The following is a 41,525-nucleotide window of genomic DNA, read 5'->3' as shown; positions in this document are numbered from 1 at the left end:
ATCAACTACTGGAGTGATAGCCCAAAAGCTGGCAGCATCAATTGTGATTTACGTTATCAAGGGCAAATATTTGATAGCGAGTCAGGCTTATACTACAACCGTTATCGTTATTATTGCCCCGAGCTGTGCCAATATATTAGTCCCGATCCTATCGGTCTTGCCGGTGGATTAAGGCCGCAGGGTTATGTGCATAACCCGATGGATTGGGTTGATCCGTTTGGGTTGAACACAGATGAAATTACTTTCAAAGAATCCTTTAGACAAGCAAAGAGAAACTTAAATATCCCTAAGAATGTAAATACTCCAACACCAATAAGAGTCTGGGATAGTCAGTATGAGAATCGTACAGTATGGGCATTTGACGGCGAACATAAAGGGAAGTTTATAGTGATGCATGATGAAGATAAGTTTGGACGTGGAAAGCATCTCCATACAGCAACCTCTATGGATGGACGTGTTGACCCAACAGAACCAGGTAAATAAACCAGCATCCAGGTCATATTCCAGAGGATTTTGTAGGCTTTAAAACTCAAGGAAAAGAATGTAAATTAAAATGAGAAAAATAAAAGAATTAAAGATAAATAATTATAAGAAAAAATTGCTTGATAAATATTTTTTTTTAAATGTTGTTAAAATAAGTTATGGGGATGAGGACTCTTTTGATTTGGAGTTTTGTAAATCTGCTCACAATTCAAACGGTGGGGTAGTTACTCGTTTTAATTTTTATGATGGAAGAGGTGGAAAGGTTGCTGATGAAAATTTTGTTTTTTCTCAGGCAAGAAAAATGATGAAAGAGAAGTTGATTTTGTTTAAAGGTTATAAAAATATTGTTTTTACAGTGATTTATGGGGGGGAGAGTTTTAGGGTCAAGTGCTGTGTAAATGAGTTCATAAGAAAATTTGATGAAATAGAAGGTTTACGAGAATACCCTATAATCTTTGAAGAAAATCATAATGTGATTTTATCTTTAATCCGTTTAGAATACGAGATAGAACTGTATTGTTGGAAAAGTAATTTTAATTAACCTGAGCTCGGGATAAAAATAGAAGTTAAAGGGGACCCAATGTCGGAAATAAATAGAGGGAATAAAGTGAACTTTTTTGACCATGGCAATACAACTCGAGACAGAGAACGACAAGCATATTTTGAAAATGCTTATAATGAAAAAAATGAGAACACTATCTACGGTAAATAAAGGATGTAAGGTATGAAATTAAAGATATGGGGCTGGGATAAAAAGCCGAGAACAATGCTTAGATATATTAAGCCCGGTGATATATTTTGTTTTGAATTAAAAGAAGAAACATTCGCGTTAAATCTCAATAGAAAAGTGTATGGTTTTGGTCGTATCATGACGAAAATGAGCCTAGGGCACTCTGCTGAAATATTTGATTTTTTTTCTACAACTCCTGAGTTAAAAAATGATTTTGAGTTAGATTGTTCTAGGTTAATGCCTCCCTTGATTTTAGACTCCTATTCTTTATTTGACAGAAAAATAATAGGAGACTGGCGTATAATTGGTAGACAAGAAGACTACCTTCATTCGGGAGATGAAGATGTTTATTTTCTATGGGGTTCAAAGGGGTTAGAGAAAAAAACCTCGCTTTATGGAGAATCATCAGAGGCAACAGAAGAAGAAGTTAAAAAATATCCATATAAGATAGCGTGGGATGACCTCTTTATAACAAAAATGATTCCCGATGATGCGATAGAAAAAATTCGAATGTTATAATGTTTTTCAGCAAAATAATTGTGTTTTACAGTCCCCCGATTTCAGATAATAAGTGCGACATTCATGGAAAGGCGTAGAAGAGGAAGCCAACTGCTGAAAGTGGTACGCTCTTCTCGCCAAAGAAACAAGCAGTACTACCATGAATTATCAGCAGTTGACCGAAGGCAGAAGATACCAGATTTCTACTCTTTTGGAACGGGGTGTTTCGGTTTCTGAAATAGCTAAAGCTGTTCAGTGCCATCGCTCTACGGTGTATCGAGAGTATAAACGAGGATGCAACAATAATCGCTATTGTCCAAGTGAGGCTCACGCGTTATCTATCAAAAAGCGTACTTGCGCACGTAAATACCGTATACCACAAGAACGCGTTGATTTTATCCGTCTTCTTTTAGAAGCAGATTGGAGTCCAGAGCAGATTGCCAATGTATTAACGAATGTAGGTGCAGCCGTTAGTCATGAGTGGATTTACCGTTTTGTCGCTCAGGACAAGCGCTTGGGCGGTAAGTTATATCGTCATTTGAGGCAAGGCCACAAGCGGTATCGTCGTGGTAAAAAAGAGAAAGCGCCAGCAATAAAGAATGCTGTTTCGATTGATGACAGGCCGAGTATCGTTGACAGTAAAGAGCGGTTTGGTGACTGGGAAATCAACACGGTGTTAGGCAAGCATGGCACCGGGGCTATGGTGACGATTTTAGAGCGTAAAACCCGGTTTTACTTGGTAAAGAAAGTGCCATCTAAGTCAGCAGATGATGTAACCAAAGCAACCATTGAGCTACTCATGCCTCATAAAAAACATGTCCATACTATCACTGCAGGTAACGGGCGAGAGTTTGCAGATCATGAAACCATCGCAAAAGCGTTAGAAGCTGATGTGTACTTTGCTCACCCTTATAGTTCTTGGGAGCGTGGCGCTAACGAGAATGCGAACGGGCTTTTAAGGCAGTATGTAAAGAAAGGAACCGACTTAACAACAGTGACGGACATCGATATCGAGTTCGCTTTATCGCGGATAAATTATCGACCAAGAAAGTGTTTAGGCTTCAAGCAGCCAGCCGTTGTATTTGAAGCAATGGCCTTTGCTGCTTGATATTGGAGAATGTCGCACTTCGCAGTTGAATTCGGGAGGATGTAAGGTATGAAATTAAAGATATGGGGCTGGGATAAAAAACCGAGAACAATGCTTAGATATATTAAGCCCGGTGATATATTTTGTTTTGAATTAAAAGAGGAAACATTCGCGTTAAATCTCAATAGAAAAGTGTATGGTTTTGGTCGTATCATGACGAAAATGAGCCTAGGGCACTCTGCTGAAATATTTGATTTTTTTTCTACAACTCCTGAGTTAAAAAATGATTTTGAGTTAGATTGTTCTAGGTTAATGCCTCCCTTGATTTTAGACTCCTACTCTTTATTTGATAGAAAAATAATAGGAGACTGGCGTATAATTGGTAGACAAGAAGACTACCTTCACTCGGGAGATGAAGATGTTTATTTTTTATGGGGTTCAAAGGGGTTAGAGAAAAAAACCTCGCTTTATGGAGAATCATCAGAGGCAACAGAAGAAGAAGTTAAAAAATATCCATATGAGATAGCGCTGGATGACCTTTTTATAACAAAAATGATTCCCGATGATGTGATAGAAAAAATTCGAATGTTATAGTGTTTTTTAGCAAAATAATTGTGTTTTACAGTCCTATTTAGTTCTATCTTGTTAAGTGCTATTAGAGCTCAAAACTGTTGGGTGCAGGGACACACGTTCGGCGCATCCATTGCAGTGGCGATGGCTAAGGCATGATTAGCATTTGTTTTTTGACCAACGCGAAAAGCTTTTACAAAACGAGGACTCTGTAAAGTAACGTTGTGACCATAAGACTGAGCCAAGCGTCCAATAGCTGGCGCTACCACATGATTCCATTGCAACACTTGAAGGCCCAGATTCTGCCAACAGCGCTTTTAATTTGTTGCGGCTCATGGCCTTGTTGCTTTTCACTTTTTGTCAGCTAGGTGTGTAACTTGAAAAACATTCTTTGCAATGTCGATGGCGAATAAGTTAGTTTATTCATGCATGGACTCCCTTGGTAAAGTAATTTTTCGCCACTTTATTTATACCGTATCTCCCGCGTGGGGAGGAGTCCATACATCTCCCATACACTCAGCTAAAGCAAAATATTCCTTTCGCTGTCGGGGTCAAAAAAACTGGCTTTACTGACATCTATCATTAAATCAAGATCTTGACCTGCAGTAATGCTGAGGTCGGGGGCAAGGCGACAATGCACGGCATGATCGTTAATGGTGATTTGCGCAATGGTCTCGGGGCCGGTGGGCTCTAAAATTTCAATATTAAAGCGCGCCGCTGAGATCAAATCCGTTTCGCTATGGTGGGATAGCTGCTGACTAATATGTTCAGGGCGCAGGCCTAGCATCAGTTTTTTACCCACGTATGTTTTTAGCTTATCAGGCAAGGCCAACAGCTGCGCTTTGCCATCGCTGCCTGTTAGCTCGGTGCAGGCATGGCCGTCGCTATTTTCTAGTACGGTGATGGGCACAAAGTTCATTGATGGTGAGCCCATAAAGCCGGCGACAAACATATTGGTGGGGTGGTTATAAATTTCATAGGGGCTGCCGAGTTGCTGCACTTCCCCGGCTTTCATTACCGCGATGCGATCGGCCAAGGTCATGGCTTCAATTTGGTCGTGGGTAACATACACTATGGTCGTGCCAAGGCGTTGGTGGAGTTTTTTCACTTCGGTGCGCATTTCTACCCGTAGTTTGGCATCTAAATTACTTAACGGCTCGTCAAACAAATACAGTTTTGGTCGCCGCGCGAGGGCGCGGCCCATGGCGACACGTTGCTGCTGACCACCCGAAAGCTGGCTGGGTTTGCGGTCGAGCAGGTGATCGATTTGTAATAATTCTGATACCCGTTTGATTTCAGCATCAATTTCAGTGGTGGGGGTTTTGCGAATTTTTAAGCCAAAGGCCATGTTTTCCCGCACCGTCATGTTGGGGTACAAGGCGTAGGATTGAAACACCATGGCGATGTCGCGATCTTTTGGTGCAAGGCCAGATACATCGACGTCGTTAATACGAATTTCGCCCGAGCTGATGTCTTCCAAGCCCGCAATGGTGTTCATTAAGGTAGATTTACCGCAGCCGGAAGGGCCGACCAAAATCAGAAATTCACCCGGCTCAATGCTGATATTAATGCCTTTCAGGGTTTCTAAATCCGATTTCGGATAGGTTTTACGAATATCAATAAGGTCTAGTTTGGCCATTTTAAATTATCCTTTAACTGAGCCGGCGGTTAGCCCACGTACAAAATATTTACCTGCGACGAAATACACTAATAGGGTAGGTAGCGCGGCGATGATGGCGGCGGCCATATCGACGTTGTAGGCTTTGACGCCGGTGCTGGTATTTACCAAGTTATTCAGTGCCACCGTGATCGGCTGACTGTCGGCGCCGGAATACACCACACCAAATAAGAAGTCGTTCCAAATGGAAGTGAATTGCCAAATGATGGTAACCATGATGATCGGCTTGGAAATAGGCAGCAAAATCGCCCAAAAAATGGTGAAAAACCCCGCGCCGTCGAGTTTGGCAGCTTTGACTAATTCATCGGGCACGTTGATGTAGTAGTTACGGAAAAACAGCGTGGTAAAGGCCACACCATAAATAACGTGCACCAGTACTAATCCTGTCGTTGTATTGGCAAGGCCTAATTTTCCTAACATGGCGGCCATGGGGAGTAATACGAGTTGAAATGGTAAAAAGCAGCCAAATAACATCAGGCTAAAGAATAAATCTGAGCCTTTAAAGCGCCATTTGCTGATCACATAGCCGTTAAACGCACCAATAAAAGTGGATATCAGCACCGCTGGCACCACCATTTTAATGCTGTTCCAAAAGTAGCCTTTAATGCCATCGCAAGTGACGCCAGTACAAGCGGTGCCCCAAGCGGCTTGCCAGCTGTCGGTTACCCATTCTTGCGGCAAGCTGATTAAGCTACCGGTGCGAATGTCGGTGCCGGTTTTAAACGAGGTGACCAGCATGACAAACAGCGGCAATAAATAGACTAAGGCCATCAGTGCGAGTACGCCGTAAATTAACCAGCGGCCAAGGCCGTTGTCGCCTTGTGAAGTTGATGAACTATGCATTGCGTTTACCTCGCAGCTCTGAATAAAGGTAAGGAACTAAGATGGCTAAGATCCCAGCCAACATCATGATGGCACTGGCTGCGCCCAAGCCCATTTGGCCACGGGTGAAACTGTGGGAATACATAAACAATGCCGGTAGATCCGACGAGTAGCCCGGCCCGCCGGAGGTGAGGGCGGTGACTAAGTCGAAGCTTTTAATGGCAAGGTGCGACAAGATAATGATCGCGCTGAAAAACACCGGACGCAGGCAAGGCAAGATAATGCTCCAGTAAATACGCGGTTTACTGGCACCGTCGATTTGCGCCGCGTTAATAATACTGCTGTCGATGCCGCGTAATCCGGCTAAAAATAATGCCATGACAAAACCTGAGCTTTGCCACACGGCGGCGATCACTAAGGTGTAAACGGCCATGTCGGAATTAACCAGCCAGTCGAATTTAAAATCGGTAAAGCCCATTTGATGCACTAAATTTTCAAGGCCCAAACCGGGGTTGAGGATCCACTTCCATGCGGTACCCGTGACGATAAAAGATAACGCCATGGGATAGAGGTAAATGGTGCGGATCATGCCTTCTTGTTGGATCTTTTGATCTAAGAAGATCGCCAGTAACACGCCAATAAGCAGGCAGATCGCAATAAACAAGCCGCCAAAGATCAATAGGTTTTCACAAGCGGTGATCCAGCGATCGTTATTTAACAAGCGCTCATACTGACGCCAGCCAACAAAATCGAACTGAGGTAAAAAGCGCGATTTTGTAAACGACAGTAAACCGGTCCAAATAACAAAGCCATACACACAAATTAAGGTGACGACTATGGTCGGTGACAAAATGAGCTTAGGTAACCAGACCTGCATTTTATCTTGCCAAGGGGTGGTACTGGCGAGCGGCGCTGGCGTATTAGTATGAGTTACAGGCATAAATAAAACAGCCCTTTTGCAAGGGCTGGCTCCGATTACATAGCGTCTTCAACAACGTCAGCGAGTAAGTTGGCGGTGTCTTGTGCGCTAATGTTGTCGCTGTTGTAGTAGTTAGTTAGCACGTCGTACATGGCACCTTGAATGGCGCTGGTGGTGGCCATGCCGTGAGCAAAGCTTGGCACTAAGTCACCTGATGTGGCGCTGGCTTTGAAGGTGTCCATCGAGTCGAGCGCACACTGGTCAAACTTGCTTAAATCCATGTCGGTACGAACTGGAATGGAGCCTTTGTTGAGGTTAAATACCTCTTGAAACTCAGGGGTTAAGATAGTTTTGGCCAAGTCGTTTTGCGCCGCCATTGCGCCTTTGTCTTTTTGTTTGAACATGGCAAAGCTGTCAACGTTAAAGGTAAATTGGCCTTGGGTACCGGGAGCCGGTACACAAACAAAGTCAACGCCTGGTTTTTTACCTGCGGCAATGAATTCGCCTTTGGCCCAGTCACCCATAATTTGCATACCGGCTTGGCCAGTGATCACCATGTTGGTAGCGATGTTCCAATCACGCCCTGATGCAGCTTGATCGGTGTAACCTTTCATTTTTTTGAAAATGGTTAGCGCTTCGACCATTTTTTTGCCTTTTAGCACCGCCATATCATGATCGACAAAGGCTTTACGATAGTCGGCTGAACCGAGAATTTCTAATGCCACCGCTTCAAATAAGGTAGCTTCTTGCCAAGGTTGGCCACCTTGAGCGAGAGGAATGATGCCCGCCGCCTTGAGTTTGTCGGCGGCAACAAAAAACTCATCTAAATTGGTTGGTATTGTTGCACCTGCTTTCTTAAATGCCGCTGGATTTGCCCATAGCCAGTTTACTCGATGCACATTAACGGGCACGGCTACATAGTGACTGTCGTACTTCATGATATCGGTTACAACACTGGGGACAGATTGCTCCCAGCCTTCTTTTTTGGCAACTGTATCTAAATTGGCTAGATAATCTAACTCGGCCCATTCTTGAATGTCGTGACCTTTAATTTGTGCTGCAGTTGGCGCATTACCCGATACCACGCGGGTTTTAAGGACCGTCATGGCGCTTTCACCACCACCACCGGCCACGGCAAAATCTTTCCAGCTATGACCTTGTTGTTCCATCATTTGTTTTAATACGGCGACAGATTTGGCTTCGCCACCAGACGTCCACCAATGTAGCACTTCCACTTCTCCTGCGGTGGCGGAGCCGGCTGCGAATGTCATGGCTAAAAATAGGGTTTTCAATTTCATGATCTTTCTCCGTTGCAACAATTTATTTGCTTTAAAGCGATTGCGTGAAACGACGATGCGCTTAATGATCTGACTGTTCTCAGGAGAAAGTGTAGAAGGCGTTTAGAAACAAGTTGGTAACAAAGTGCCTTGTTGTGTAACTTTATTGTTACATAAGTTGGTTTTTGTTATCTATTGCTTTGTTTTTAAATGGGTATTTATTGCTCTTCAATTGTTATTAAAATGTTACCTGTATCGCGCTGTGCTGATTTTATGAGGTGGATTTTTAATAAGTCTTTAGCAGACTTTTTAAGTACACTATAGGGATACATTTTTTGAATTAAGTAACCACCTAACCATGCAGCCATCTCGCGACCTTTTTTCCCCATTGGGCTTAATGCCATCTTTGTTAACTCGTCTTGCCGCCCTTAACTATGTGCAGCCTACGCCGGTGCAAACGCAGATAATTCCTGCGGCTTTAGCGGGCAAGGATGTGTTGGCGGGTGCGAATACTGGGTCGGGTAAAACGGCGGCATTCGCTTTGCCACTGTTGCAACGCTTAGCGTTAGATAAAGCGCAACAAGCAGACGTGAAGGGCAAGGGAAACCTCGTTCATAGTCTGATTTTGGTGCCCACTCGTGAACTAGCCCAGCAGGTTGCTGATGCGTGTCAGTCTTATGGTCAAACCTTACAACCACGTATTAAAGTGACCGCGGTGTTTGGTGGGGTGTCGGCTAATACACAAATGCTGGCATTACGCGGAGGCAGTGACATTGTAGTGGCGACGCCGGGGCGGTTATTAGACTTAATTTCCAGCAATGCAATCAAATTAGATCAGGTTAAATCTTTAGTGTTAGATGAAGCTGACCGCTTATTAAGCCTAGGTTTTGCTGAAGAACTTATCGCGCTGTTAGATTTGCTGCCAAAACAAAAGCAAACCTTGTTGTTCTCGGCCACTTTTCCAGAAGAATTAAACGAATTAACGGCTAAGTTACTCACTAACCCGGTGTCAGTGCAACTACAAAGCGAGCAAGAAAGCACCTTAGTTCAGCGCGTGATCACGGTAAATAAAAACCGTAAAACTCAGCTATTAGCTACCCTTATTAAAGAGAATGCTTGGTCGCAGGTGCTGATTTTTGCCAGTGCGAAAAAGACCTGTGATCGGTTGGCGCAAAAGCTGGAAAATGCGGGTATTAAGGCGCAGGTGTTTCATAGTGATAAAGGCCAAGGCGCCCGTAACCGTATTTTAACCGGCTTTAAAATCGGTGAAATAGAGGTGTTGATTGCGACTGATATTGCCGCTCGCGGTATTGATATTGATAAGTTACCGGTGGTAATTAACTACGAACTGCCACGTAGCCCAGCGGATTATATGCACCGTATTGGCCGCAGTGGTCGTGCTGGCGCGGCGGGTTTAGCGTTGTCGTTAATTGCTCATGATGAATATCAGCATTTTAAGTTAATCGAAAAGAAAAACAAATTGCGCTTGCCGCGTGAGCAGTACCAAGGGTTCGAAGCCGATGCTGAAGCGCCGGAAGACTGCCCGTCACGATTAGAAAAGCCTGTTATACCGCCAGCGGGTAGCGGTAAAAAGAAACGCAATAAAGCCCAAGCAGCACTAGACCCAACGGAAAATGCGTGGGCAAACTGGAATAAGAAATAGCTTATTTGAGTTAAGAGTTGAGCTAAGAATTAAGCTAAGGAGTCAGCGATGCAGTTAACTTTAATGACGTTAAATTTGTATAACTATGTTGCGCCTCCTGCCGCCGCCTACGAAATTGACAATATTTTGGAGCCAGATCAGTGGCTTAAAAAACAGGCTTGGATCGCGCAAACGATCGAGCAAGCCGATCCTGATGTGGTGGCCTTTCAAGAAGTATTTTCTGCGGCGGAATTAGCCCAGCTTTGCGCTGATCTCGGTTATGCTTATTTTGAATTTACGCCAGCATCCATTGCTGACGATAGTCATGTTTATTACAAGCCCGGCTTAGCGTTAGCAAGTAAGTATCCGATAGATAAAAAGCTGACACATAAAGACATTCCTGCTGATGTGTTCAGCCGTCCACCGTTAATAACTGAGCTAAATTTAACTGGCCTTGGTGCGCTGCGTTTGTATGTGGTGCATTTAAAATCTAAGCGTTCATTGCTTGATAAAGCCAAGGAAGCCAGTGCCACCGAGTTAGAGCATTATATGGGGCGTTGGGCCAGCGACCAGTTGCGTACCCAAGAAATGACACTTTTAATGCAAGATATCTTGTTACAGCGGCAACAAGCCAAGCAAGGTGTGATTGTATTTGGTGATTTTAATGATGATTTGTCACAGGGATCATTGCCACTTACCTTTGCAACGCCGAGCCCAAAGGCGTTAGATACCGAGAAAAATTGGTCAATGCACGACAGTTATTCACTTTATGCCACCACCGATGAACGCAGGCCTACCCATTATTACGGGGTGCATGGCCGCATTTTGGATTACATTCTCCTCTCGGGTGAATTTGCTTCTAACTATGGTCAGCAAATTGGTTTGGTTACGGGTTATGAGTGTATCGATCGTCATTTAACCCATTCCAACTTTGATGAGCACAGCCAAGCCAGTGATCATGCTGCTGTGGTGGTAAAGCTTACAAGTTTACATCATTAGGCTTGAATCGATTTGAGTCTGCGATGGTAGCAGGTAGTTTAATCAGCCTATGCCAAAGCAAGCCTGCACATACACTGTCCAAATTAATCCATTTTACTATGTAAATTAAGCTGATTAAAATTTACACAACTTTACTGGCTGATCCCATACGGAATATCCCTTAAGAGGTATAATTAAAGTGTCACTTATAAGGGGGAACACATAATGAAAGCTTCATGGATTTATACAACAGGCTTAGCTGCCTTGTTGTTGGCAGGTAGCAGTTTTGCGGCGACGCAAATGGGCTATGGTCAAGGTGGTTGCATGGGAATGGGGAATGGCGGGGGACAGTATCAACCGGAGTTCGCTGAATTAGATCTTAACAACAGCGGCGACGTGACTTTAGAAGAGTTCACCGCATTTAGGCAAGAGCGTCAAGCTAATCGTCCGGGTAAAGGTAGAAATGCGCGCATGATGGATGATCAAGATATGTTTAACGTATTGGACCAAGATGCCAATGGCATGATGTCTGAAGCTGAGTTTTTAGAACATCGTGAAGGTTGTCGCGGTAATTGGTAGGGGTTAAAAAATGCCAGTCAAGTGACTGGCATTTTCTAGGCATTGCATGGGTTAAGCAAATTCAGAGTAGCTTCTGTATTTAATTTTAAATGTAATCACGTACAGCACGGGAACAATCAATAAGGTTAAGATGGTAGCAACACCTAAACCGAACATCACCACCGCAGCCATTGACTCAAAGAAGGCGTCGGTGATCAAAGGAAGAATACCTAAGATAGTGGTGACCGCAGCCATACACACAGGTCGTACACGGCTAACCGTTGAATCAAATACTGCTTGAAACGCTTCTTTACCTTCCTCAATTTCAATGTTGATTTGATCCAGTAAAACAATACCGTTTTTAAGTAGCATGCCTGACAGACTTAACATCCCTAGTAGTGCCATAAAACTAAAGGGTTTGTCGAGAATAATCAGACCCGAAGTAATACCGATTAAAGCCAACGGCACGCAGGCCCAAATAACCAGTGGCTTACGCACTGAGTTAAATAGGAACACGGTAATTAAAAACATAAACAAGAAGCCAAGTGGCAAGGTTGCAAAAAGTGCAGCTTGGGCATCTTGTGAAGATTCATATTCACCCCCCCATTGCAGCTCATAGCCTGGTGGGAGCTCAATGGCTTCTACTTCGGGTTTCATTTTTGCAAATAATGCTGCGGGTAGAATGTCGTATTCAAAATCTGCATCCGCAAAGATAGTCAGTGTTCGCTTACGATCTTGGCGTTGGATAATAGGGTCTTCGAATTTAACTTCAAAGCCATCCACCACTTGTTGTAGCGGTACGTAGGCGTTGAGAGCGGGGCTCCAAGTGCGAAGGCTTTCGAGTGATTCGATATCAATCCGCTCTTCTTCTGGCAAACGATTGATGATTGGCAGCAATGAAGTGCCTTCGCGGTAAAGTCCTGCTTGCAGGCCAGAGAAGGCAAAGGCTAAGGTTTTATCGACATCTTGCTTACTAATGCCTAAGCGGCGACCTTGAGTTTCATTGAATTGTGGTTCAATAAATTTCACCCGCTCGCGCCAATTGTGGCGTACGTTGACAGTACCCGGTGTGGCGTTAAACACGGCCATCACTTCGGTGCCTATTTCACGTAATACATCAGGGTCGGCACCTACGATCCGCGCTTCAATTTTCGCATCTGTAGAAGGACCTATCTCAAGGCGCTTAAATTTATATTGCGCTTGTGGGTAATGACTTTCCAACTGACTGCGCAGCGCCACCATGGTTTCTTGTAGGTTTTCAAATGCGCTGGTGCGAATGGCAATTTGAGCATAAGCGCCATAGTTTTTCTCTGGCGAATAAGTTAACAAGAAACGTTGAAAGCCTTTACCTACCGTTGTGGTTACAAACTCGACATTATCAAGTTTCATGGCGTCTGCTTCCATTTTCGCCACCGTTGTTTGAGTTTGGCGAATATCCGTGCCTTCTGGTAACCACACATCGACCAAGAAGATAGGGGTAGTAGAAGGTGGGAAAAAGGATTGTTTAACGTAGCCAAAGCCCGCGAGAGAGCCAACGAAGGCGATCACTACTAACAGCACGCTGGTCCATTTAAAACGCAGACAAACATCTAATAGCTTTTTGTAAATGGTGAAAAAAGCTCCCCCGTAAGGGTCTTTTTGCTCTGCTCCCGCCTCTTGCACCTCGGTAGTTTTAAAAAATAGGTCAGCCAAAAAAGGTGTAATAGTAATGGCGGTGATCCAAGATAAAAACAATGAAAACAGCAGTACCCAGAATAGTGAACCAGCAAACTCCCCAGTTGAGTCAGGTGATAAGCCGATAGGTGCAAAAGCAGCAATGGCGATTACTGTTGCCGCGAGCAGCGGCCAAATGGTTTGTTTCACAATTGCTTGTGCTGCTTCGAGGGTAGACTGGCCGCGTTGACGGCCGATCAGTATGCCTTCTACAACCACAATAGCGTTATCTACTAGCATACCAAGGGCAATGATCAGAGCACCAAGGGAAATACGTTGCAGCTCTATCTCGGCCTGCAACATCAGCATGAAAGTACCTAAACAGGTAAGGAATAAAATAATGCCGATTAAAACCCCACTCTTGAAGCCCATGAAGAACAACAATACACCAACAACGATGACCACGGCAGCGATCAAGTTCCAGACAAAACTCGACACAGATTTATCAACTTCTGCTGGCTGGCTATACATGGTTTCAATGATCATGCCAGCTGGGCGAGCATAATCAATTTCTTCTATTTTAGCGGTAACGGCTTTACCGACATCCACAACATTCACCCCTGAGGCAAAGGAGATGCCAAGGTTAATAGCTTGGTGTTGATTAAAGCTTATCAAGTTAGTTGGAATATCTTGATAGCCACGGCTAACGGTGGCGACATCTTTAAGGTAAATCAGTTTGTTGCCCGAAGTGCCTGGAATGACAAGCTCTTCCAACTCTTTGACTGATTTAAATGCGCCGCTCGGGCGCAGACGAATATTGTCGCTGCTGATGCGGATGTTGCCCGCGTCGGTGACCATGTTTTGTGAGTTTAATAAGCCCATGATGAGGTTGGGATCAATATTTGAACTGGCCAGCTTATTAAGAGAAATTTCAATAAACACTTGCTCATTTTGTTTACCCGCTGATGAGACTTTACTGACACCCGGAACCAGTTCAAGTTCGCGACTGACATAATCCACGTAGTCAGATAAATCTTTATAGCTGTAGTCCTCGCCACTGATCATTAACATGATGCCAAATACATCACCAAAATCATCATTCACCATCGGCTTGCCAACACCTGGAGGGAGATTGCCAGACATATCGTTAACTTTACGCCTTAACTCATCCCAAATTTGAGGAAGTTCATCTGGACCGAAGGTATTTTTCATGGTGACGGTAATTTGCGACATACCCGAAGTGCTAAGGGACTTAATTTCGTCAACGTAGGGCAATGCTAAGATTGCTTTCTCAATCGGGTAGGTTACCTCTTCTTCTACTTCAGTAGAGGTGGCGCCCGGGTACATAGTAACGACAACCGCATCTTTAATGGTAAATGGTGGATCTTCTAGCTGACCTAAACCGGTGAATGCGATAGTGCCGCCAATCAGCAAAACGAGGATAAACATCCAGCTGATGACGGTGTTTTTAATAAAGTAACCTGCAATATTCATGTTTATGATTATCCCTTTTTCAGCTCAACTTTTTGCCCTTCAACGAGGCGGTTGACCCCATTGGCGATGATAATCTCACCATCATTGAGCCCAGCTTTTATTTCGATCATATGGCCGGTGATCACGCCTAGTGTCACCTCTCGTTTGGTGACCGTTTGACTCTCAGCTTGGTAAACCCAAACACTGGCGATTTGCTCTGAGAGTTTATCGCCATCTAACATGGCTACCGCGGTGAGCGGGACTGTGTGCTCACGAGAGTAGGTGTAGGTAACATCGTTGAGGTCAACCTTCACTCGCGCGGGCATGCCTTCTAATACTTTGTATTGGCTATTAAAAGGAACCGCTAGGGTGACAATGTAGCTGCGTGTTGAGGGATCTTTCTCGGTGTTAACCTCTAAGGTCTCACCGGTAAATACTTGCTCTGGATAGGCATCAAATACCACCTCGTACTTGCGCTTTTCGGTGCGATATTCCTTGCGCTTTGATACCGCCAATAATGAATCGGGTACTTGTACGTCAACTTCGACATACTCGATTTTATGCATATTTAAAATCACACTGCCGGGTTGTACGTTGACAAAGGAATCTTGAATCACTTCACCAATCACACCACTAAAGGGGGCTCTTAGTTCGGTGTATTCCAACTCTAGCTCAGCGCTGCGGTGTTGCGCTTTAGCGACCAAATATTGTGCGCGCATTTGGTCATATTCAGCCTGTGCCATAAGCTTTTTGTCGAGCATCTTTTGGGCGCGTTGGTATTGATTGTAAGTTGATTGTACGCGGGCTTTACGATCCTTGAGCGCCACTTGGTAATCTTGCTTGTCGATGACGGCCAGTAAATCTCCCTTTTGCACTTGTTGACCATTCGTAACAAGAATATTGGATATTTTACCGCCAACGCGAAAAGACAAATGAGTTAAATCTTGCGCGCGGGCAACAGCATTGAACACCCGCTCGACTTGGTTATTGGACTTAGGTAGTTCATACACTGCTACTACAGGTAATGGCTTTTCTTTAAAGGTGACTTCTTGGCAGCCTGAAACAGATAAGGTCAGCAGGAACAATGCAGTTAGATGATTGATGTTCATGGTTATAGACCTCGCTCTTTTACCCAACGAACGGCAGCTTGGCCGTCAGTTAATTCATTCGCGCCAACAGTGACTAATAAATCGCCATCAGACAAGCCAGACACTAAGCGCCCCTCTGCTAACGTTACTGCGACCTTTTCTACTATTTGCTGCTGTTCAAGTAAGCGGAACACATGCGCTTGACCATTTTCAGTGATGACGGCGCTTGCCGGAATTTTCGGTTGTTGGTTTTCATTTTTGGCGGGCACTTGTATTTTGACGAAGGCCGTCATGCCGGCAAAAACGTTTAGTTGCTCTGGCGCCGGTAAGCGTAGTACTACGGTGTAACTGCCAGTGGTGTTGTCAGCTAAAGTGTTAAGCTCGGTAATATGGGCAGGGTACCACTGATCCCTGCCAGAAAATTTGACGGATACTTGATTGTAGTTGGGGGCTTCTACATCGCCTTTAACCGGGCTACTTTGATATATGCTAATGTATTGCTCAGGTAATTGAAAATTCACATCTACCATCGCCTCGGTTTGAATGGTCATGACTGCTTCTTTGGCTTGGGCAAACTCAAATGCTTCCTTGTATCGAGCGGCGACGATGCCGTCATAAGGTGCAGTAAGCTGAGTATAATTAAGGTTGTTCTGGGTTTGGTCAAAGGCGGCTTGGGCGACGCTATAATCACGTTTATTTTTATCAAAATCATTACGCGAGATGACGCCGCGCTTAACCAGCTCTTCCGAACGCTTGTATAACACCTTGGCGAGGTTATATTGGGCCTTTGCTACTTCATTTTGTTGCTCATATAAGCTTGCATCTAATTTAGCTAATAGGTCGCCAGCTTTAACGACTTGTCCTGGGCGGACAAGAATTTCTTCTATGGCGCCAGCTACTTGAAACGACATTTCTGCGCGGTTAGAAGCTTGCACTTCACCAGGCAAGGTGCGCGTTCGTGCGTTATCGGCTAGGGAGATGGTGGTTACTTTTACTGGGCGTTTTATATCAGGTCTTGTTTGCTCTTGTTGCGCTTGGCCACATGCAAATAAAAACAACATGCTGGCGCAAACAATCAAGGAGCGAATGTTGGCCGATTTTATCATTAGGGTTATCCATTTTGATTGAGCTAAATGATCACTTATGGCTGGATTTTACTAAGGGATACCAAAGTAGAGTTCAGCGGTATTAGTTTAACCATTTGCTATGTGATCCATAATTAAATTATGAATAATTGAAGTTTATTTACTGTTTAATCACGGTTTATTTATTGTATGTCAATAATTACAAAAGAGTGAGGGCATTTGATGACAGTACGAATACAGCGAAACGTTAGATTTCCTCACTTCTTTTAGTGTGTAAGCATAGTGGCCGGACAAATTGTGGCGACAGCTGAATTCGGGTGTTGCCTCACACTTTCAGACCCTGACGGTTTCAAATCATGCTTTCAATTGCAAAACCTGCTTCAATGGAGTTATTCGTCTCACTGAGAGTAGTTATGGCTATTGTTCGATCTTTATTGGTGATTTTCATGGCGGCCGTTACAGGATTCGCCTTGCCGTATTGTTATGCTTTTTTGAATATTAGTTATGTACAAGATGTGCAAGTATGGTTAGTTACGAATAAAGCATTGCTTAATTTGTTGGGGCAATGGTTTTCAGGGGTGCTAGCTGAACAAGCCATGTATTGGCTGGTAGTCACAGTGACAGCGAGTGTTTACGGCATTTTATTTGGCGCTATTTTGGGTTTGCTGATTGGCTTTTTACATGCTGGACGATTGTTTTTTTATGTGAGCCTTTGGTATCCAGTTACCTTTTTCTGCGCCGCCTTTTATCCGCCTTTACTTAAGTTGTCGATTGATGGATACCCTTTGATTAAGCCTATTGAGGCTATTGGCCATAATTGGCAACCCACTTTGGTAATATTATTTGCTTTGTTTTGCTTGTTTTTCGCTTTGTTTCGCGGTTTTAGTGCCCCTGAAGAAGAAAAAACAGCGAAAACCGATTACTTGTTTCGTTAAATAAAATAGAGCGAATAAAAATGGGCTGTTTGAGCCCATTTTTTCTGCAATAATGGCGACATTCAATCCGTTTAAATGAGCGCCACATGAACCAGATTTCTTTTGATTTAAGCCTATTGCAAACCATGTTAGCCGAAGCGCAAAAAGCACCTTTGCTGACGCCTACTTATGATGATTTATGGAATCCAGATTGCTACCCCGGTGGCGAATTACTCGATGAATCAGGGCAGACAGAAGGTGAGGTTGTGCTTAGTGGCGATGAATTTTGGCCTGGTTGGCAGCACATTGTACAAGACAAAATTAAGCCTCAACTCATTCTAATGGCCGAAGGTATTCATGGTATCTATATCATTAACAATGTCGGCGGTGATATTGCTCCAGTTGAGCGCGGTATGATTTGCTTTGCCAAAGGATTTAATCCGAAAACGCATCCACAACAACTAAAGCAACAACAGCGTATGTTTGGTAAAGATGGCCACGCTTTTGTGGTGCCTCTTAAGTGGCTGGAAATTTCGGCTAACGCAGGTAAAAAGTCACTGGTTATTGATGTTAGCGATACTGAATGTGAATTGTCACTAGACTAAGGAAATAGTATGCAGCTCTACACGAACATCCCTAAAGAATTAACTGGTCAGGCCAAAACTGCGGCGATGATCATGATGGTGATTGGCGCTTTATCTATGATTTTACCGGTTTACTTTGCAACCTTGTCGGTATTGATCTTAGGTGGGGCGGTATTGGCTTGTGGTGTACTGGGCTTCGCATATAACCGTTACTTAAACCAAAGAGGGGTAACGAATACGAGCAATTTAGTTCCTATTCTTTTTGTGTTGCTGGGGGTGTTATTGCTCTTTATGCCGGCACTGACTCTTTCGGTCGCAGGTTTTATTATTGGCGCTAGCTTGATATTTTCTGGGTTGATGGGCTGGTTCGCCGAGCGCCGAATTGTAAACCCATCTTTTTGGTGGCAGTTACGCCATGGTATTACCGCAGTGTTAGGCTTGATTTTAATCTTGTCTGGCGCCAATGGGGCTGCATGGTTGATTGGCGTTATATTTGGTTTAAATATGCTTATTGCTGGTGCTAACGTTTGGATTGCGATCGCGGGGCAGCAACGTAGTATATAAATAATTGCAAATGATAACCATTACTATTAGCCTTGTTGCATCAATCACTGTTTTGCTGCAACAAGGACTCGCTCATGGCCCAGATCCCACCCTTCTCTCGTTCAAATCAATCAAATAAACACACCAAAGTGCAAATTGAGCTTGATGAAATGATATTGGCGCGCCTATTTGCTCACGGGCATTTATGCGCTGCCGAGATCAGTTGCCTGAATCTCAGCTCTAAGCAAGCGATTTGGCAACTGTGTTTACAAGCTTGTGGCGAATGTCTCGATACAAAAACAAGAGATGGCGAAAATCGTCCAGCGTGGGAAAAGCTACCTAGGTTAAACAAGCCTGTAAGAACCCTCTCTCGAACTGATGCTTAGCCGCGCGCTATGTTGTAAAATTTTGATAAACAAGCCGAAATCTTGGTAATCGAATGAGTGTGTCATAACACACACTTGATTTGGCCGTGTAGGGCTTATACCCAACAATGTTTAGCTGTACAAAAAATAACCTAAAAAGGTGGGTGTTTCCATCTATGCTTGAATGAGTTCAATAGACTGGACAAGTAAGCTAGCTCTAGGCGGTGGCGATTAGGTGTTATTCGCAGTAAAGGTGAGTAAATGGCTAACTTATTGATGTTGTTTACGTGTAAGTAAATGACCGCAGCAAAGGATGGTGCAATAAAAGTGTCGTGATCATCATGCAGCATATGATGGTTGAAAATTGGCTTAACCAACCGGAGTGATCCCTGTGCCTCATTTAGTGCTCGAATACTCACACAATTTAACCCACACTTTTGATTCAGCTAAATTATTAATGGAACTGCATCAAGAAGTGGTCAGCAGTGAGTTATTTGCTAGTCAAGATATTCATATTCGTAGTCAAGATTACAGCCAATACTTGGTAGGGGGGCGCTTGGCTAGTTTTGTTCACTTGGCTGTTGTGGTTGAGCCGCGCCATGATTTTGGTGAAAAAAAGCGTTTGTCTAACGCTTTGCTGGCGGTGTTAGCGGCCACATTTCCTAAAGTAGAGCATGTTGATGTTGAAACGCGAGAAGCTGAACATAGTTGTGTCAGTCAATCGCGAGTGGCTTTACAAGCGGTCGATAAAGAGCGTATGTATTGTAATTAGCCGAGTCTTGGATAAGCGAAATAGCATGCTTTGCGTTTGCATCCCTGAAAACGAAATTTTGCCGTAAACATACTTTATCTGGCAGCGTTGGGCTGAAACAAAGTAGGGGTAATCGAAGGACAAACTTAGGCCTAGTCGCCTAAGTTTGCTTGGGGGCTATATATTAACGCTGAAGGATTGGCTAAGTGGCTGTAAGCTAGATTCAAGTGCAGCCACGCCATTAGGTAAATCTACTTCTTTGCCAAGTGCTTTCATGCTCGACCCAAAAGCATGTACAGTTCGGAACAAGTTATGAGCACGACTTTGTTCACCCATTTGACCAATACGTACAATATTGGGGCCAAATGAACCAGAGATTTCGACTTTGTAGTGGCTCGACATAAAATTCAGAAGTTCCATTGAGTTTATGTTGTCGGGCATATTGATGCCGACCACTGAATTAAGCCGCGCAGGCTGCGGTACAAACAGCGAAAGTCCCATGGCTTCAATGCTCGCCTGCAGTGCCACCGAACAAATTAAATGGCGTTCGAAGCGCTTAGGTAAGGTTTCGTTACAAACTAACCGCAGCGCTTCATGTAGCGCTAAAATGCCGGATACGGGCGCAGTGTAATGGTATGATTTTTTATACCAAAATTGGTCGGCTAATTTGGCGTCTAAACACCAGTGTCTTAGTGTCTCTTTCCGCTCATTGATTACTTGCCAAGCCTGATCAGAAAATGCCACTAACGACACGCCGGGAATAGAGGATAAGCCTTTTTGGCCACCAGTGATCACGGCATCAATATGCCATTTGTCCATTTCCAATGGCATGGTGCTTAGGGTACAGACCGCATCAACTATCACTAAGCAATGATGTTTTTTAGCCAGCGCACAAATTTCAGGAAGTGAGCGATTAAAAACGGTGTTTGAGGTTTCACCTTGGACGATGGTAAGTACTTTAGGTTGAAACTCACTAAGTAGGCGGGCCACTTCTTCAACATTCGCAAACTCACCGTTGGGTACAGTATAACGTTGTACATTTGCTTGTGAACGAGTGGCCATTTCAGCTAAACGCGAACTGAAGAAACCGTTACAAATACTTAACACTTTGTCATCTGGTTGGATCAGGTTGACTATCGCCATTTCCATCGCCGCAGAGCCAGGACCCGCAACACCGAGTATGTGTTGTGACTCAGTTTGGAACACATAGCGCGCCATCGCTTTGACTTGCTCTATGATTTGCGCCATGGTGTTGCCTAAGTGGTTAATCACGATGGAGTTCGCTGAGGCAACTTTAGCCGGAATGGGAACAGGCCCAGCCCCCATCATCAATAATGGTTCGTCGGGTAAAATGTTGTCCAAAGGAACGATATTAGGCACTTGGATATACATGGCGCGGGTCCTTAAATGGCAAGCGTCAGCTCAAAAGCTAAAAATTTTTTCATTTTAGCGGGTATTAGTAACTAGGTTAAGCTAATAAATAGCTAATATGTTATATAAAAGAAAAAAGACTGTGGTTTGTGTCGGAAAATATACCAAAGAGTATTCGCGGCTAATTACCATTTTCATTATACTCACTCGCAGTAAAGAGGTTGAATCAGGGACGGATATGGCAAACTCGCAAAAACCAGAATCATTACCATATTTAACGCCAACTCAAGTGGCGGAAAAATTTAAGGTGTCGCCGATCACGGTGCGCCAATGGTCAAGTAGTGGCAAACTTAAGTGTCAAACCACCCCCGGTGGACATCGGCGTTATTTACCTGAAGATGTCGCCGAGTTTGCAAAAAACGCGGGTATATCATTAGATGAGTTAAGCTCTGGCCCGTGTCGCATTATGATTGTGGAAGACGATTCACAATTAGCGCATTTATTACAAGAATTTATTGGTTCATACGATGATACATTTGAAGTGTATCTTGCTCCAGACGGCTTTCGTGCCGGTGAATTATTACATACATTAAAGCCAGATTTGATCTTGCTGGATTTAATGATGCCGGGAATGAATGGTTTTGAGGTTTGTGAGCGAATTAAACGCAGTTCAGCGACGCGCAATATTAAGGTTGTCGCGATGACTGGCTTTAGCTCTGAGCATAACGTGACACGGATCCTGAATGCTGGTGCTGAAACGTGTTTGAAAAAACCGATCGACTTTGCGCTTTTACGCGACATTCTCGCGGAGTGTAACAGCAAAAAAACTGCCTAATCATGTTGTATAGGCCAAACAAGCCGGCACAATAATTGCGCCGAGTTTGAGGCAATATCATGTCTAAATTAAACAATCTACATTGGGTAGCCATGGTTATTTTAACCATGGCTATTGCGCTTATTTTTCAGGGGGTGCTACTCTCGAATGTTAAGCGTGACTATCAAACGGGATATTCTCACACCATAGGTTTACTGGAGGAGCAAAGTGCCGATATTGAACGCGCCTTAACCACTTATGCCCACGACGATCCCAGCCAAGTAAAGCAAGCTATAGTATCTGCTATGTCCCTTAAGGGATTGAGGAAAATCATTGTCTTAAATACCAAAAACAAAGTTATTTTCGCCAATAACAGTATCTGGTTGAATAATGATGTTATTCAGCTGGTTGAATATATTCCAAACTTAGCCCTGTCGAGTAATTTATACTTCAAAAAGCAGTTTTTACTCAGTGAAGATGAAAGCCTGCTTTTTTACACTAAGACTTACGACTTACCGTTTAGCGGCCCGTTAAGTGAAGTTCGTATATATTTTGAATATGAGTTTCTCGAACCAGAATCGCTTTTTTGGCAGTATGCCAAGTTCTCTCTTAACACCACCTCTATTGTATTATTGATATTAGCATTGGCATTTGTTACATGGTTCTACCGTGCCACCTTAATACCATTAAAACGCTTATCATATGCTTTACAAAACCATGGCAAAAGCAAAGAGCGATTGCTACTCGATGAACAAGGCGTGGCGCAAATAAGGCGTATTACACGGTTGTTTAATAATATTTATCACCGACAAAATAAAGCGCAAGAACAAGCTCAGCAACAGCTGCAGCAGCATTTAGCTATTTTCGCAGCTATTGCTGATGGGGTGATTTTGCTTAACGAAAAAGGCCATGTATTGGCACTGAACCCTGCCGCTTGTCGTTTATTTCAAGGTACTGAGACATCATTAATGGGGCGCCATTTATCTCAGTTACCTGGCAATGCCGGAGAATTGGCAGGGGTGCTGAAACGCGTGCAGCAGGATGGCTTGGCATTAGATTTCGCCGATCAGCTTAACTTCATGTTTGACTCATCTGTTGTACATATTGCAGGCAAAATCAGTCGCTTAGATGCTCAGCCTCCGCAGTACCTTGTTTGCTTGCAAGATACTTCAGCAAAACAATATTTAGAAACCGCTATCGCTACCTTATCTGATGTCGCCGCGACAGCCGATCCCTTGCAGCATATCTGCAATAGTGTCGCTAATGCCCTCAAGATGCCTTGGGTTTATATCATGCGTCGAGAAGCGGGTAGTGAACGACTATACCTATTATCAGGTTGTCAGAACCAACAGTTCGCGGGTCAAGCTGAGCTTGCTTTTAGCCCACTGTATGAGCTATTTCATCGCGGTGATATCTTGGTGATGGGGGAAAAAATTAACCAAGCGTTTGCCAGTGACCCCTTTATTAAAGGGCACCATATTAAAACCTTTTTTGCCATGCCGTTACATGATGAAAAAGGAGCGGTATCGGCCGCTTTATGTGCGATGCATTATAAAAAATATGAGTCGTCTACTGCGTTGGATCTGCTGCGTATCGCCGCACGTAGGGTTGAGTTGGAAATGCAGTACAAAGCACAAGATAAGCAATTACGTGCATCGGATACATCATTGCGCCAGCTGCTCGATAATGTGCCGCACATGGTCAGTATTCGTAACCAGCAGCATCAAATCCAAATTGAAAACCTTGCAGCGCGTCATTTTCGTCATCAACTTAAAGAAGATCAAAACAGTCAGTTAACCGCACAATCTGTGATATTGGCAGAAAAAGTTCGCCAAGGCGAAACCTTACGCGAGATCAGAAAGAGTGTCGACAAAGAAGGCTTATTACGGTTTCATGAGGTGGTTTGCGCCCCTTACCATCAGATCAATAGCAGCCAAGAAATGACCTTAGAGGTGGCAACGGATGTCACCGAACTGATGCAAGCTAAAACCACGTTGCAGAAAAAAGTGAATATTCTTGATGCCCTTAATGAAGTTCACCGAATTTTGGTGGCGCAAGAAGATGAGTCACAGTTATTACTCGATATTTGCCAAATATTAGCCAAGAAGCTGGACTTCCCATTAGTTTGGGCTGGGCAGGTAAAAGATGAGGAGGTATCAGAGCTTACCTTGATCGCGGCATTTAGCCAAATGGAGCAGGCAGATGTTTTTATTAAAGAAAATTGTCTCGATGATTTAGGCGTTTATCGTGCAGCGGTACAGTCGCAGCATGTACAGCGGCTGGATAATTTAGCCGAACAAACTCATCCGCCAGTCAATCATCAACTTGCTTTAATGGGGCTGAAGTCGCTAATGGTTGTGCCCATTTTACGTAATGAGCATGTGACCCAAGTCATCTGTATTTATGGTTCTAAATCTTACTATTTTGACCAAGATGACGAGCTTATATTTAATCAATTGGGGCTCGATCTTTCCCTGGCTATTGAGCATCAGCAGACAGCGGCAAGCAAGCGACAGCTTGAGCTGCAATTAATGCAAACACAAAAAATGGAAGCCATCGGTCAGTTAACCGCCGGTGTCGCTCATGATTTTAACAATATACTGGCGAGTATTTTAGGCTTCACTGAGCTCTCATTGATGCGCGTTAGTTTAGAGAATGAAAAGGTGGGTGATTACCTTAAACAGGTGATTACTGCCGGTAAACGCGCGCAAGATTTAGTGGCACAGATGCTGGCGTTTAGTCGGCCCAATGAGCAGTTCCATCAAGCGGCGGTGCCGTTAACATTAGCTATGGCCCTTAAAGAAGGTTGCCGTATGCTTAATGCGACCTTGAGCAAAGAAATAAACCTAAAATTCGAAATTGGCAATAACGCCAATCAGACTGTCGCAATCACCCCAACCGAGTTCCATCAAGTGCTAATGAATCTGGTGCTTAATGCACGTGATGCGATGAATGGTGAAGGTGTCATTAAAGTTAATCTTGATCATTTAACCGACTCTGGTTTGCTGGAGTGTCGTTCTTGTCGCAGTGCTTTCCAAGGAGAATTCTTGGTGTTATCGGTGACGGATCATGGCTCAGGAATGGAAGAGGCGGTGGTGCGAAATATTTTCTCGCCTTTTTATACCACCAAGGAAGTGGGTAAAGGCACGGGTATGGGGTTATCTGTGATCCACGGTTTGGTGCATAATTTGGGTGGTCACATTCAAGTGAAGAGTAGCCCAGGGCAAGGTAGTTTATTTCAAGTCTACTTTCCTGTGAGCAAAAGTTTAGCCATGCCAATTGAAGCGCCAGTATCCAGTGTGATGAAATACCCAAGCTTGCGCAATAAGCGAGTATTGTTGGTAGATGATGAATCGAGCATTGTAGAATTTTTAACAGATTTATTAACCGCTGCAGAAGTCAGTGTTAGTTCCTATCGCGACGGTCAATCGGCATTAAATGCCTTTATGGCGGAGCCTCATTCATTTGATTTAGTGATCACCGATGTGATGATGCCTAAAATGACGGGATTGGAATTAGCGCAGCACATCACTCAACACAATACCTTAGTGCCCGTTGTGGCTATTAGTGGTGATGATATGTCGCACTACGATGGCGATGATCAGGTATTTATCGCCACAGTAGAAAAGCCCTTTTCATCGGCTAAGTTTATGCGCACCTTGGCTGACTTATTTACCCCAGTATCGGCATGATTAAGTGATGCACGTTGGCCATTCAGCTCAGTTTGGCAGTAATAGAATTTGCGTTTTCATTACTGAAAACGCAAATACATGCTCATGAATGATTTAAGTGCAAGTAAACGCAATTTTTATTGCTAATCCGCCTTGGGATGTTTCGCGATATTTTGCGTTCATGTCTTTACCTGTTTCGTACATAGTCTCAATGACTTTGTCTAACGATACGCGAGCTTCTGAATTTCTGCGTAGCGCCATCCGAGATGCGTTAACTGCTTTCATTGATGAAATGGCATTACGTTCAATACAAGGTACTTGTACTTGGCCAGCAACAGGATCGCAAGTTAATCCCAAGTGATGCTCCATAGCGATTTCAGCTGCAGCAGCCACTTGCATGGGGCTGCCACCCATGAGCTCTGTTAGCCCCGCGGCAGCCATTGAGCAGGACACTCCCACTTCGCCTTGGCAGCCTACTTCTGCCCCTGAAATAGATGCGTTACGCTTATATAAAATACCCACTGCCGCGCAAGCTAAGAAAAAGCGTGTATATTGCTCGGTGCCAACGGGTTCAATAAATTTGTCGTAGTAAGACAATACTGCAGGAATAATGCCTGCTGCACCATTAGTTGGCGCGGTTACAACACGTCCACCTGCGGCGTTTTCTTCGCTCACAGCTAAGGCAAACATATTTACCCAATCGATAATAATCATCGGGTCAACATTGTGATTGCCCGAGGTTGACAGCATACGAAATAGAGCTGGTGCACGGCGTGGCACGCGCAATGGACCTGCAAGGACGCCTTCGGTGCGACAGCCGCGATCGATACCTTCTTTCATCGTTAGCCAGATTTTACCAAAAGCCGTTACGATACTTTCACGATCACGTAAGTGCTGTTCGTTACGCATCATTAAAGTACTGATGCTTAAGCCATGTTGCACACATTGATCGATCAGTTGTGCCGCAGAATCAAATGGATAAGGAACAGTCACATCACTGATTAAATCTTTACCGAAACTCTCTTCATCGACAATAAAGCCACCGCCAACAGAGTAATAGGTTTTGCTATAAGCGAGCTCATCACCTTTAAAAGCATGAATTTTCATGCCGTTTTCATGTAAAGGTAAAGCTTGGCTAATAAAGCTTAGTGCGTCATTTTTAAAGCTCACTGTGTGACAGTGTAAGCCAATTGGTAGCTGTTCTGTGGTTGCGACGCGCTCAAGAAAATCAGGAATGGTATCTAAGTCAACATTATCTGGGCTAAATCCGCCAAGACCTAAAATAATGGCTGTATCGGTATTATGGCCTTTACCTGTTAGGGCTAACGACCCGTGTACGTCAACGGTGATGGCGGTGATATCTTTGATTATTTCTTTTGCGATTAAATCATCCACAAACTGTTTGGCGGCTTTCATCGGGCCGACTGTGTGTGAACTGGATGGGCCAATGCCAATTTTAAAGATATCGAATGCGCTATACATAATGCGTTCCTTTACTAATTTGGGCCGATTTATCGACCCTTATGCTATTGGACTATTTATTAAGCAAGAAGTTTAAAAACAATTGCTGAAATAGCCACTAGACCCATAGTGGTGATAAATACATTAGCGATTGTGCCTTGGTATTTCGCCATTGCAGGTACTCGTTTAATTGCATACATAGGCATTAAGAATAGGATAGTGGCGATAATTGGGCCGCCTAAATCTTCTATCATGCCTAGTACACTTGGGTTAATGACGGCCACAATCCACAGGGTGATGATCATAAAGCCGATGGTGAATAGGTTTACTTTTTTCTTGTCCACAGTTTTACCCATGGCTTTAGCTTGTTTGATGATGATGCCATTCATGCCTTCACGGGCACCTAAGTAGTGGCCAAAGAACGATGAAACGATAGCAACAAACGCCACAACCGGACCAAAGTAAGCAATGATTGGACTGCCGTGTACGTTAGCAAGATAAGATAGCACTGGCAGGTTTGCGGCTTTGGCTTCAACTAACATTTCAGGGCTAAGGCTTAGTACCACTGAAAATACGAAGAACATAACAAAGCCCAATAACATGGCAGAAGTACGTTTTAAAATGGCATCTGATTTAGCGACAGCTGCATCGCCATATTGCTCACGTTGTTTGCGCGCAAAGCTGCTAACAGCTGGAGAATGGTTAAATGCGAATACTAATACAGGAATGGTTAACCATAGGGTTGTGGTGAAATCCATTACGCTTGGCGCTTGGCTAATTGCTGCGAAGTTCCAATCAGGGATAAGAAAGAGTGACATACCAGCAAGGATCGCAACCAGTGGGTAAACCAAAAACTGAGTGATTTTTAACATCAGCTTTTCGCCAGCCATCATCACCGACATCATGCCTAAAATCAGAGTAATCGAGAGTAACCAGCGTGGTAATGACTCGATACCGAGTTGGTTAACCATAAAGCTATCCACGGTGTTGGTGATCCCCACGCCGTAAATCAATACGATGGGGTAGATAGCAAAGAAATACAGCAAGGTGATAAGTTTGCCGGCGCCAGTGCCAAAATGCTCTTCTACCACGTCAGTGATATCGGCTTTAGGATTGCTTGACGAAAGGACAAATCGAGATAGGTTGCGGTGTGCAAAGTAAGTCATTGGGCCAACTAACACCGCCATTGCGAGTAGTGGCCAGAATCCACCTAAGCCCGCGTTAATGGGTAAAAATAAAATCCCCGCACCAACGGCGGTACCAAATAAGCTGAGTACCCAAGTGGTATCAACCTTGTTCCAACTGTTTACTGAAAGTTTAGTTGTGGCATTAGATGCATTACTCTCAGAGCTTGTGGGCGTGTTAATCGGCGCGGTTGTGTGCGCACTTGCCATGGTTTTCTGATTCATATTTCCACCTTGCTAAATAGAGGGCGACGATAGTTAGTTTTATATCTATTCCTAATCGCACCCGAGTTATTATTTTTAAGGTGAGTGCGTCTGTAATAGAAACTATAAGAAGCCGCTTGCGACCGATATAAGGGAAAACCCGTAACCGTCTTGGGAGGGTATATAGCCTATTCAGGCCTAGTATTTAAAACTGTTTAAATTCATGATTTTATGCCATTTATGTGGGTTTTGTTACGGTATCGCATCAGCACTTTTGTTACAGATATGTGATCTATCGCAAGCGGCCTGAACAATGTCATTTATTCGAGCCAGTGATCACGATTAAAGGTTGATATTTAGGCATGTCACCGCCATCAATTAAATAATACTGGGTCGGCGGCAATTAAAGCGTGGCCATTAAGGAGAGCAATGCAGTTATGTATATTGGTGAGCTAGCTAAGTTATCAGGGGTGAGTATTAAAGCTATTCGACATTATGAAGTCATTGGCTTAATTAGATCGCCGCTGCGACAAGGCAAATATCGAGTTTATGATGCCAGTTTTGTCGATGTGTTGGCGATGATAAAACTGGCGAAAAGTTTAGGCTTCACCCTTGAAGAATTAAAGCAGATTGCCTCAGCGAAAACCCAGCAGGGTTTGGTGCCGATGGACTTATTACGTCAAGCAATCGACAGCAAGCGCGTACTATTGCAACAGCAACAAACGGCAATATTGCAAAAGCTCGACGGCTTGTCTGAGCTCGAGCAAAGCGTTGCGCGTTACAACGCTTGCTTGCTAACTTCATTGGCAAAACCGACGTCTTAGGCTTTTTCCATCGCATTTTGATAGATCTTGAGTATGGTATTTCTTGCTAACAAGCGGTTAAGGAATACGTAAAACTTATTCTCACAAAATGGGATTTCACGCATCTTCCCTTTAAATAAGGCCTTGAGACCAAGTTGAGCGACTTTTTCGGGGGTAGCTCGGTGTTTTTCGGCGAAGGTGCCTTGACCATTTTTGGTATCATCTTGGCCATTAAAGGTGAAAAATCGGGTGGCAGTGCGCCCAGGAGAAAGGCAGCTGATAGTCACATTCTTGTCTTTCATTTCCATCGCCAGCGCTTCGGTAAAGCTGCTTAAGTAGGCCTTGCTAGCGGCGTAAGCGGCAAAGTAGGGCTGAGGTTGATAGGCGGCTGTAGAAGCAACATTCAGCATATGCCCACCACCTTGGCAGGCCATTTTTTGCGCAAAGTAGCTGCTCAATTTGGTTGTTGCGGCAATGTTCAGTGCTAGCATGGCATCGATCTCGGCTTCATTCTGTTCAAGATGCTTACCAAATAAGCCAAAACCGGCATTGTTGATGGCAACGGCGATGGGCGCGTTAAATTGTTCCAGCCGCATAATGGTTTCATTTAACTGCTCAGTCTTAGATAAGTCAGCTGTGATGGTGAACCTAACATGAGGTAAATCTTGTTGCAGTTGCTGTAACATCGCTTGGTTTCGGCCATGTAAAATTAAGGCGTAACCTTGTTGCGAAAGTTGTTTAGCAAAGGCTAATCCGATCCCTGATGTGGCGCCGCTAATAAATGCTGTCTTCATGCTTTAATTGTTCTCTATGATTGACTAGAGATGCCATCATAAAGCCTCCCCTATAGGGGAGAGTCAAGGGAAGGAGCAGATATACCCCTATACTTTTTGCGTTTTCATCCCTGAAAACGAAATTTTGCAGTAAATATACTCTCTCCGACCGTAATTGGCTTATACCCAAGTTACCTCAAGATGCTTGTTCAGCGAGAATTTGTAGGCTGTTAGGCGCGACGCTGATTTGAGACATAGTTATTCTACGTTAAAAATCAGCAACAAAGCATAACAGCCTACAAAACTCGCCCTTTGGGAGTCGCTCATTATGTTCATTTTTTCGTTAAAAAGCATTGAAAGGGCTGACCATTCCTTCAGCTTTTTGCCTCAAACTGAACATAATGAGCGGCTCTGAATCCCGCATCTTGAGGTGTCTTGGGTATAAGCAAAACTGAGGTTAGTTAATGTTGTTTATGCCGTTAAGATAAGGTCTTTGACTAAACGTCTTGGCGTATGCGCCGTGGCAGCGGCTTTACCTAAACGCACCAGCATTTGCACCGTGTCTGATTCGGCAATATTAAAGTGTTGCTTAAATGCTTGTTGCAGCGGCAGCATGTCGGGGTATTCTTGCAGCACTTGGCTCATAGGATGCTGCGCTAACCCCATCGCGGTGGTGGTTAAATTAAGGCGGCAGTAATCGCGGCCAATTTTAACTTGATCAAGGCGACTGTTGGTTTTGGTGGTTAGCCAAGCAAAGGTGCTGGTGGATTGGCTGGCCGAGCGAGCTACTTCGACACTTTGTTTGCCAAAATCACTCGGATCCTTTTCGGTGCTCGCGCGATCAAGAATAAAGGTTTCCGCGACGAATTTTTTGATTCCAGTGACGCCAGAGTGGGCGAGGCCAAAGCCATCGCGGTATTTGGTCACTTCGGCATCGTTAAAGCGAAACATCTTAATGGTTTCCATGTCTCTTGCTTTATTGCCTACTTCAATCTGCATCGCTTCGGTCAGCATTTGTTGCATATAAGTTTGCTGCTCTTTGCCATCTACTAGGGTTAATTGACCGCTGCTGCTATTTGCCCACAGCGTAAGTTGCGCCTTTTGTTTTGGTGTCAGCAAGCTATTGTCGTACTCACGCTTGTTCGACTGGCGAGTAAGCAGGTGAGAAAACAGGGGATCAGTTGCCATGTCATTTTGCTCTAGCAACGTGATCCGAGCGACTGGAAGATCTTCAATGACCAGGTTGCTGTACTCGCCATCTGGGAAGTAGTCGATATCGGCCTGATAACCATAAGCGGTAGCGGCGATACTTAAGGTTTCTAAAAAAGTGCCTTGGCCAATGTGAATTTGCCGTGCATAAGGGTCGGTTTCTGGTAATAAGCGCGCCTGATCAACAAACAAATCAAAGCTGTTAGGGCTGTGTAATTTAATCAGCCAAGGCTGTTTATTATGTGGATTAGGGCAAAGAATGGCGTAAGCCAATACCTTTAAGCGAATATCTTTTTCATCGGCTGCTGGCCCATTCCAGCCAAAATCGACTGCGGCGCTGCCGTCAGAGCAACCCAGTAGCGTGCTGCTAAAGGTGGTAGCAGCGGCGCCCACTCCAATCATTTTGATAAAACCTCGACGATCCATAGTAATACTCCTAAGCAACTTTTCGAATATTTACATTCCTAGGAATTTAAATTAGTATTCCTTGGAATGTTTGTCAATGCTTGTGCGGGAGGAAGCATGAATTTAACAGAGCAAAAGCAGCAGCGGATCATAATACAGCTAGGGATTATTCAGCAGTTAATGACCACGCGTACTCATCAGCTGTTTAAGAATTTCAGCATTAATCCGTCAGAATTTTCACTATTGAGTCATTTCAGCCATCAGCCAACGCGCAGCTGGACCATTTCTGAATTAGCGAATGTGATGGAAATGAATCAGCCTGGCATTACCAAGCTGGTCGCCAGTTTGCTTGATAAATCGGCTCTCCATGCCGAGGTTGATGCGCAAGATAAGCGTAAACGTCATTTAACTATTACTAAGCAAGGATTGAATTTGTGCGGTGAGATCATGCAAAAGCTACAACCTGACATCAGTGCTTGCTTTGCCGATTGGCAAGACCAAGAGTTAGATCAACTGCTGGCAACCAGTGAAAAAATGATGCGTTGGCTAGATGATAATCGGTTGAAAGATAATTGATGTAGTTTTAGGGGGGGTTATCACGCTCATAGTTGAGCCGGCCTAGTGGGATAATGCTGCATCACGTTTTCTTTATATTTAGTTGATGATTGGAGTTTGGCTTCATATACTCATCCATTTCTTTATTAATAAAAAGGTTTTGGTTTGAAAAAAGTCCTCGTTTTATCCACGTTGTTTTTATCGCCCCTAACATTCGCTAATTCAGTGATAACCCTAAACAGTGATCCGGGTGATTGGATTGGTGGTGGTCAATCACACACGTTAAACGGTGAATTTACTAGTTCGATTGAAGCTGGGAAAATTACTATTTCTCACCCGAGTGGTTTTAACTTCACTTTTAGACCCCCTAATGATCGTAATTTAGCTCCCGGCGCTTACCTTAATGCTGAGCGTGATGCCTTTAAGGGGCCTTTTAATGCAGGTATGGCTGTAGGGGCAACGGGTCGTGGTTGTAACAAAATAAGTGGTGAATTTTATATTTACGAAATGGACTTAAATACTTCGGCCCCCAGCTTAGCGCTGGATTTTGTGCAGTACTGTGATTCAACAGATAACAAACTTGAGGGAAGTATTCGTATCAATAATGATGCGCTTATACCCTACCAGTTGCCGTTAGCTGTGATTCAAAAAAATGCAGGTCAAGTGGTTGAAGGCGGTGATTTAGTACTTGATGGCTCGCGTTCTAAATCAAACACCAGCACGATTGATAGTTATTACTGGGAATACGTGAGTGGTCCTACTATTAGTATTATAAATCCAACGGCAGCACAAACTCAGATAGCCTTTGCCAACGATATTGCGTTGGGCGGTGAAGATCTCACGTTGAAGTTATCGGTAACAGATAGTCAGGGCTTACCGGCGACAACAATTGAAACCTTTCATGTTGCTAGTAAAAGTGATCCTCGTTCATTTTTTACTATGCGCAGTAGCAATGGTGACTATATTGGTCAAGGCAAAGTATGGAACTATGATTCTGCCAATAGCCTGATGACTGCACGTAACAATTACGACAACGGGGTTTCTGTTTCGATTCAAGGTAGTGAAAGTTGGACAGCAAATTTTGCTGCTGCTGATGAAGCGCAGTTAACTTCAGGTCGTTATTTGGACGCCACTCGTTTTCCATTTCAGGCTGCTGGCGTGGCTGGCTTGAGTGTTTCGGGTGACGGCCGTGGTTGTAATAAAAGCATCGGTAACTTTGAGGTGCTACAGCTAGCGTGGAGCAAAGGCCAACCCGAGCAGTTTTCAGCCACCTTTGAGCAGCGCTGTGAGAATTCTGCAGCGCTACTCAAGGGCGAAATCGCGATCAATGCACTGCATCCAAGCGTGCCAAGTGCAAATGCTGGTGAAAGCATTACTGTTACAGAGCATAAGATCGTTAATCTAAATGGCTCAGGCTCTTTTGATCGATTAGGTGAGCTGGCTAGTTATCAGTGGTCAGCAAGTGGCTTAACCATTACAAACGCTCAGGACTCTAGAGCCCACTTTATTGCTCCTGCATTAGCAGATAGGGAGCAGAGTCAAACCTTTGATGTGCAACTGCTAGTGAAAGATAACGAAGGCTATCAAGCTAACGATATCGTTACAGTAACGGTATTAGCTGATAACCAAGCCCCTTTGGCTGTCAATGATCAAGTTGAGGTAATCGCGGGTGAGGCAACAGAATTGACTCCTCTCGATAATGACGTTGACCCAGATGGTACCCTGCAACAGGATTCCATCGTCATTAAAGCGCAACCTCAGTTTGGCTCAGTCGCTGTTAATGCACAGGGGGTACTAACATATACGGCAACGGATTTAGCCCAAGAAAGCGATCGCTTAACTTATGTGGTGTTGGATAATGATGGCGCAGAGTCAAATGTAGCGACCATTGAGGTTGTGATTAAAGCCAAGGTTGTAGAGCCTAACTGGCCTGAGTTTGTGCTTGGTAAAACAGTGGTAAAAAATGGTGATATCGTGGCGTATAACGGCGGTTGTTACCAAGCCAAAAATAATCCCGGTTTGTGGGAAGCCCCGAAAGCAAACTCATGGTTCTGGGAGCAAATTGCTTGCGACACCAGTGTTGATCCAACGGAGCCAGATCTACTAGCTTGGCAGACTAACCAAGCCTATAACGCTGGGGATGTGGTCACCTATTCAGGGCTTAAATTTCAAGCCAGATGGTGGACCAAGGGAGTACAGCCTGACCCCTCTAATATTTGGGGCGTTTGGAAAAAGCTAGACTAACCTGAGATCTGCTTAAGCAACCTTTAAAGTAGTTAGCTTTGGAGCAATTAGATTAAGGTGTGGCTTGTTGTCCTTAAAACAATAAGCCACCAACCCTCAACCCTGCGAGTAAATTCAACATTAGGTACCCAGACGATGAGTGCTCCGTTCCGATTCACATACCAAGTCAATATGTAAATATAGGGAGTTGCACTTGTGATGAAAAGTTTGACAGAGAGCTGGGTTGTCGACTCAGATAAAATGTGTATTCGTGATACTTCAGGTGCCCGAGTTTATAGAGAGTTTGACTATGGCTCAAATGAGCATACCTGGAAGTATGAAAATGCAAGTAAAACTAAAGCATTGGATGGGTTGAGATACTTCTACCACACAGAAGGTGTTTTTTTACTAAAAGCTTTGAGGACACGATTTAACATGAGTAATCCTGAAGTGTGCTTAATGATCAACAGCGAGGTTGAGCGGGAAAAAAAAGTGAAGAATAACGCGTCACCAACTAACTTTGATTGTGATGACTTAGCCATGATCATTTTGAACGAGCTTCCAACTAGAGAAATTAGCGTTGCTGAGTTGGAGGGGATTCTCAACGGTAATGAGTATTGTGAGCCGTGGATTCCAAGCTTCCTAAGAACTGCGCTAAGCAGAAAAAAGTAATCAGGATTGTGTTAAATCGGAACACTTCCGTTGCTTTTGTTACATAAGGTAACGGCTTAACCTAGAAACCATTACCGACACCAATAACCAAGCGGAGTCGGCAGAATACAGTTATTACCCTAACAACCGCTTAAATACGGAAAGTATCGACCGTGCGGACCAAACCTATGCTTATGATGGTGTGGGTAACCGTACCCAAGATAGAAACATGTCTGGTTACCAGCTGCGCATGGCCAGCTGGGAGCACATCAACAACTACGATTACCAGCCTGAATCTAACCTATTGATAGCGGTTAACGGCGGCGTGGTCAGTCACGATGAAGTGTGTAATCGGATATTCATGGCCATAGCTATAGCTATAATGGCGAAGGGCGCCTAACCACGGTCACCACCGCAGAGAAACAAGCCAGATATCACTATAATGGCATTGGTGAGCGAACCATTAAGTATGTTGGCTCAGATACTTACTTGTATTACTACAACACCGCAGGCCAGCTACTTGAGACGCAATACTACCAAGGCGCTACGCAGATTTGGTCAAAACAAATTATCTGGCTGGGTAGCCTGCCACTGGCACAAGTAACACAAAATGCCACCGGCAATGAAATAGTGTACCTGCATGTAGACCATTTAAACACACCGCGCAAGGCCACCAATAGCCAGCAACAAGTAGTTTGGCAATGGTCATCGGATGCTTACGGCAATGGCGCCGCCAATGAAGACGTGGATGGCGACCAGCAGTTAACGCAAATTGACCTGCGTTTTCCGGGGCAACTATTTGATGCGGAATCGGGGTTGTATTATAACTACTATCGTTATTACGACCCGAAGACGGGGCGCTACATCACCAGTGACCCGATTGGGCTAAATGGTGGGATTAATACCTTTGCTTATGTAGGTGGAAATCCGGTTAGCAGTATCGACCCTAAAGGTCTATGGGTATGGGTTGTTATTCCAGGGGTATGTGCAGCTGGCGGGTGTGAAGCTGGTTTGGTTACTATAGGATGTGTATTTACTCCTGGTTGTAGAGATTTGTTTACCCCGCAAGGCGACGGGTTCGAAGATCCAAACTCTTACATGGCGTATGGGGATGAAGGGCATAGGTATGAGAATGATCTTTTAGATAATCCTCCTGCTCCATATGGCTTTTTTGGTGGTAACGATAACTGTGATGAGAATCGAAGAAACTTAGAGTACCTGCGCAAAAGGCTGGAGCGGCAAACTCGAAACAAGGACGCTGCTGATCAACGGTTTGGAACAGGTAACCAGGTAGAAGCCTTTAAGCATAAAGAAAGGGTCAGAAGAATTAAAGCTAAAATCAAAGAGTATGAAAAAGCTGTAAAAGACTGCCCTCCAGATAATTGCACATAATAATTGAGGTAAACTGATGCGGTTAGATTTAAATAGCGCTTTAGGTGAGTTAGCGAATGACTATTTTTACGTCAATGCGTTTGCAGTAAAGCGACATTCTTATTGGATAGCTTGCGGTGAGTTTATCAGGAAAGATACTAAAGAGTTATGCACACATTGCTTTCAAAGGCGGGTCTCGTCGGTGGAGGAAGCAGAGCAAGTACTGGGGCATTTCTTTGCGGAGCAAGCAGAACGATTAGTTAAGCCGACTGATTGGGAGCGGCCTGATGAGGTCAGGTTGCTTGTCAATCGACAGGTTTCATATGAAATTGAGCGCCGTGACATGATGCTGGCAGCTTCAGATAGGTTTCAGAGTGTTGGGTATGATGAGTCGAAGTTTTTTGAAACTGTTAACAAACTCGCAGATTTACAGCACAGCCATACTCTAGAAGTACAGGGTAAGCTGGCAAGTCTGTCTGAGAGTGAAGTGATTCAACTTGTAGGTGATGAAGGCGTCTATTGTTACCGATTAGGCAATGAAGAACCAGGAGATCGTGATCTCGCTAAATATCATTTGTTCTTTTACCTATTGAAGCCATCTGAGCGAGCTAGAATTTCCCACAAAGAGTTTGTTAAAGAGAACTTCGATTCGAGTGACAGCTAGATAGTCTCTTGTTGTCGGAACTAGCGAACAGCTATCACTTTCCCTTATGTCAAGGCCTTGAACTGAAAAGTGAGAGGTCTTTTTAATTGTACTAGCTCAGACTTGATCTGACAGTTACCTATTTTAATATAAAATACCGGACAGCCATCTAAATAACCAGGCTATTTGATGGCGCAAAAAGCCAGCGATGATGGCTAGATCTGCTTTAAATATTCGCTGTTGATTCATTAATGGATGCAAGGGTAGGCTAAAATGCTATTAGAAATCCGTAGCTCTGACTGGATGTGTGATATTTAGGTGCGATCAATCCTGCCTGTTAAGCAAGTTACGCAGTTAGTTTGTGCAGCTTAAAAATGTTATCCTAATCCACTCAGTCGGTTACACGCTGCTTGGCTTTTAAACCGTCCTTTCCAAAAATGGCCCTTGCATTTATCTTCTTGGTTGGCTCTGCGGGCAATATCTTCATTTAAACAACGCATAAACCAGCTGATGTCCTTAAGGCGTTTACGCCATTTTGCAATCAACTCAGCAACCACTTCTTGTTGAGCATTGCTTTGTTGTTTACCCACTCGCCAATCACCCACCAACATGGGCGTAGCAAACAATTGTTGCCAGCGCTCCACGACGTCAACATCTGATAAATCACGGTTATCGGCTAAATTAATGTGCAAAATCAGATGGTAATGATTACTCATAATGGCGTAAGCACAGATATCTATGGTAAAAACACTGGTGAGTTATTTGATTTTATCCAACAGCCAAGGCTTGCGGTGTTCGTAACTTTTTTGGGTGTAGTGGTCGATGCCACATAAAAAAGCGCGACGCACGCAGCGGCTGGTGACATGGTAGTAAGTCGTTGATTCAGGACAAATCAACTGCTTGCGAGATAAAGTCATGGCCACATCCTGCTCACTAAGTGGTTTGTAAACTATGGCTCAGGACATGAGTTAGTGCAAAAAGAGATGGGTGTCCTGTTACTTCGTTAATTGAATCAACTTGGTTCCCAGGGAAACTTTCAGATGCATTTAACGATGTAAGTGTAAAAAAATAAATGAGTTTGAGAAATGACTGAAAATAGTAAACATGGACTTATGGCAACCTTCGTTAGCTCTGCTTTGATATGGGGTTGGATCAGTATTCTTCACCAACCCTACCCAGCGCTACTATTTGTTGTTATTCAAGCTGCTAGTGTGGCGACAGTAGCCTGTGTAACAGCAAAAAACTCAAAGCGAACGGCCTGGAAGTTTATGGCTTTCTTTTTCGGCGGTTGGATTCTAAGTTTCGTGATTAGCTTTGTTCTTTGGGGGGCCTATGCCCCTGAGTTTGTCTCTGCATTAGCGGAGCAGCTAGACTCAGGCACTTTTATCGAAAATCTAATACCCTGGGTGGGCTTCTCATTCCTATATGGGGGAGCTCTACAGAGTACAGCCGTATATTATATGTTCAGTCACCCATATAAAACATCGAAATAGACTCTTAGATTTTCTGTTTTAGTTCAGCATCTAAGCTCTGCTGCTTTTATTGTTGCTAAGGTGCGCTAATCACCGAGAGCCCTTAGCAATGGTTATATAAGTAACACCTCTGTTCAGGACACACTCCCTTAAAGAGTGAATAGAAAATCTTTTTTTGTTCATTTTCGCTTTGTATGCCATCAGCTTTGAGTGAAAGCAGAGGCGAATAAGCTAAGCATTGGTACAAAATACCGGACAGCCATCTAAATAACCAAGCTATTTGATGGCCTAAAAAGCCAGCGAAAAAGGCTAGATCTGCTGTAAAGATTCGCTGCTGATTCATTAATGGATGCAAGGGTGGGCTAAAATGCTATTAGAAATCCGTAGCTCTGACTGGATGTGTGATATTTAGGTGCGATCAATCCTGCCTGTTAAGCAAGTTACGCAGTTAGTTTGTGCAGCTTAAAAATGTTATCCTAATCCACTCAGTCGGTTACACGCTGCTTGGCTTTTAAACCGTCCTTCCCAAAAATGGCCCATGCATTTATCTTCTTGATTGGCTCTGCGGGTAATATCTTCATTTAAACAACGCATAAACCAGCTGATGTCCTTAAGGCGTTTGTGCCACTTTGCAATCAACTCAGCAACCACCTCTTGTTGAGCATTGCTTTGTTGTTTACCCACTCGCCAATCATCCATCAACATGGGCATAGCAAACAATTGCTGCCAGGGCAATTGTTATCTGTACTCATATTCTGTTAGTGATGGTTTGGGGTTTATATATACGTTGGGTGAAGATCATAAAATCGGTGGTGATGAATTATCAACAGATTTAGTCATCCTCGTTGAACTAAATTGTACTAGCCAATAGCTAACAAATCAGCAAGTAGTTTGGCAATGGTCATCGGATGCTTACGGCAATGGCGCCGCCAATGAAGATGTGGATGGCGACCAGCAGCTTACGCAAATTGACCTGCGTTTTCCGGGGCAAATATTTGATGCGGAATCAGGGCTGTATTATAACTACTATCGTTATTACGACCCGAAGACGGGGCGCTACATTACCAGTGATCCGATTGGGCTAGCGGGCGGGATTAATACGTTTGCTTATGTGGGAGGGAATCCGATTCGCAATGTCGACCCACTGGGGCTTGATATAGTTGATTTCTTGGGGGAGCCAGAGAGGCCTATTATTGATAATTTTGGCTATATGAGAAGAGATAAAAGTACACTTTACGTTTGGGGCCATAACGAAGAGAAAGGGTTTGCAGACTCAAGAGGATCAAATGAGTTGTTTCTATCCCCTCAGGAACTATATGATGAATTGTCCCCAGCCTTAAAGTCGAACAATTATGACAGAGTAGTTCTTGTTGGTTGCAATACATCAACGAACCCTAATTTTAAGGGAGATTTTGCTCAAGAGTTTGCCAATATATCCGGATTGCCTACGGCTGGGGCAACGAACTACTACTTCTTCTGGGGGATGCTGGGAGACTATAAACCAAGAGGTATTTATGGAATGGACTTTTTGGAGAGGCTTGAGCCTAGTGAGCCAGGGCAAACAGTGCTAAGGGATCCGTGTGATACCTGCTCACAATAGATGGATAAAACAATGAAGTGGACTTTAATCTTAGGCTTTATTCTGGTGTCTGTGGGTTTAAGCGGGTATGAGTATTCTCGTAGGGTCCCTTCCCTGAATACGTCAATGGTACTAGAAGATAGCATTTATAGACTTGACGGTTCGATGACCATTACTTTTTTGGACAAAAATGGGAAAAGGTTATACTTAATTTTGCGTAAGGTTGATTCTAAGCTAGAGCTTCATTACGCCCATTTCCCTGGATTTCGACCATTGGTTCATCACGCTAAAAAGGGAAGTGAGGTGGAGAGGAGAGTTATTGACAACCTTAACGATTGGTCTTTAGTTCAGTCCACTTCAAGCTTTGAAAAACTGTATTTAGAGTCAGGGGGGGAAACAAAATTTGAAGGAGGCAAGCGAGTCGCTGATGCCTATTATTTTTATCAGATGCTAAAAAGCAGGAGCAGAAATTAGCGGCCCCCCCCCTTAACTATCCCATCATATGAGCCAGATACGGAATACTAATGGGACATTCATAACTTTTTCGGAATAAGGGCCTCGCACTGAAAACTGCGGGGCGGAAAATACCGGACAGCCATCTAAATAACCAAGCTATTTGATGGCGCAAAAAGCCAGCGAAAAAAGCTAGATCTGCTGTAAAGATTTGCCGCTGGTTCATTAATAGATGGAATTTTTGCTAAATGCTATTAGAAATCCGTAGCACTGACTGGATGTGTAATTTTTAGGTGTTATCAATCCTGCCTGTTAAGCAAGTTAAGCAAGTTAAGCAAGTTAAGCAAGTTAAGCAAGTTAAGCAAGTTAAGCAAGTTAAGTAAGTTAAGCAAGTTAAGCAAGTTAAGTAAGTTAAGCAAGTTAAGCAAGTTAAGTAAGTTAAGCAAGTGACGCAGTTAGTTGGTGTAGCTGGAAAAAATTAGCCAAACCCACTCAGTTGGTTACATGCTGCTTGGCCACGGGTCCAGCAGTGGCCTGCTCGGATGCTATGTGCGGTGAGGTGTTCCCAGCTGCCTGCAGCGATGCCAAAGCTACGGCTAAAGTGGCTGACAAGTTGCAGCCAGCTATCTTGCTCAATGCCCAGCTCGTGCAAAAGCTTTGGTTGATTGGCGGGAATGTAGCCACGCTTATCATCACGAATGGCGCGCCCTGTCCAGTCGACTAATTGCAGGTACTCATCAAAATAGAACGGAATTTCATGGGGTTGACGTGAATCAAATTGATGTTCGAAGGGTAACAGTTCGGATTTCGTAATCTTATTGGCATCCTGCTTTGCTTTATATTGCTGTATGCGCTCATAAATTGAGGTGAATTCCTGGTCTTCGATGCGCTGGCACATATCGGCACGTATTGGATTTAAATCGACATAAGTCATGCACGTTAGCAGCGCTTTCTCATCCAGCAAGGCTTGGCTTTTAAACCGTCC

Annotated in this window: 40 protein-coding genes and 2 pseudogenes; 25 read left to right on the top strand and 17 right to left on the bottom strand. The window is 44.0% G+C overall.

Features of this window, described 5'->3' with window-relative positions; translation table 11 throughout:
- The 5 genes from K1M91_RS18955 to K1M91_RS18935 all read left to right on the top strand — a co-directional run.
- Window positions 1–483 (top strand): RHS repeat-associated core domain-containing protein (locus K1M91_RS18955; RefSeq protein WP_232803829.1); only part of this gene is annotated, 483 nt, incomplete at its 5' end.
- Between the two features lie 70 nt (window positions 484–553).
- The gene (locus tag K1M91_RS18950) at window positions 554–1,024 is read left to right on the top strand and encodes a hypothetical protein (protein WP_232803828.1); all 471 of its coding nucleotides are present in this window, start codon (window positions 554–556) and stop codon (window positions 1,022–1,024) included.
- A gap of 183 nt (window positions 1,025–1,207) precedes the next feature.
- Window positions 1,208–1,732 (top strand): Imm26 family immunity protein, encoded by a 525-nt coding sequence (locus tag K1M91_RS18945; protein ID WP_232803827.1) that lies wholly within the window; start codon window positions 1,208–1,210, stop codon window positions 1,730–1,732.
- Window positions 1,733–1,871: 139 nt separating this feature from the next.
- Window positions 1,872–2,819: an IS30 family transposase gene (locus K1M91_RS18940; protein ID WP_232803826.1), complete on the top strand. Its 948-nt coding sequence runs from the start codon at window positions 1,872–1,874 to the stop codon at window positions 2,817–2,819.
- Window positions 2,820–2,867: 48 nt separating this feature from the next.
- Window positions 2,868–3,392, top strand: coding sequence for an Imm26 family immunity protein (locus K1M91_RS18935; RefSeq protein WP_232803825.1), 525 nt, complete (start codon window positions 2,868–2,870; stop codon window positions 3,390–3,392).
- Between the two features lie 496 nt (window positions 3,393–3,888).
- On the opposite strand, the gene ugpC is transcribed toward K1M91_RS18935, so the two are convergent.
- From ugpC to K1M91_RS18910, 5 genes are all read right to left on the bottom strand, one after another.
- Window positions 3,889–5,007 (bottom strand): sn-glycerol-3-phosphate ABC transporter ATP-binding protein UgpC, encoded by a 1,119-nt coding sequence (ugpC, locus tag K1M91_RS18930; protein WP_232803824.1) that lies wholly within the window; start codon window positions 5,005–5,007, stop codon window positions 3,889–3,891.
- Between the two features lie 6 nt (window positions 5,008–5,013).
- Entirely contained in the window at window positions 5,014–5,889 is an 876-nt protein-coding gene (locus tag K1M91_RS18925; protein ID WP_232803823.1) for a carbohydrate ABC transporter permease, read from the bottom strand.
- Entirely contained in the window at window positions 5,882–6,808 is a 927-nt protein-coding gene (locus K1M91_RS18920) for a sugar ABC transporter permease (protein WP_232803822.1), read from the bottom strand. Before K1M91_RS18920 ends, K1M91_RS18925 begins: the two co-directional genes overlap by 8 nt.
- Window positions 6,809–6,843: 35 nt before the next feature.
- Window positions 6,844–8,085: an ABC transporter substrate-binding protein gene (locus tag K1M91_RS18915; RefSeq protein ID WP_232803821.1), complete on the bottom strand. Its 1,242-nt coding sequence runs from the start codon at window positions 8,083–8,085 to the stop codon at window positions 6,844–6,846.
- A 197-nt stretch (window positions 8,086–8,282) separates the two neighbouring features.
- On the bottom strand, window positions 8,283–8,468 hold the full coding sequence (locus tag K1M91_RS18910) for a hypothetical protein (protein WP_232803830.1): 186 nt from the start codon (window positions 8,466–8,468) through the stop codon (window positions 8,283–8,285).
- Between K1M91_RS18910 and K1M91_RS18905 the strand changes: the two genes are divergently transcribed.
- The 3 genes from K1M91_RS18905 to K1M91_RS18895 all read left to right on the top strand — a co-directional run bounded on the left by K1M91_RS18905 (window position 8,423) and on the right by K1M91_RS18895 (window position 11,263).
- On the top strand, window positions 8,423–9,727 hold the full coding sequence (locus K1M91_RS18905) for a DEAD/DEAH box helicase (protein ID WP_232803820.1): 1,305 nt from the start codon (window positions 8,423–8,425) through the stop codon (window positions 9,725–9,727). The genes K1M91_RS18910 and K1M91_RS18905 overlap by 46 nt on opposite strands.
- Window positions 9,728–9,775: 48 nt before the next feature.
- A complete protein-coding gene (locus tag K1M91_RS18900) occupies window positions 9,776–10,705 on the top strand; it encodes an endonuclease/exonuclease/phosphatase family protein (RefSeq protein ID WP_232803819.1) in 930 nt (309 codons plus the stop codon).
- 204 nt (window positions 10,706–10,909) lie between these two features.
- Entirely contained in the window at window positions 10,910–11,263 is a 354-nt protein-coding gene (locus K1M91_RS18895; RefSeq protein WP_232803818.1) for an EF-hand domain-containing protein, read from the top strand.
- A gap of 51 nt (window positions 11,264–11,314) precedes the next feature.
- On the opposite strand, the gene K1M91_RS18890 is transcribed toward K1M91_RS18895, so the two are convergent.
- The 3 genes from K1M91_RS18890 to K1M91_RS18880 are packed head-to-tail and all read right to left on the bottom strand — an operon-like array spanning window position 11,315 to window position 16,562.
- On the bottom strand, window positions 11,315–14,389 hold the full coding sequence (locus K1M91_RS18890; RefSeq protein ID WP_232803817.1) for an efflux RND transporter permease subunit: 3,075 nt from the start codon (window positions 14,387–14,389) through the stop codon (window positions 11,315–11,317).
- Between the two features lie 8 nt (window positions 14,390–14,397).
- Complete coding sequence (locus K1M91_RS18885) at window positions 14,398–15,477, bottom strand: efflux RND transporter periplasmic adaptor subunit (protein WP_232803816.1); 1,080 nt, start codon at window positions 15,475–15,477, stop codon at window positions 14,398–14,400.
- Window positions 15,478–15,479: 2 nt separating this feature from the next.
- Window positions 15,480–16,562: an efflux RND transporter periplasmic adaptor subunit gene (locus tag K1M91_RS18880; protein WP_232803815.1), complete on the bottom strand. Its 1,083-nt coding sequence runs from the start codon at window positions 16,560–16,562 to the stop codon at window positions 15,480–15,482.
- Window positions 16,563–16,954: 392 nt separating this feature from the next.
- On the opposite strand from K1M91_RS18880, the gene K1M91_RS18875 reads away from it, so the two are divergent.
- From K1M91_RS18875 to K1M91_RS18855, 5 genes are all read left to right on the top strand, one after another.
- Window positions 16,955–17,476, top strand: a complete 522-nt coding sequence (locus K1M91_RS18875) for a hypothetical protein (RefSeq protein WP_232803814.1) — start codon at window positions 16,955–16,957, stop codon at window positions 17,474–17,476.
- An 86-nt stretch (window positions 17,477–17,562) separates the two neighbouring features.
- Window positions 17,563–18,060 (top strand): hypothetical protein, encoded by a 498-nt coding sequence (locus K1M91_RS18870; RefSeq protein WP_232803813.1) that lies wholly within the window; start codon window positions 17,563–17,565, stop codon window positions 18,058–18,060.
- A gap of 9 nt (window positions 18,061–18,069) precedes the next feature.
- A complete protein-coding gene (locus tag K1M91_RS18865) occupies window positions 18,070–18,603 on the top strand; it encodes a DUF308 domain-containing protein (protein WP_232803812.1) in 534 nt (177 codons plus the stop codon).
- A gap of 74 nt (window positions 18,604–18,677) precedes the next feature.
- Entirely contained in the window at window positions 18,678–18,968 is a 291-nt protein-coding gene (locus K1M91_RS18860; protein ID WP_232803811.1) for a hypothetical protein, read from the top strand.
- 370 nt (window positions 18,969–19,338) lie between these two features.
- Window positions 19,339–19,719, top strand: coding sequence for a hypothetical protein (locus K1M91_RS18855; protein WP_232803810.1), 381 nt, complete (start codon window positions 19,339–19,341; stop codon window positions 19,717–19,719).
- 156 nt (window positions 19,720–19,875) lie between these two features.
- On the opposite strand, the gene K1M91_RS18850 is transcribed toward K1M91_RS18855, so the two are convergent.
- Window positions 19,876–21,090 (bottom strand): alanine--glyoxylate aminotransferase family protein, encoded by a 1,215-nt coding sequence (locus tag K1M91_RS18850; protein WP_232803809.1) that lies wholly within the window; start codon window positions 21,088–21,090, stop codon window positions 19,876–19,878.
- A 217-nt stretch (window positions 21,091–21,307) separates the two neighbouring features.
- Here K1M91_RS18850 and K1M91_RS18845 point away from each other — a divergent pair, with 217 nt between their 5' ends.
- Window positions 21,308–21,904 carry a response regulator gene (locus K1M91_RS18845; RefSeq protein ID WP_232803808.1) on the top strand — a complete coding sequence of 199 codons (597 nt, stop codon included), beginning with the start codon at window positions 21,308–21,310 and terminating at the stop codon, window positions 21,902–21,904.
- 59 nt (window positions 21,905–21,963) lie between these two features.
- Complete coding sequence (locus K1M91_RS18840; RefSeq protein ID WP_232803807.1) at window positions 21,964–25,575, top strand: ATP-binding protein; 3,612 nt, start codon at window positions 21,964–21,966, stop codon at window positions 25,573–25,575.
- Window positions 25,576–25,668: 93 nt separating this feature from the next.
- On the opposite strand, the gene K1M91_RS18835 is transcribed toward K1M91_RS18840, so the two are convergent.
- On the bottom strand, window positions 25,669–27,036 hold the full coding sequence (locus tag K1M91_RS18835; protein ID WP_232803806.1) for an L-serine ammonia-lyase: 1,368 nt from the start codon (window positions 27,034–27,036) through the stop codon (window positions 25,669–25,671).
- A 59-nt stretch (window positions 27,037–27,095) separates the two neighbouring features.
- Entirely contained in the window at window positions 27,096–28,424 is a 1,329-nt protein-coding gene (locus K1M91_RS18830; protein ID WP_232803805.1) for a serine/threonine transporter, read from the bottom strand.
- 416 nt (window positions 28,425–28,840) lie between these two features.
- Here K1M91_RS18830 and K1M91_RS18825 point away from each other — a divergent pair, with 416 nt between their 5' ends.
- A complete protein-coding gene (locus K1M91_RS18825) occupies window positions 28,841–29,227 on the top strand; it encodes a MerR family transcriptional regulator (protein WP_232803804.1) in 387 nt (128 codons plus the stop codon).
- Here the strand turns inward: K1M91_RS18825 and K1M91_RS18820 are convergent.
- Both K1M91_RS18820 and K1M91_RS18815 read right to left on the bottom strand, forming a co-directional pair.
- Complete coding sequence (locus K1M91_RS18820; RefSeq protein WP_232803803.1) at window positions 29,224–30,000, bottom strand: SDR family oxidoreductase; 777 nt, start codon at window positions 29,998–30,000, stop codon at window positions 29,224–29,226. The genes K1M91_RS18825 and K1M91_RS18820 overlap by 4 nt on opposite strands.
- A gap of 450 nt (window positions 30,001–30,450) precedes the next feature.
- A complete protein-coding gene (locus tag K1M91_RS18815) occupies window positions 30,451–31,614 on the bottom strand; it encodes a twin-arginine translocation pathway signal protein (protein ID WP_232803802.1) in 1,164 nt (387 codons plus the stop codon).
- Window positions 31,615–31,710: 96 nt separating this feature from the next.
- On the opposite strand from K1M91_RS18815, the gene K1M91_RS18810 reads away from it, so the two are divergent.
- The 6 genes from K1M91_RS18810 to K1M91_RS18785 all read left to right on the top strand — a co-directional run bounded on the left by K1M91_RS18810 (window position 31,711) and on the right by K1M91_RS18785 (window position 37,057).
- The gene (locus tag K1M91_RS18810; RefSeq protein WP_232803801.1) at window positions 31,711–32,169 is read left to right on the top strand and encodes a MarR family winged helix-turn-helix transcriptional regulator; all 459 of its coding nucleotides are present in this window, start codon (window positions 31,711–31,713) and stop codon (window positions 32,167–32,169) included.
- Window positions 32,170–32,313: 144 nt separating this feature from the next.
- A complete protein-coding gene (locus tag K1M91_RS18805) occupies window positions 32,314–34,392 on the top strand; it encodes an Ig-like domain-containing protein (protein ID WP_232803800.1) in 2,079 nt (692 codons plus the stop codon).
- Window positions 34,393–34,590: 198 nt separating this feature from the next.
- A complete protein-coding gene (locus K1M91_RS18800; protein ID WP_232803799.1) occupies window positions 34,591–35,043 on the top strand; it encodes a hypothetical protein in 453 nt (150 codons plus the stop codon).
- Window positions 35,044–35,251: 208 nt separating this feature from the next.
- Window positions 35,252–35,422, top strand: coding sequence for a hypothetical protein (locus K1M91_RS18795; protein WP_232803798.1), 171 nt, complete (start codon window positions 35,252–35,254; stop codon window positions 35,420–35,422).
- 89 nt (window positions 35,423–35,511) lie between these two features.
- Entirely contained in the window at window positions 35,512–36,414 is a 903-nt protein-coding gene (locus K1M91_RS21470; protein WP_282561191.1) for an RHS repeat-associated core domain-containing protein, read from the top strand.
- A gap of 16 nt (window positions 36,415–36,430) precedes the next feature.
- Window positions 36,431–37,057 (top strand): hypothetical protein, encoded by a 627-nt coding sequence (locus tag K1M91_RS18785; protein ID WP_232803797.1) that lies wholly within the window; start codon window positions 36,431–36,433, stop codon window positions 37,055–37,057.
- A gap of 356 nt (window positions 37,058–37,413) precedes the next feature.
- Here K1M91_RS18785 and K1M91_RS18780 read toward each other — a convergent pair whose 3' ends face one another.
- Together K1M91_RS18780 and K1M91_RS18775 are read right to left on the bottom strand one after the other, a co-directional pair.
- Window positions 37,414–37,752: a hypothetical protein gene (locus tag K1M91_RS18780; RefSeq protein ID WP_232803796.1), complete on the bottom strand. Its 339-nt coding sequence runs from the start codon at window positions 37,750–37,752 to the stop codon at window positions 37,414–37,416.
- Window positions 37,753–37,794: 42 nt separating this feature from the next.
- Window positions 37,795–37,953: a hypothetical protein gene (locus tag K1M91_RS18775; protein WP_232803795.1), complete on the bottom strand. Its 159-nt coding sequence runs from the start codon at window positions 37,951–37,953 to the stop codon at window positions 37,795–37,797.
- Window positions 37,954–38,121: 168 nt separating this feature from the next.
- On the opposite strand from K1M91_RS18775, the gene K1M91_RS18770 reads away from it, so the two are divergent.
- Window positions 38,122–38,529 carry a hypothetical protein gene (locus K1M91_RS18770; RefSeq protein ID WP_232803794.1) on the top strand — a complete coding sequence of 136 codons (408 nt, stop codon included), beginning with the start codon at window positions 38,122–38,124 and terminating at the stop codon, window positions 38,527–38,529.
- Between the two features lie 450 nt (window positions 38,530–38,979).
- Here K1M91_RS18770 and K1M91_RS18765 read toward each other — a convergent pair whose 3' ends face one another.
- Window positions 38,980–39,219, bottom strand: a complete 240-nt coding sequence (locus tag K1M91_RS18765; RefSeq protein ID WP_348983279.1) for a hypothetical protein — start codon at window positions 39,217–39,219, stop codon at window positions 38,980–38,982.
- Window positions 39,220–39,427: 208 nt separating this feature from the next.
- Here K1M91_RS18765 and K1M91_RS21555 point away from each other — a divergent pair.
- Both K1M91_RS21555 and K1M91_RS18755 read left to right on the top strand, forming a co-directional pair.
- A pseudogene (locus tag K1M91_RS21555) lies at window positions 39,428–40,108 on the top strand (RHS repeat-associated core domain-containing protein); the annotation flags it as partial.
- A 12-nt stretch (window positions 40,109–40,120) separates the two neighbouring features.
- Complete coding sequence (locus K1M91_RS18755; protein ID WP_232803793.1) at window positions 40,121–40,561, top strand: hypothetical protein; 441 nt, start codon at window positions 40,121–40,123, stop codon at window positions 40,559–40,561.
- 457 nt (window positions 40,562–41,018) lie between these two features.
- Here the strand turns inward: K1M91_RS18755 and K1M91_RS18750 are convergent.
- Window positions 41,019–41,525, bottom strand: a pseudogene (locus K1M91_RS18750) (alpha-amylase family glycosyl hydrolase); the annotation flags it as partial.

The organism is Motilimonas sp. E26, assembly GCF_021278025.1.
Lineage (GTDB): Bacteria > Pseudomonadota > Gammaproteobacteria > Enterobacterales > CBDFNC01 > Motilimonas.
Note: the sequence above shows the minus strand (reverse complement) of the source record. Positions and strands in the feature narration are given on the sequence as shown.

What these genes read in the sequence shown, in the direction of transcription:
- K1M91_RS18950 (WP_232803828.1), top strand. Translation starts at nt 554, where the DNA reads ATGAGAAAAATAAAAGAATTAAAGATAAATAATTATAAGAAAAAATTG.
- K1M91_RS18945 (WP_232803827.1), top strand. Translation starts at nt 1,208, where the DNA reads ATGAAATTAAAGATATGGGGCTGGGATAAAAAGCCGAGAACAATGCTT.
- K1M91_RS18940 (WP_232803826.1), top strand. Translation starts at nt 1,872, where the DNA reads ATGAATTATCAGCAGTTGACCGAAGGCAGAAGATACCAGATTTCTACT.
- K1M91_RS18935 (WP_232803825.1), top strand. Translation starts at nt 2,868, where the DNA reads ATGAAATTAAAGATATGGGGCTGGGATAAAAAACCGAGAACAATGCTT.
- ugpC (WP_232803824.1), bottom strand. Translation starts at nt 5,007, where the DNA reads ATGGCCAAACTAGACCTTATTGATATTCGTAAAACCTATCCGAAATCG.
- K1M91_RS18925 (WP_232803823.1), bottom strand. Translation starts at nt 5,889, where the DNA reads ATGCATAGTTCATCAACTTCACAAGGCGACAACGGCCTTGGCCGCTGG.
- K1M91_RS18920 (WP_232803822.1), bottom strand. Translation starts at nt 6,808, where the DNA reads ATGCCTGTAACTCATACTAATACGCCAGCGCCGCTCGCCAGTACCACC.
- K1M91_RS18915 (WP_232803821.1), bottom strand. Translation starts at nt 8,085, where the DNA reads ATGAAATTGAAAACCCTATTTTTAGCCATGACATTCGCAGCCGGCTCC.
- K1M91_RS18905 (WP_232803820.1), top strand. Translation starts at nt 8,423, where the DNA reads ATGCAGCCATCTCGCGACCTTTTTTCCCCATTGGGCTTAATGCCATCT.
- K1M91_RS18910 (WP_232803830.1), bottom strand. Translation starts at nt 8,468, where the DNA reads ATGGCATTAAGCCCAATGGGGAAAAAAGGTCGCGAGATGGCTGCATGG.
- K1M91_RS18900 (WP_232803819.1), top strand. Translation starts at nt 9,776, where the DNA reads ATGCAGTTAACTTTAATGACGTTAAATTTGTATAACTATGTTGCGCCT.
- K1M91_RS18895 (WP_232803818.1), top strand. Translation starts at nt 10,910, where the DNA reads ATGAAAGCTTCATGGATTTATACAACAGGCTTAGCTGCCTTGTTGTTG.
- K1M91_RS18890 (WP_232803817.1), bottom strand. Translation starts at nt 14,389, where the DNA reads ATGAATATTGCAGGTTACTTTATTAAAAACACCGTCATCAGCTGGATG.
- K1M91_RS18885 (WP_232803816.1), bottom strand. Translation starts at nt 15,477, where the DNA reads ATGAACATCAATCATCTAACTGCATTGTTCCTGCTGACCTTATCTGTT.
- K1M91_RS18880 (WP_232803815.1), bottom strand. Translation starts at nt 16,562, where the DNA reads ATGATAAAATCGGCCAACATTCGCTCCTTGATTGTTTGCGCCAGCATG.
- K1M91_RS18875 (WP_232803814.1), top strand. Translation starts at nt 16,955, where the DNA reads ATGGCTATTGTTCGATCTTTATTGGTGATTTTCATGGCGGCCGTTACA.
- K1M91_RS18870 (WP_232803813.1), top strand. Translation starts at nt 17,563, where the DNA reads ATGAACCAGATTTCTTTTGATTTAAGCCTATTGCAAACCATGTTAGCC.
- K1M91_RS18865 (WP_232803812.1), top strand. Translation starts at nt 18,070, where the DNA reads ATGCAGCTCTACACGAACATCCCTAAAGAATTAACTGGTCAGGCCAAA.
- K1M91_RS18860 (WP_232803811.1), top strand. Translation starts at nt 18,678, where the DNA reads ATGGCCCAGATCCCACCCTTCTCTCGTTCAAATCAATCAAATAAACAC.
- K1M91_RS18850 (WP_232803809.1), bottom strand. Translation starts at nt 21,090, where the DNA reads ATGTATATCCAAGTGCCTAATATCGTTCCTTTGGACAACATTTTACCC.
- K1M91_RS18845 (WP_232803808.1), top strand. Translation starts at nt 21,308, where the DNA reads ATGGCAAACTCGCAAAAACCAGAATCATTACCATATTTAACGCCAACT.
- K1M91_RS18840 (WP_232803807.1), top strand. Translation starts at nt 21,964, where the DNA reads ATGTCTAAATTAAACAATCTACATTGGGTAGCCATGGTTATTTTAACC.
- K1M91_RS18835 (WP_232803806.1), bottom strand. Translation starts at nt 27,036, where the DNA reads ATGTATAGCGCATTCGATATCTTTAAAATTGGCATTGGCCCATCCAGT.
- K1M91_RS18830 (WP_232803805.1), bottom strand. Translation starts at nt 28,424, where the DNA reads ATGAATCAGAAAACCATGGCAAGTGCGCACACAACCGCGCCGATTAAC.
- K1M91_RS18825 (WP_232803804.1), top strand. Translation starts at nt 28,841, where the DNA reads ATGTATATTGGTGAGCTAGCTAAGTTATCAGGGGTGAGTATTAAAGCT.
- K1M91_RS18820 (WP_232803803.1), bottom strand. Translation starts at nt 30,000, where the DNA reads ATGAAGACAGCATTTATTAGCGGCGCCACATCAGGGATCGGATTAGCC.
- K1M91_RS18815 (WP_232803802.1), bottom strand. Translation starts at nt 31,614, where the DNA reads ATGGATCGTCGAGGTTTTATCAAAATGATTGGAGTGGGCGCCGCTGCT.
- K1M91_RS18810 (WP_232803801.1), top strand. Translation starts at nt 31,711, where the DNA reads ATGAATTTAACAGAGCAAAAGCAGCAGCGGATCATAATACAGCTAGGG.
- K1M91_RS18800 (WP_232803799.1), top strand. Translation starts at nt 34,591, where the DNA reads ATGAAAAGTTTGACAGAGAGCTGGGTTGTCGACTCAGATAAAATGTGT.
- K1M91_RS18795 (WP_232803798.1), top strand. Translation starts at nt 35,252, where the DNA reads ATGTCTGGTTACCAGCTGCGCATGGCCAGCTGGGAGCACATCAACAAC.
- K1M91_RS18785 (WP_232803797.1), top strand. Translation starts at nt 36,431, where the DNA reads ATGCGGTTAGATTTAAATAGCGCTTTAGGTGAGTTAGCGAATGACTAT.
- K1M91_RS18780 (WP_232803796.1), bottom strand. Translation starts at nt 37,752, where the DNA reads ATGAGTAATCATTACCATCTGATTTTGCACATTAATTTAGCCGATAAC.
- K1M91_RS18775 (WP_232803795.1), bottom strand. Translation starts at nt 37,953, where the DNA reads ATGACTTTATCTCGCAAGCAGTTGATTTGTCCTGAATCAACGACTTAC.
- K1M91_RS18770 (WP_232803794.1), top strand. Translation starts at nt 38,122, where the DNA reads ATGACTGAAAATAGTAAACATGGACTTATGGCAACCTTCGTTAGCTCT.
- K1M91_RS18765 (WP_348983279.1), bottom strand. Translation starts at nt 39,219, where the DNA reads ATGCCCATGTTGATGGATGATTGGCGAGTGGGTAAACAACAAAGCAAT.
- K1M91_RS18755 (WP_232803793.1), top strand. Translation starts at nt 40,121, where the DNA reads ATGAAGTGGACTTTAATCTTAGGCTTTATTCTGGTGTCTGTGGGTTTA.